At 62.6% G+C, this 56435-nt stretch carries 53 protein-coding genes (2 of these 53 cut by a window edge); 36 read left to right on the top strand and 17 right to left on the bottom strand.

Going from position 1 to position 56435, the window contains the following annotated elements:
• From H2LOC_RS01205 to H2LOC_RS01180, 6 genes are all read left to right on the top strand, one after another.
• Nucleotides 1-45 carry the end of a flavodoxin family protein gene (locus H2LOC_RS01205; protein WP_136494727.1) on the top strand. Its footprint begins 444 nt before the window's first position, so 45 of the gene's 489 nt are visible here — the last part of the coding sequence; its start codon lies beyond the left edge, outside the window; its stop codon occupies nt 43-45.
• Between the two features lie 109 nt (nt 46-154).
• Nucleotides 155-829 (top strand): arylesterase, encoded by a 675-nt coding sequence (locus tag H2LOC_RS01200; RefSeq protein ID WP_136494726.1) that lies wholly within the window; start codon nt 155-157, stop codon nt 827-829.
• A 165-nt stretch (nt 830-994) separates the two neighbouring features.
• Nucleotides 995-1816, top strand: coding sequence for a hypothetical protein (locus H2LOC_RS01195; RefSeq protein ID WP_246206932.1), 822 nt, complete (start codon nt 995-997; stop codon nt 1814-1816).
• A gap of 256 nt (nt 1817-2072) precedes the next feature.
• Nucleotides 2073-2744, top strand: coding sequence for a dienelactone hydrolase family protein (locus H2LOC_RS01190; protein ID WP_136494725.1), 672 nt, complete (start codon nt 2073-2075; stop codon nt 2742-2744).
• 10 nt (nt 2745-2754) lie between these two features.
• Nucleotides 2755-3222, top strand: a complete 468-nt coding sequence (locus H2LOC_RS01185) for an archease (protein ID WP_202620510.1) — start codon at nt 2755-2757, stop codon at nt 3220-3222.
• A gap of 35 nt (nt 3223-3257) precedes the next feature.
• On the top strand, nt 3258-4688 hold the full coding sequence (locus H2LOC_RS01180) for an RtcB family protein (RefSeq protein ID WP_136494724.1): 1431 nt from the start codon (nt 3258-3260) through the stop codon (nt 4686-4688).
• A 3-nt stretch (nt 4689-4691) separates the two neighbouring features.
• Here H2LOC_RS01180 and H2LOC_RS01175 read toward each other — a convergent pair whose 3' ends face one another.
• Nucleotides 4692-5828: a CapA family protein gene (locus H2LOC_RS01175; protein WP_136494723.1), complete on the bottom strand. Its 1137-nt coding sequence runs from the start codon at nt 5826-5828 to the stop codon at nt 4692-4694.
• A 54-nt stretch (nt 5829-5882) separates the two neighbouring features.
• A complete protein-coding gene (locus H2LOC_RS01170) occupies nt 5883-6449 on the bottom strand; it encodes an HPF/RaiA family ribosome-associated protein (protein ID WP_136494722.1) in 567 nt (188 codons plus the stop codon).
• 227 nt (nt 6450-6676) lie between these two features.
• Between H2LOC_RS01170 and H2LOC_RS01165 the strand changes: the two genes are divergently transcribed.
• The gene (locus H2LOC_RS01165; protein WP_136494721.1) at nt 6677-7288 is read left to right on the top strand and encodes a poly-gamma-glutamate hydrolase family protein; all 612 of its coding nucleotides are present in this window, start codon (nt 6677-6679) and stop codon (nt 7286-7288) included.
• Between the two features lie 16 nt (nt 7289-7304).
• Here H2LOC_RS01165 and H2LOC_RS01160 read toward each other — a convergent pair whose 3' ends face one another.
• The 3 genes from H2LOC_RS01160 to H2LOC_RS01150 form a co-directional block, all read right to left on the bottom strand.
• On the bottom strand, nt 7305-8363 hold the full coding sequence (locus tag H2LOC_RS01160) for an alkene reductase (RefSeq protein ID WP_136494720.1): 1059 nt from the start codon (nt 8361-8363) through the stop codon (nt 7305-7307).
• 120 nt (nt 8364-8483) lie between these two features.
• Entirely contained in the window at nt 8484-9014 is a 531-nt protein-coding gene (locus tag H2LOC_RS01155; RefSeq protein WP_136494719.1) for a flavin reductase family protein, read from the bottom strand.
• 8 nt (nt 9015-9022) lie between these two features.
• On the bottom strand, nt 9023-10696 hold the full coding sequence (locus H2LOC_RS01150; RefSeq protein ID WP_246206931.1) for an urease accessory protein UreH domain-containing protein: 1674 nt from the start codon (nt 10694-10696) through the stop codon (nt 9023-9025).
• Nucleotides 10697-11033: 337 nt separating this feature from the next.
• Between H2LOC_RS01150 and H2LOC_RS01145 the strand changes: the two genes are divergently transcribed.
• The 3 genes from H2LOC_RS01145 (at nt 11034) to H2LOC_RS01135 (ending at nt 13949) form a co-directional block, all read left to right on the top strand.
• Nucleotides 11034-11543 carry a hypothetical protein gene (locus tag H2LOC_RS01145; protein WP_136494718.1) on the top strand — a complete coding sequence of 170 codons (510 nt, stop codon included), beginning with the start codon at nt 11034-11036 and terminating at the stop codon, nt 11541-11543.
• Nucleotides 11544-11782: 239 nt separating this feature from the next.
• Entirely contained in the window at nt 11783-13063 is a 1281-nt protein-coding gene (locus H2LOC_RS01140) for a DUF763 domain-containing protein (RefSeq protein ID WP_136494717.1), read from the top strand.
• The gene (locus H2LOC_RS01135) at nt 13053-13949 is read left to right on the top strand and encodes a radical SAM protein (RefSeq protein WP_136494716.1); all 897 of its coding nucleotides are present in this window, start codon (nt 13053-13055) and stop codon (nt 13947-13949) included. Before H2LOC_RS01140 ends, H2LOC_RS01135 begins: the two co-directional genes overlap by 11 nt.
• Nucleotides 13950-13954: 5 nt before the next feature.
• Here the strand turns inward: H2LOC_RS01135 and H2LOC_RS01130 are convergent, their stop codons facing one another.
• Genes H2LOC_RS01130 through H2LOC_RS01120 form a run of 3 tightly spaced genes read right to left on the bottom strand, consistent with a single transcriptional unit; the run spans nt 13955 to nt 18128 of the window.
• On the bottom strand, nt 13955-14995 hold the full coding sequence (locus H2LOC_RS01130) for a UDP-glucose--hexose-1-phosphate uridylyltransferase (protein WP_136494715.1): 1041 nt from the start codon (nt 14993-14995) through the stop codon (nt 13955-13957).
• Between the two features lie 2 nt (nt 14996-14997).
• Nucleotides 14998-16161: a galactokinase gene (gene galK / locus H2LOC_RS01125; RefSeq protein ID WP_136494714.1), complete on the bottom strand. Its 1164-nt coding sequence runs from the start codon at nt 16159-16161 to the stop codon at nt 14998-15000.
• Nucleotides 16158-18128 carry a beta-galactosidase gene (locus H2LOC_RS01120; RefSeq protein ID WP_425487349.1) on the bottom strand — a complete coding sequence of 657 codons (1971 nt, stop codon included), beginning with the start codon at nt 18126-18128 and terminating at the stop codon, nt 16158-16160. The genes galK and H2LOC_RS01120 overlap by 4 nt, the downstream gene beginning before the upstream one ends.
• Before the next feature lie 185 nt (nt 18129-18313).
• Between H2LOC_RS01120 and H2LOC_RS01115 the strand changes: the two genes are divergently transcribed.
• Nucleotides 18314-19903, top strand: a complete 1590-nt coding sequence (locus H2LOC_RS01115) for an alpha-amylase family glycosyl hydrolase (protein ID WP_136494712.1) — start codon at nt 18314-18316, stop codon at nt 19901-19903.
• A 166-nt stretch (nt 19904-20069) separates the two neighbouring features.
• On the opposite strand, the gene epsC is transcribed toward H2LOC_RS01115, so the two are convergent.
• A complete protein-coding gene (gene epsC, locus H2LOC_RS01110; protein WP_136494711.1) occupies nt 20070-21017 on the bottom strand; it encodes a serine O-acetyltransferase EpsC in 948 nt (315 codons plus the stop codon).
• A gap of 132 nt (nt 21018-21149) precedes the next feature.
• Nucleotides 21150-21647, bottom strand: a complete 498-nt coding sequence (locus H2LOC_RS01105) for a GlcG/HbpS family heme-binding protein (protein ID WP_136494710.1) — start codon at nt 21645-21647, stop codon at nt 21150-21152.
• A 269-nt stretch (nt 21648-21916) separates the two neighbouring features.
• Between H2LOC_RS01105 and H2LOC_RS01100 the strand changes: the two genes are divergently transcribed.
• From H2LOC_RS01100 to H2LOC_RS01080, 5 genes are all read left to right on the top strand, one after another.
• Nucleotides 21917-22555 (top strand): helix-turn-helix domain-containing protein, encoded by a 639-nt coding sequence (locus H2LOC_RS01100; protein ID WP_136494709.1) that lies wholly within the window; start codon nt 21917-21919, stop codon nt 22553-22555.
• Between the two features lie 348 nt (nt 22556-22903).
• Nucleotides 22904-23851, top strand: a complete 948-nt coding sequence (locus H2LOC_RS01095; RefSeq protein WP_136494708.1) for a family 2A encapsulin nanocompartment shell protein — start codon at nt 22904-22906, stop codon at nt 23849-23851.
• A 261-nt stretch (nt 23852-24112) separates the two neighbouring features.
• A complete protein-coding gene (locus tag H2LOC_RS01090) occupies nt 24113-26287 on the top strand; it encodes a family 2A encapsulin nanocompartment cargo protein cysteine desulfurase (protein WP_136494707.1) in 2175 nt (724 codons plus the stop codon).
• Nucleotides 26288-26405: 118 nt separating this feature from the next.
• Nucleotides 26406-26855: an RrF2 family transcriptional regulator gene (locus H2LOC_RS01085; protein ID WP_154331533.1), complete on the top strand. Its 450-nt coding sequence runs from the start codon at nt 26406-26408 to the stop codon at nt 26853-26855.
• 26 nt (nt 26856-26881) lie between these two features.
• Nucleotides 26882-27310 (top strand): ArsR/SmtB family transcription factor, encoded by a 429-nt coding sequence (locus tag H2LOC_RS01080; protein ID WP_425487313.1) that lies wholly within the window; start codon nt 26882-26884, stop codon nt 27308-27310.
• Between the two features lie 160 nt (nt 27311-27470).
• Here the strand turns inward: H2LOC_RS01080 and H2LOC_RS01075 are convergent, their stop codons facing one another.
• Complete coding sequence (locus H2LOC_RS01075; RefSeq protein WP_202620509.1) at nt 27471-27965, bottom strand: cupin domain-containing protein; 495 nt, start codon at nt 27963-27965, stop codon at nt 27471-27473.
• A 277-nt stretch (nt 27966-28242) separates the two neighbouring features.
• Here H2LOC_RS01075 and H2LOC_RS01070 point away from each other — a divergent pair, with 277 nt between their 5' ends.
• From H2LOC_RS01070 to H2LOC_RS01005, 14 genes are all read left to right on the top strand, one after another.
• A complete protein-coding gene (locus H2LOC_RS01070; RefSeq protein ID WP_136494706.1) occupies nt 28243-30591 on the top strand; it encodes a DUF1549 and DUF1553 domain-containing protein in 2349 nt (782 codons plus the stop codon).
• Between the two features lie 36 nt (nt 30592-30627).
• Nucleotides 30628-32082, top strand: a complete 1455-nt coding sequence (locus H2LOC_RS01065; protein WP_136494705.1) for a DUF1501 domain-containing protein — start codon at nt 30628-30630, stop codon at nt 32080-32082.
• A 37-nt stretch (nt 32083-32119) separates the two neighbouring features.
• Entirely contained in the window at nt 32120-32440 is a 321-nt protein-coding gene (locus H2LOC_RS01060; protein ID WP_162009674.1) for a cupredoxin domain-containing protein, read from the top strand.
• A 43-nt stretch (nt 32441-32483) separates the two neighbouring features.
• Nucleotides 32484-32888 (top strand): hypothetical protein, encoded by a 405-nt coding sequence (locus tag H2LOC_RS01055; RefSeq protein WP_136494703.1) that lies wholly within the window; start codon nt 32484-32486, stop codon nt 32886-32888.
• Nucleotides 32889-32906: 18 nt separating this feature from the next.
• Nucleotides 32907-33797 carry a dienelactone hydrolase family protein gene (locus H2LOC_RS01050; protein WP_136494702.1) on the top strand — a complete coding sequence of 297 codons (891 nt, stop codon included), beginning with the start codon at nt 32907-32909 and terminating at the stop codon, nt 33795-33797.
• Between the two features lie 33 nt (nt 33798-33830).
• Nucleotides 33831-34343, top strand: coding sequence for a rhodanese-like domain-containing protein (locus H2LOC_RS01045; protein WP_136494701.1), 513 nt, complete (start codon nt 33831-33833; stop codon nt 34341-34343).
• 128 nt (nt 34344-34471) lie between these two features.
• On the top strand, nt 34472-35044 hold the full coding sequence (locus tag H2LOC_RS01040; protein WP_246206929.1) for a peroxiredoxin: 573 nt from the start codon (nt 34472-34474) through the stop codon (nt 35042-35044).
• Between the two features lie 42 nt (nt 35045-35086).
• On the top strand, nt 35087-35608 hold the full coding sequence (locus H2LOC_RS01035) for a c-type cytochrome (RefSeq protein ID WP_136494700.1): 522 nt from the start codon (nt 35087-35089) through the stop codon (nt 35606-35608).
• A gap of 272 nt (nt 35609-35880) precedes the next feature.
• On the top strand, nt 35881-36627 hold the full coding sequence (locus tag H2LOC_RS01030; protein WP_136494699.1) for a cytochrome b/b6 domain-containing protein: 747 nt from the start codon (nt 35881-35883) through the stop codon (nt 36625-36627).
• A 327-nt stretch (nt 36628-36954) separates the two neighbouring features.
• Nucleotides 36955-39498 carry a TonB-dependent receptor gene (locus H2LOC_RS01025; protein ID WP_136494698.1) on the top strand — a complete coding sequence of 848 codons (2544 nt, stop codon included), beginning with the start codon at nt 36955-36957 and terminating at the stop codon, nt 39496-39498.
• Between the two features lie 171 nt (nt 39499-39669).
• On the top strand, nt 39670-40437 hold the full coding sequence (locus tag H2LOC_RS01020; RefSeq protein WP_136494697.1) for a hypothetical protein: 768 nt from the start codon (nt 39670-39672) through the stop codon (nt 40435-40437).
• A 30-nt stretch (nt 40438-40467) separates the two neighbouring features.
• On the top strand, nt 40468-41208 hold the full coding sequence (locus H2LOC_RS01015; protein WP_136494696.1) for a MotA/TolQ/ExbB proton channel family protein: 741 nt from the start codon (nt 40468-40470) through the stop codon (nt 41206-41208).
• Entirely contained in the window at nt 41189-41641 is a 453-nt protein-coding gene (gene tolR, locus H2LOC_RS01010) for a protein TolR (RefSeq protein WP_136494695.1), read from the top strand. Before H2LOC_RS01015 ends, tolR begins: the two co-directional genes overlap by 20 nt.
• Before the next feature lie 394 nt (nt 41642-42035).
• Nucleotides 42036-42470, top strand: a complete 435-nt coding sequence (locus H2LOC_RS01005) for an RrF2 family transcriptional regulator (RefSeq protein ID WP_136494694.1) — start codon at nt 42036-42038, stop codon at nt 42468-42470.
• 22 nt (nt 42471-42492) lie between these two features.
• Here the strand turns inward: H2LOC_RS01005 and H2LOC_RS01000 are convergent, their stop codons facing one another.
• From H2LOC_RS01000 to H2LOC_RS00990, 3 genes are all read right to left on the bottom strand, one after another.
• A complete protein-coding gene (locus H2LOC_RS01000) occupies nt 42493-44727 on the bottom strand; it encodes a carboxypeptidase-like regulatory domain-containing protein (protein WP_136494693.1) in 2235 nt (744 codons plus the stop codon).
• Between the two features lie 215 nt (nt 44728-44942).
• Nucleotides 44943-45602: a response regulator gene (locus H2LOC_RS00995; protein WP_136494692.1), complete on the bottom strand. Its 660-nt coding sequence runs from the start codon at nt 45600-45602 to the stop codon at nt 44943-44945.
• Nucleotides 45599-46993, bottom strand: a complete 1395-nt coding sequence (locus H2LOC_RS00990) for a HAMP domain-containing sensor histidine kinase (RefSeq protein WP_136494691.1) — start codon at nt 46991-46993, stop codon at nt 45599-45601. Before H2LOC_RS00990 ends, H2LOC_RS00995 begins: the two co-directional genes overlap by 4 nt.
• A gap of 188 nt (nt 46994-47181) precedes the next feature.
• Here H2LOC_RS00990 and H2LOC_RS00985 point away from each other — a divergent pair, with 188 nt between their 5' ends.
• A complete protein-coding gene (locus H2LOC_RS00985) occupies nt 47182-47571 on the top strand; it encodes a hypothetical protein (RefSeq protein WP_136494690.1) in 390 nt (129 codons plus the stop codon).
• Between the two features lie 242 nt (nt 47572-47813).
• Here the strand turns inward: H2LOC_RS00985 and H2LOC_RS00980 are convergent, their stop codons facing one another.
• Nucleotides 47814-48431 carry a glutathione S-transferase family protein gene (locus tag H2LOC_RS00980; RefSeq protein ID WP_136494689.1) on the bottom strand — a complete coding sequence of 206 codons (618 nt, stop codon included), beginning with the start codon at nt 48429-48431 and terminating at the stop codon, nt 47814-47816.
• 38 nt (nt 48432-48469) lie between these two features.
• Between H2LOC_RS00980 and eutB the strand changes: the two genes are divergently transcribed.
• Entirely contained in the window at nt 48470-50782 is a 2313-nt protein-coding gene (gene eutB / locus H2LOC_RS00975; RefSeq protein WP_246206928.1) for an ethanolamine ammonia-lyase subunit EutB, read from the top strand.
• A gap of 127 nt (nt 50783-50909) precedes the next feature.
• Here eutB and H2LOC_RS00970 read toward each other — a convergent pair whose 3' ends face one another.
• Both H2LOC_RS00970 and H2LOC_RS00965 read right to left on the bottom strand, forming a co-directional pair.
• Nucleotides 50910-52343, bottom strand: coding sequence for an anion transporter (locus tag H2LOC_RS00970; protein ID WP_136494688.1), 1434 nt, complete (start codon nt 52341-52343; stop codon nt 50910-50912).
• A gap of 17 nt (nt 52344-52360) precedes the next feature.
• Nucleotides 52361-53026, bottom strand: coding sequence for a TetR/AcrR family transcriptional regulator (locus H2LOC_RS00965; protein WP_136494687.1), 666 nt, complete (start codon nt 53024-53026; stop codon nt 52361-52363).
• 107 nt (nt 53027-53133) lie between these two features.
• Here H2LOC_RS00965 and H2LOC_RS00960 point away from each other — a divergent pair, with 107 nt between their 5' ends.
• The 4 genes from H2LOC_RS00960 to H2LOC_RS00945 form a co-directional block, all read left to right on the top strand.
• On the top strand, nt 53134-55143 hold the full coding sequence (locus H2LOC_RS00960; RefSeq protein WP_162009673.1) for an FUSC family protein: 2010 nt from the start codon (nt 53134-53136) through the stop codon (nt 55141-55143).
• On the top strand, nt 55127-55336 hold the full coding sequence (locus tag H2LOC_RS00955) for a DUF1656 domain-containing protein (protein ID WP_136494685.1): 210 nt from the start codon (nt 55127-55129) through the stop codon (nt 55334-55336). The genes H2LOC_RS00960 and H2LOC_RS00955 overlap by 17 nt, the downstream gene beginning before the upstream one ends.
• A complete protein-coding gene (locus H2LOC_RS00950; protein WP_136494684.1) occupies nt 55333-56250 on the top strand; it encodes an efflux RND transporter periplasmic adaptor subunit in 918 nt (305 codons plus the stop codon). Before H2LOC_RS00955 ends, H2LOC_RS00950 begins: the two co-directional genes overlap by 4 nt.
• Nucleotides 56251-56412: 162 nt before the next feature.
• On the top strand, nt 56413-56435 hold the start of the coding sequence (locus H2LOC_RS00945) for a sensor domain-containing diguanylate cyclase (protein ID WP_162009672.1). The gene runs 1234 nt beyond the window's last position; 23 of the gene's 1257 nt are visible here — the first part of the coding sequence; the start codon lies at nt 56413-56415; its stop codon lies beyond the right edge, outside the window.

Genomic DNA, 56435 nt, shown 5'->3' with positions numbered 1-56435 from the left:
ATGGCGATGCGGGCGGCCGCGGGCCTGGACGCGGGGATTTTTTAGCGCGGCCGCCGACGGCTTGCAGTAATGGGAACCACCCCGCCAAGGGCTGGTCCCGGATTTCGGACACGCTAAATTGGCTGCAGTGCGGAAATTCATTTGGACCCGACCCATGAGAGACCAGTGTCGTTCCTTCGTCCGCGCACTGTCGCTTGCAGCGTTGCTGTATGCTATCCTTTCTTCTCCCGCGCTGGCGCAGCCGATGCAGGTGCTGGTGTTCGGCGACAGCCTCAGTTCGGGTTTCGAACTGCCGGAGGAGCAGGGTTTCCCTTCCGTGCTCAGACGCAAACTGATCGCAGACGGCTATGACGTCGTCGTCTGGAACGGCTCCACGCCCGGCGAGACCAGCGGCGAAGCGCTTTCCAACATTTCCACCGCGCTGGAATATCACCCCGATCTCGTCATCGTGGAATTTGGCGGCAATGACATGCTGGAGCATGTTCCGCCGCAGCAAGTCTACCGAAACCTCGACGCGATGATCGCCATCATCCGGGGGCAAGGCGCCCGCGTCATCCTAGCCGGGATGCTGTCGTTGCCAAAGAACGGACCCAGATATGTCGTCGGTTTCGACGAGATCTATCCCGCTCTTGCGCGCGCGCGGGGCGCGCCGCTCTATCCGTTCTTTCTGCAGGGCGTCTACGGCAACCCCTTGCTGATGAAAAGCGACAACGAGCACCCCAACGCGCTCGGCGTCAGAAGGATCGTCGCCGGAATAGCGCCGCTCGTCGAACGTTCGTTGAAATCGATCGGTCGGCGCGACGGGTTGCAGGTCACGCGCTACCGTTAGCGCGCGTTCGGCTTAAACACAGTCGAATGCGCTCCAAATCTGTGGCGCGTATTTTGCTTGCCTTGCTTGAGATGCGTGCGCTTTGTCGCAAAAACTGCGCCCGCGCCGACCCGGCGCAATCCACCGGCCGGGTGATCCATTGCAGCCCTGACCCAAGCTCATACCATGACTATGACGACGCAGGAAAAGACCATACTTGTCTGCGGAATCGGCGAGATAGCGTCGGCGACGGCGCGCCGGTTGGCGGGCGAAGGCTACGCAGTCGCAATTCATCAGGAGACGCCACCGGCCACGCTCAGGCGCTTGATGAGCTTTTCGGACGCGTGGTTCGATGTTCAGGCTTCTCTGGACGGTTTCAGCGCAAGGCGCGCCGACACCAGCTCCGAGTTCCTGCTCGGCCTACAGACTGGAGAATTCATCCCGATCCTCACCCAGCGCTTTGTCGACGTTACCGAGCGCTGGCCCTGGGACATCATCGTGGCCACGGCGGATGACGGCGAAGCGCCGCCCGAGCCTCTTCTCAATCTCGCCGAGTTCACCATCGGCGTCGGACCCGAATTCAGTGTGGGAAGGGACTGCCACGTCGCAATCCAGACAGAGGGACGCGATCCCGGCGCGATCGTCCGCGAAGGCGCCCCGCCGCGCTTTCCCAAAAGCCCTGTCGAGGAAACCTCCAGGATTTTGGCGGGCGCCTGTGGGGTTTTTCGCGCCCGGCAGACCATCGGCTCCTGCGTGCGGGCGGGCGACATGCTGGGCGAGATCGACGACGCTCCGGTCTATTCGCCGGTGGCGGGACGCATCAAGGGATTGGCGCGCAAGGGATTGGCGGTCCGGGACGGAACCGCCGTCGCCGAGATCTGCCGGTCCGACGCCGGGCAGGTCGCCGGCATGGGCGAGCGGAGCGTGCTGATCGCCCGCGGCGTCGCCTTCGCGATTGAAGCGGAGCTCGAAGGTTGGACCCCGCTCCAGTTCGAGAACTGGCTTTAAAGCGCGTTGGCGCAAAAGCAGACGCGATAAAAATGCGCTCCTGCTCTCCCGAAGGCTTAAAAAGCGCGCCACCGTGCGTAATGCGCATTCACGCCCGATGACGCATGGCTTTTTTTCGAGGCCCCGATCCCGAGCGCGACAAGAACAGCGACGGCGCGGGAAACAACCCTACTTATAGGAGCAATTGGCGAGATAGCGTCGGCGACCCCACGCCGGTTGGCCGCTACACAGTCGCAGTCGAAGCGCGGAGGCCATCATGGTCGATCTTCGTCGCAGCGCCGTCGCAGTCGGGATAGAAGGGTTGGATGGCAGCCTTTTTCTGCCTCCGCGGCCGATCGGGCTGATAATTTTCGCTCATGGTAGCGGATCGTCGCGCCATAGTCCGCGCAATAATTTCGTCGCCCGAAAGTTGGCCGATGAGGGTCTGGCCGCCTTGCTGTTCGACCTCCTAAATATGGAGGAATCCGAAAACAGGGAAAATGTTTTCGATATTTCCTTGCTTGCCTCTCGCCTGGCGGAGGCGGTCGACTGGGCGTCCGCAAGCGAGGAGTTGCGCCGTCTACCCATCGGCCTTTTCGGCGCCAGTACAGGAGCGGCCGCAGCTCTCGTGACTGCAGCCCAGGAGCCACGCCGGATCGCCGCGGTGGTTTCGCGCGGGGGCCGCCCCGACCTCGCCGCCGCAGAACTCGAAAAAGTCGCCGCGCCGACATTACTCATCGTGGGCGGGCTGGATTTCCCCGTCATAGAACTCAACCGCAAGGCGCTACAGCGGCTGCGCTGCGAGGCCTGTCTGGAAATCGTCCCCGGAGCCACGCATCTTTTCGAGGAGACGGGCGCCCTTGAGAATGTCGCGGACCTCGCCGCCAACTGGTTTCTCCGACATATCCGCCAATCCAAGAAGACGACCGAAGCCTTTGACGAGGGATGAAAAAAAAATCATGGGCGAAAGCGTAGACATGAGCGACGGCGAACCCGCGCCGCGCGCCGACGCCCCACGCTGGGAGCATTTCTCGCATGGCGCGGATCTGGGGATACGCGGCCTTGGCGCTACGCCCGCGATCGCGTTCGAGCAGGCGGCGGTGGCGCTGTGCGCCGCCATGGTCGATCCGCGCGACATTCGCCTCGAGGAACCGGTCGAGATTACGCTGGAAGCGCCCGCGCTCGACCTGCTGCTGGTCGATTGGCTGAACGCCGTTACATATGAGATCGCTACGCGTCGGATTATATTCGGGGCCTTCGAAGTCTCGATCTCGGGAACGAAGCTGGCGGCGCGCGCTTTCGGCGAGAAGATTTCTCGCGAGCGCCATGCTCCAGCAGTGGAGGTAAAAGGCGCGACATTCACCGAGCTTGCCGTCCGCGAGGATCGCCCCGGATTGTGGCGAGCCCAATGCGTCATCGACGTCTGATCGGGCGTCCGGCTATCGGATAAGGGGGCTGCGCCATGGATCGCCGTCGCTTCGAGAAGCTTTCAGACAATGCTTGGCGCGTCGCTCCTTTCGGCGCCATGCGCGTCCCTGCCGTCATTTACGCGAGCGAAGACCTGCTCGAGGAAATGGACGACAAGGTCTTCGATCAAACGACCAATGTCGCAATGCTTCCGGGGATCGTCGAAGCGTCCTACGCCATGCCGGACGCGCATTGGGGCTATGGATTTCCCATTGGCGGCGTGGCGGCCTTCGATCCGCAGGCCGGCGGCGTGGTCTCGGCGGGCGGGGTCGGCTTCGATATTTCGTGCGGCGTCCGCACCCATCTCACCTCGCTCACGCGCGAAGAAGTCCTTTCAGTCCAAGAAGAACTGGCCGATGCGCTCTATGCGCTCGTGCCTGTCGGAGTCGGCGCGGAAGGCGAGGTCGTCCTCGATCGCGCGGCCATGGACGCCATGCTGACCGGTGGCGCGAGATGGGCGCTGGAGCAAGGTTTCGGGAACGCAAAAGACCTCCTCGGAATAGAAGAAGGGGGATGTATCGAAGGAGCCGAGCCCGCCGCGGTCTCGGAACGGGCCAAAGAGCGCCAAAGGCGCGAAATGGGAACGCTCGGATCGGGCAATCATTATCTCGAGGTTCAGGAGGTAAAGCACATCTTCGATCCAGCGACAGCCGCGGCCTACGGTCTCGAGCGCGGCAAGTGCGTCCTGACCATACACTGCGGCTCGCGCGGTCTCGGCCATCAGATTGGAACCGAATTTCTCCGCGAGATGGCGGTCTCCGCCCAAAGCTTCGGCATTTCGCTGCCCGACCGCGAGCTCGCCTGCGCTCCCATAAATTCCGAGCTGGGGCAGCGCTACCTCGGCGCGATGCGCGCCGCGATCAATTGCGCGCTCGCCAATCGCGAGATCGTCGGGCACATCGCGCGGGAGGTCTTTGCGCGGTTTTTCGGGAAAAGCGAGCTTCCGCTGATGTTCGACGTTTCTCACAACACCTGCAAGCTGGAAACCCATCGCATTGGAGGAAAAGATCGCGCGCTCTTCGTTCATCGAAAGGGGGCGACGCGCGCTCTCGGCCCGGGCAGCGCGAGCCTGCCGGAGCCCTTCCGGCAATATGGACAACCCGTTTTGATCGGCGGCAGCATGGGCGCGGGCTCTTATGTTCTCGCAGGGGTCGAACAAAGCGAGGATCGCGCCTTTTCCTCCGCCTGCCACGGCGCCGGACGCCGCCTCAGCCGGCATGCCGCAACCCGCGCCTGGAGCGGCCGCCAGATTGTCGACGAGCTGCGCGCAAAGGGCATCGTGGTGAGAAGTCCCTCGATGCGCGGCGTGGCCGAAGAAGCGCCCGGCGCATATAAGGATGTCGGGGCGGTCGTCGATTGCGCCGAAGCCGCAGGGCTCGCCAGGAAGGTCGCCTATCTTGCCCCGCTGATCTGCATCAAAGGATAAGGATCACAGAGCCGGCTCGGCCCTCAGCGAATCCCGAGCGATTTTCCTGACCCGGACGCCGAACGGGACGCTTTCACTGTCGAGCTTCTGCGCCATCCATTCTGCGTCTTCGGGTGAGGCTGCCTCTAGCCGTAGCCGCCTGACCTTCAAGGGCGCCAACTCCAGGGCGACGAGCTCGCCGTTATCTGCGTCGATGTCGGCGAAGAACATCAGCGAGAGATCGCCGCGATAAGTCTCGTCCCCCCCGATCCCCTCGTAATCGTTCAGGAAATCGCCGCATCCGTAAAGTATGAGGCGGTCGCGGTAGATTTCGATGGCCTTGGGATGATGCGAGGAATGGCCGTGGACGATCCGGACTTCGGCCCGGTCCATCAATCCGTGAGCAAACAATCGTTGTTCCTCAGGGACTTCGTAGCTCCAATTCGGTCCCCAGTGGAGGGAGACGACGGCCAGATCATCAGGCTTGCGCGAAGCTCCTATGATATCGCAGGCATGGTCGAGGCTTTCTCCGGAAAGATCGGGAAGAAAGTTTACCCCTGGCCTGTCTCGAGTCGCCTCCCAATGTCGCGGCGTTCCGCCGCTCGGCAGAGCGAAGGAGAAGACGACCGCCCTCCCTCTTCCGGGAAGCGGGAAGACTGCCGGTTCTTGCGCTTCCTTAAGATTGCGTCCGGCGCCCGCCGTCCGAATTCCCAATCTCTCGAGCGTATCGAGGGTTTCAAGAAGCCCCCCCTGCCCCCAGTCGAGAACATGGTTGTTCGCGAGCGCGCAAATATCGACGCCGAGCGAGCGCAGGCACGCTGCGTTGGCCGGGCTTACCCTGTAATTGATGCCCTTTGCTTCGTAATCCTCGCTGGTCGTCGCGCTGGTCTCGAGGTTTGCGATGCAAATATCCGGGCGCCTCGATTCAAGCTTTTCCAGCGAGGCGCCCCAGGGATAGGAGAGATCGACCGGAGCCGTTATCCGCCCGGATGCCTGTTCGGCCAGCTTGACGTAGTCCATGGCCGAGGCGAGGTAGGGCTCATGCAGCAAGGGTGGACAGGGCCGGGGGAGGATCTGGTCTATGCCCCGGCCAATCATCACATCCCCACAAAGAAAGATGCGAACGGTCTTGCCTGCGCTGGGCGCTTCGAAAACGCTCATCTTCGCACTCCGAAGGCGCAGCCGAAGCTTCGGCCTCGAATTTTTTCCGGCGCCCTAATCCAAATGATGCTTTCCGACGGCGCGAACCGTGCTCGCCTGTGGCCCCTTCTCGCCGATTTCCTCGACGAACCTCACCTGCGAACCGACCACGAGGCGGTCGAACGCGTCGTCGAGAACGCTGTTGCGGTGAAAATAGACCTCTCGACCATCGGAAGTCTCGATGAAACCGTAATCCTCGCCGGCAAAAAACTTGGATATGCGGCCGTGGTCCTCGACCTCGTGGCTTTTCACGTCGCCGCGCATGTCGCGAACCGTATCCTCGATCTGGCGCTGCGCGGCGCTGAAGGCGTCCTTGATCGCGACGGCGTAATGTTCATGTTCGGGTACGTCCTCGTGCGATCTGGTTACGAAAACGTCCCGGTGCGAGGGCATTGCGATCCGAATGTCGACTTTGTAGATCCCGCCTTTCTGATGCCGCGATTGCGGTGCGATGACGGTCACGTTGCAGCTGGTTATGCGCCCGTGGAATTTTTCCAGGCGCTTGGCCTGCCGTTCGACTTCGGCGCGGATTTCCTCGGAAGGCTCTGAATTCTGGAAGGAAATATCGAGCGGAACCTGCATGGGAACGCCCCCTCTTTTCTCGGGCGCCTGCCGCCCAAGCTCCTTCATTGCACTTTGAGGCCGCGGCGAGAAAATCAAGCGCGCGCGCTGCGGCGTGAAGATTTGTCGCGACGGGAGCCTGGCTGCAAAAGAACCGCTCCCGCCCCGACCGTCTTGCACGCCTGGCTTGGATCGGGCGATCATGGCGCAGCCCGCAAGCCTCACCATTGTACGAGCGTCAACCACAAATGTCGGACAAATACAGCTGCTACGCCGAACTTCTCGCCCGCGAGCGGGAAGGAGCGAGCTTTCGCGTCCGCGTCAAAGATAGATGCTCATCCGTGTCCGTCGTCGCGCCTCACGGCGGCAGGATAGAGCCCGGAACCTCGGAAACCGCGGCCTTGATCGCGGCGGAGGATTTTTCCCTCTATTGCTTCGAGTCTCTGCTACCGGGCGGGCGCCTGCACATCACCTCGGCGCGCTTCGACGAACCGAGAGGGCTGGCGCTCGTCGAGGCGAGCGAAATCGCGATCGCGATCCACGGCCGCGCCGACGCCGGCGACGGACAAACCATCTGGATGGGCGGATTGCGGCTCGATATGCGCGACAGGATCGGCGCCGCTCTGGAGCGAGCGGGATTTCCGGTTTCGGTCGACCATCACATGCAGGGCAGACATCCTGAAAACATCTGCAACAGAGGCCGTCTGCGCGCAGGAATCCAGGTGGAGCTGCCCCGATCGCTCAGAAACCGCTTTCGCGGCGACGCCTTCGCGAGGGACGTTTTCGCGAAGGCGGTGCGCGGCCCGCTTCTGGATTGGGAGCAAAAGCATTCCGAGGCGCTCGCCTATCCGGCGCGCTGAGCTTTCTCCAGCTCCCTCAGGCCAGGGCCAAAGTCGGATAATCGAGATATCCTTTGGCCCCCTTGGCGTAGAAGGTGGCGAGGTCCGGCTCGTTCAACGGCGCGTTGCGGCGGAATCGCTCGACGAGATCGGAATTGGCTATGAACAGCTTGCCGAAGGCCACGGCGTCGGCCTCGCCGGCGGCGAGCGCCTGTTCGGCCGTCTCCCGCGTGAAGCCCTCATTGGCGATGAAAACCCCGCCGAATTCCTTCTTGAGATAGGGGCCGAGGGCGTCGGGCCCGGCGTGTTCGCGGGTGCAGATGAAGGCGATGCGACGCCCGCCGAGTTCGCGCGCGACATATCCGAACAGCGCCTTGGGGTCCGAATCGCCCATGGATTGAGAGTCGCCGCGCGGGGCGAGATGCACGCCCACGCGATCGGCTCCCCACACCTCGATGGCGGCGTCCGTCACTTCGAGCAGCAGGCGTGCGCGGTTCTCGATCGAGCCGCCATATCGGTCGGTCCGCTTGTTGGCGCTGTCCTGAAGGAACTGGTCGAGCAGATAGCCGTTGGCGCCATGAATCTCGACGCCGTCGAAGCCCGCTTTTTTGGCGTTCTCGGCCCCCAGGCGATAAGCGGCTACGACCTCGGGGATTTCGGCGAGATCCAGCGCCCTCGGGACGGGATAAGCTTGCTTCGGCCGCAACAGGCTGACATGGCCCTCCGCGGCGATAGCGCTCGGAGCGACCGGCTGGGCGCCGTTCAGGAAGGTCGGATGCGAGATGCGTCCGACATGCCATAATTGCAGAAAAATGCGCCCGCCCGCCGCGTGGACGGCGCGTGTGATCTCCTTCCACCCCTCGACCTGCGCATCGGACCACACGCCGGGCGTATCCGCGTAGCCCACCCCCATGGGTGTGACCGAGGTCGCTTCCGAGATGATGAGTCCGGCGGAGGCGCGCTGAACGTAATAGTCTCGCATCATCGCATTGGGCGTGCGCTCTTCCACCGCCCGGCAGCGCGTGAGCGGCGCCATGACGATCCTGTTGGGCAGTTCGAGAGCGCCGATTTTCAAGGGCTGAAACAAATTGGACATTTCCAGCAGCCTATTATTGTTGGAGCGGCATTGCGCCGGGGGACAAGTCTTTGGAACGACAACGCCTCTAACCATTCATTCGCCCGGCGGCAAGTCACGGGATAGCAGCCCGGCGCCTGATCAGGGCATATTCGACTTCAGCTCGATTGTCTCGCCGTCGATGATAAACCTGCCGAAGCCCTTGTGGTGCAGGGCTTTCGCGCCCGATTGCGCGGGGTCGAGCCAGGCTTCGACTCCCTCGAGGATGAAAAGGCAATAACGATTTACGAGGCGGGTGTCGATCACGCGGCATTCGATATTTACGAAACACTCGGCGATCAAGGGTGCGGAAACCAGCGCGCCCTTCCGCGGCGTCAGCCCGAAGGCGGAGAATTTATCGACGTCGCGCCCGGAGCAATTGCCGATGGCGACTATTTTCTCGGCCAGCTCGACGGGAGGTATCGCAATGACGCATTCCTTCGTCGCCCGCAGCGCCTTGAAGCTGTGATCGCGATTGCTGACGATGCAGGCGATCAGCGGCGGCTCGAAATCCACCATCATATGCCATGACATGGTCATGACGTTGGATGCGCCCTTATGCGCGGTGGCGAGCAGCACGACCGGTCCCGGCTCCAGAAACTGATAGACCTTCGAAAGCGCCAGTTTTTTCATCGCTGCGCCTAAGGGATTTTCCGCGGTTCGCACAAGGGCCGCGGCAGCTTGATTTTCATTCCGGGGCGAAGCCGCAATGGATCGAGGCCGGGATTGGCCGCCGCAATTTCATTCCAGAACTTCGCCTTGCCATAATAGCGCTTCGCCAAACCGCGCAAACTGTCCCCGGCCGCGACGACAAGTTCGCCGACGGACGCGCATGGAGACGGCGCCTGCCTTGAGGCGGCGACTTGCGCCGATGCCGCCGAGGCGCTCCGCCCGGCCGCGAGGGCGCCGGGCCGCTCCACGACGTCGAATTCGCCCCGCAACATGCCCATCCAGCAACTCCAGGGAACGACGCCGACGGTCTTTGGCGTGAACTCTATCGTCTGCGCGCCTTGCCTAACGTCGAACTCCAACCCCAGCCCGGGCGCGATGATGCGCCGGTTGCAGGTCGTGATCCTTTTTCCGTCGATCACCCATTTGACCGGCACGCCGCGGATGAGCACGAAGCGGTTGGGCGCATAGCCGAATTCGTCCGCCTGCATCCTTATGGTCTGGAAAGCCGGCAGCGGTTCGGCCGCGCCGCTCCCATGAGCCGTCTCGTTTTCCGCAAGCGGCTCGGACTGGCGGCCTGATCCGCTGGTCCCGCCCAACCGTTCTATCGCCGAAGAGAGATCATAGCCCGAAGCCGTGAGGATCAGCCCGCGATTGATCATCACCGCGCCGAGGACCACAACGATAATGCCCGAAGTCCTCAGCAGACGATGCGTAACGGCGCTCGAGATCAGCGTGGCCGCGAAGCCGAAGCCGAGCAACACCGGAAGAGTTCCTAGCGCGAAGGCGAGCAGCATCTTGGCGCCCTCAAACGCGCTGCCTGTGCCGGCGGCCATCACATACATGGCCTGCAAGGGGCCGCAGGCGATCATCAGCCCGTTGAGCAAGCCGATGACGAAGGGACGATGCCGTGACCGTTTCTGCTCGCTGAACACGAAGCGCTGAAGCGGCGCGGGAAGCCCCAGCCGAAAGCGGCGCAACGGCGCAAACAGGCCCAGCATGTTCAAGCCGAAGACGATCAGAAACAATCCTGCGAACAGGCCCGCCATGCCGCGCAGCAAAGGCGTGAAGGCGACGAAAGCGCCGAGAAAGCCGAAGGCCGCGCCGATCGCGACATAGGACAGCGTTTTTCCGGCGCCGTAGAGAATATGGGAAAGATAAGAGTGGCGTCCTTCCGCGGCGTCGTCGGCCGTATAGCTGAGCACGAAGCCGCCGCACATGCCGACACAATGAAAGCCGGTGAGCAGCCCGAGCAAAAAGATGAGGTCGAGGCTGAGATGCCGGGCGACGTCCGGCTCTACTGCTCCGCCGATCCACTGCGTATCGAAAAAGACGATCAGCAGAATCGCGGCGACGCCAGAGGCCGCGGCGAGGAGCCTGTATAAAGGCCCCCGGCGTCTCGCAGGGTCGCCGAGTTCAAAAGTGCGATAGCCGGCCTGCTCGATCGCCTTTCTGATTGCGGCGAGGTCGACGCTCTTGGGGTCGAACGCCACCGAGACGGTTTCGCCGGCATAGTCCGCCTTGACCTCGAGGATCCCCGGCAGCTTGCCGACCGATGTTTCGATAATATGCTCGCAGCCGTGGCAATGCATGCCATGGACATGCAGCATCGCCTCGACCGGGACCATGGCCTCAACTGCCGTCATTCGGCTGACATTGCGCGTCAAGCCCGCTCCGATGCAAGGGAATTCGACAGGGCCGAACGCCGCAGGGGTTCAACGGCGCCCGCAGGAATCTTGCGGCGACGCGTGACAAGGTCACGCCCTCTTTCTGAGGCGCTTTTTGCGGAACGCAAAAGCCTCGCTTCAAGAAGCGCTCGACGGCTCCCAGAAAGTCACGGGGCAAACGAGGCTCGCACCGCCGGTTGCCCGGCGCGATCCGCGACAACGCCGCAGTTGCGGTCCGGTGAACAAAATATCAACCGGGGACGGTCATTGTCTCGAGCGCTCACGGCTATGTAGCGGCCAGCTTGCAGAGGCTTCCATGAATTCCTTGAAATATCTCGTTTTCCTGGGGATTTGGATCGCCGGGGTGATATTTTACGCGAATATGGACAGGGAGGCTATTGGCCGATCCAATGAGAAATACGAACGAGAAATCAACGATCTCTCGGTTCCCCCGACCTTGGGCGCCCGCATCGAAGACCCAAGCTGGTCGATTGCCTATTGGATCAGCGCAGACAAAAAGGACGCAGATTGCGTTACCGCCGACGAATACATGGATCATAATGCCGAAAGTAAAACCGTAACACAGCGCGGCCACACGAAGACGTATTATTTATCTGAATACATAGACTCATGCCGCAATAGGGTGAAGCGAGCGCTTGAACAAGTGACCCCGCCCGTCAGGAAATGGTGCGCATACCGCCACACCAGCCCACGGCTTGAAACACTTTGCCACGAGTGGGAGCAGAACAAGGACATTTACATATCTCGTATGAATAAACTGGACGGACCTACACTCGCAAGATATGCCGCGTTCATCGGGAAATAGCGGGCATCCATGGAGCGGCGGCACAAGCATGCTGCTCATTCCGCGCGCGGAACCCGCTCGAGCCGCCGTTTGAGATGGGCTTGCAAAATCTTGTCTCGGATGTGCGCGAAGCGGGGCCCCGCTTCCCCTGAGCGAGTGGCAGCGCCGCGGTAAATATCGGCGCGCTCATATTGTTCTGCGCTTGCGCCCGGACCCTCCCGGGCGCATTTTCCAATGCGACTCGCTACCTTGGAGGCTACGTGGCTCGACGATCAGGCAGCGCCGATCTGCCGCTCCACAACGGCCGGGTTCCCGCCTGGCTCGGCCAGCGGATGACGCGGCTCGGCGCGGTGATCGCAGAGGCGATCACCCATCACTACGGGCGCGAGGAGTTCCTGCGCCGCCTTGCTCATCCATTCTGGTTCCAGTCCTTCGGCGCCGTCATGGGCATGGACTGGCATTCGTCGGGCGTGACCACGAGCGTGATGGGCGCGCTGAAACGCGGGCTCGCGCCGCTTTCGGGGGAACTCGGCATCCATGTCTGCGGCGGCCGGGGCAAGCATTCGCGTCAGACGCCGCTGGAGCTCGCCGCCCTCGGCGAACGCGTCGGCTTTGATGGAGAGGCGCTGGCGAGGGCCAGCCGGCTGGTCGCCAAGGTCGACAGCGCCGCCGTGCAGGACGGCTTCGATATCTACCTGCACAGCTTCGTCGTCACCGACGACGGCGACTGGGTGGTGGTGCAGCAGGGCATGAACGGCGACTCGGCCCTCGCCCGCCGCTATCACTGGCTCTCGGAAGGCCTGAAGAGTTTCGTCGAGGCGCCCCATGCCGCAATCGACGGCGAGAACCAGGGCAATATCGTCAATCTCACCGACCGCAGGGCGAAAGCCTCGCGGGCGGGCCAGCTCGATCTTCTGCACAATCTCGGCCCGGACGGGATCGTCCGCGAGATGGCCGCGATAAAGGGCGAAGCGGAACCGCCGCCGGCCCAGCCTTTGCTGCCCCATCTCGTCATGCCCGACCATCACGACGTCCGTCCAGGCGACGTGATGCTGCGCAGGCTGCACGGCGCGCTCGCCGCCGCCGCCGAATGCGGGCCGACGGACTTCGCCGATCTGTTGCTGGTTCCGGGCGTCGGCGCCCGCACGGTGCGCTCGCTCGCCAAGGTGGCGGAAGTGGTGCACGGCGCCCCGTGCCGCTTTTCCGATCCGGCGCGCTTCTCGCTGGCTCACGGCGGCAAGGACCGACATCCCTTTCCGGCGCCGCTGAAGGTCTATGACAAGACCATCGAAGTCTTGAAAAGCGCGGTCTCCAGCGCAAAGCTCGGCAATGACGACAGGCTCGAGGCGCTGCGCAGGCTCGATGCGCAGGCGCGGCGGCTGGAAGCTTTCGCGTCCGGCCCTTCCCTGCCCGACTTCATCGCCGAGGAGACCTCGCGCTCCCATGAATATGGCGGAAGAAGCGTGTTCGGCTGGGAGCAGCCGCCCGTTCGAGAACAAGACGGCCGGGAAGCCGACACACAGCGGCAAAATGACCATTGAGCCCGTCCGCTACGTCGAACCGGTCTATCGCCCCCCGAGCGAGGCGGATTCCCTCATCCTGCCCGTGACCGACGGCTGCTCGTGGAACCGCTGCGCCTTTTGCGAAATGTACACCGCCCCGCAAAAGCGCTTCCGTCCTCGCGACGAGCAGGAAGTGCTGGAAAGCATAAGGCTCTGCGGCGAATATTACGGCGAAGGCGTGAAGCGGGTTTTTCTGGCCGACGGCGACGCCATGACGCTGTCGATCCGACGCCTTGCCGCAATATTGGAGGCGATAAAGCGCGAGCTGCCCGGCGTGCGGCGGGTTTCGAGCTATTGCCTGCCCCGCAATCTGCGCAAGAAAACCGCCGCGGAGCTCAAGGAACTCAACGATCTCGGCCTGACGCTGGTCTATGTCGGCGCCGAATCCGGCGACGACGAAACCCTCGCAAGCGTCGAAAAGGGCGAAAGCTTCGCCACCACGCGGGAGGCGCTGGATAAGCTCCGGGAGGCCGGGATCAAGCGCTCGGTGATGATCCTCAACGGCCTCGGCGGAAGAGCGCTGTCACGGCAACATGCGGTCAATTCGGCGGCGCTGATGAACGCCGCGCAGCCGGAGTTTCTGGCGACGCTCGTCGTGAGCTTCCCGCTCGGAGAGCAGCGCTTTCGTGAGAAATTTCCCGGCTGGGAGCCGCTGTCGGTGACGGGCCTGATGCAGGAAATGGAGCTGTTTCTGTCGGAGCTGGAGCTGAAGCGGACCGTATTCCGCAGCGACCACGCCTCCAACTGGCTGGTGCTGAAGGGCACGCTGGGGGCGGACAAGACCCGCCTGCTCCAGCAATTGCGCGCGGCAATAGCAGAACCGGAGGCGGCTCCGCTCCGGCCGGCCTGGGCGCGCGGCCTATAAGCCCTCTACCGCTCCAGATAATGCCGTTCCGAACAGGCCCTCAGGCGTTCCGCCGCCGCCTCGGGCGTGATGTCGCGCTGGGGCGAGGCCAGGAGTTCAAACCCCACCATGAATTTTCTGATCGAGGCCGAGCGCAGCAGCGGCGGATAGAAATGGCCATGAAAATGCCAATGGGGGTAATCCCCGCCGTCGGTCGGACGCTGATGAAACCCCATCGTATAGGGGAACGGCGTTTGAAAGAGATTGTCGTAGCGCACGCAGACCGACTTCAGCATCGCGGCGAGATCGCGCTTCTCCGGCTCCGTGAACTGGTCGATCGCCCCCAGATGGCGCTTTGAAAGCAGCAGCAGCTCGAACGGCCACACCGCCCAGAACGGCGCAACCGCGACGAAGCTGTCGTTTTCGCAGACGATGCGCTCCCTCGCCTGCGTCTCTTTGGCGAGATAATCGCACAGGAGGCAGCGCGAATTGCGCTTCAGATAATCGGCCTGGAAACGATCTTCCCTGGCCGGTTCGTTCGGAACGCTGGCGCTCGCCCAGATCTGGCAATGCGGATGGGGGTTGCTGGCGCCCATCATGGGCCCGCGGTTCTCGAAAATCTGGACGTAATTCACGTCGTCCCGCGCGCCGAGATCGACGAACTCGCGCCGCCACGCCTCGACGACTTCGGCGATGTCCTTTGCGTCCATGCGCGCGAGCCAAAGATCATGGCGGGGAGAAAAGCAGATCACGCGGCAGCGGCCCTGCTCGGTTCTGGCGGTCAGCAGGCCACCGATGTCGATGGCCTCGACGGTGACATGAGGCTGAAGCGCGGCGAAATCATTATCGAAGACGAAAACGCTCTCATAGGCCGGGTTCTGCGCGCCATTGGCGCGGACCGCCCCGGGGCAGAGATAGCAGCCCGGATCATGCGAGGGCGCCGAAGCGCCGGCGGCGGGCTCGATCTGCCCGCTCCAGGGACGCTTGGTGCGGTGGGGCGAGACCAGCACCCAATCGCCGCTCAGGGGATTGAAACGCCGATGGGGGGATTCCTGCAGAAAGCTCATTTCTATGGCGCTTCGATCGAAATTTCGCCGACGCCCGCGGAAGGCGCAGAGCAGAAGATTCTCGGCTCGAGGCCGGTGGCGCTGCGGTAGCCTTCGCCGACGGAACCGATGAAGCGCTCGACCTCGCCGGCGCGGACGAGGCTCACCACGCATCCGCCGAAGCCGCCGCCAGTCATCCTGGCGCCGAAAACGCCCGAAACCGCCTGCGCCAGCCTCACCATCACATCGGCCTCCGGGCAACTGACCTCGTAATCCTCCGCCAATGAGCGATGCGACTGGTTCATGAGCCTGCCGCATTCCTCCATATCCCCCGCTTCCAATGCGGCCGCCGCCTGCAACGTCCGTTCGTTTTCGGTGACGACATGCCGGGCGCGGCGGCGAATTGGTTCTGGAAGCAAAGCCTCATGGCGCTCGAACTGCTGAACCGTGACGTCGCGCAGCGCCGTTACGCCGGGAATGACCGAAGACAGAATTGAGACCGCTTGGCGGCACTCCTCTCGTCTTTCATTATAGGCGCTGGAAGCCAATTGGTGACGGATCGTCGTGTCGCAGATCACCAGCCGGGCGTCGGCGCCGATCGGCGCAGGCCGCGCCTCGAGACGGCGGCAATCGAGCAGCAAGGCGCTGCCCTCCCTGCCGCAACAGGAAATGAATTGATCCATTATGCCGCATTGCAGCCCGACGAAATCATTCTCGGCGCGCTGGCACAACAGGGCGAGCTGCGTCCTGTCGACCGGTGCGCCGGAATTGAGAGACAACGCGAACCCGACCGCGACCTCCAGCGCCGCCGAGGCGGAAAGCCCGGCCCCGAACGGCAAATCGCCGCCGAGCATGATATTCGCGCCCCCGATCCGCTCCAGCTTCTGCAGCTCCGTCACGACGCCGCGAATATAATCGCCCCAGTTCCCGAGCGCGATCGGCGCGGGGTCGTCGAGGTCCAACTCGAGCGTTTCCGCAAAGGCGATGGAATGCACGACGAGCCGTCGATCCGGCCGCGGCGCTATGGCGGCGTAGGTGGCAAGCTCTATCGCCGCCGGCAGCACGAAGCCGTCGTTGTAATCGGTGTGTTCGCCGATCACATTGACGCGGCCGGGCGCCCGGATGATCCTCGGCGCAGCCCCGAAGCGGCGTTGAAACGCCGAAGCAAGCTCGACCGCCATTTTCATTCGGCTTCGTCTTTGCGCATGAAAGCGGCGACGCCGCAGGGATCGAGGGTTTTGCCGCCCAGAAGAAAAACCGCGTCGCCGGCGATTTCCGATATGTCGGCTGGCTCCGACCCATAGTTGAACACATATCGCAGAGGGCCGTTGTCCCGGACCCTTATATCCTGCGGCAAATCGATTATGTCCGCTCCGGCTTGCGCCAGCAACCGCCTCAGCAGCGCATCGAGCAACTCGTCGTTGGGATTCCCCGAAAGATAATAGAAATTATCGCGCCTCGAAAGCGCGACCTCGCCGTCCTCGCAGCAGAGCGCAGCCTCGGCTTCCTCGCCGAGCGCAATAAATTCGCGCCAGCCCGAAAAATGCGCTCCCGGCAGGTCCCGGATCGCAAGGGCGACCCCTGGCCGCAGGCTCTCGACCCGGCGGACCTTTACCCCGAGCAAACTTCCGAAATCTCCGGGCGGAAGCGCGAGGGGGATCTGAAAATCCTTCGTTTTAGACCCCGATCTCGGCCCGAGCAGGACGAGCGCGCCGCTTTGCGCCATCGCCGCCGCGAGTTCGGGACGGGCGGCGAACAAGCCCGGCGCAAGGATCATCTTGCGCCCTTTCATCTCTTCCGGCGCTGGGGGAACGACGTCGATCGAAAGCCCGAGCTTGCGAAGCGCGCGATAGAAGGCGCTCACGAGATCGAAATAGGAGAAGTCCTGTCCCTGCGGCTGAATGCGCCAGGCGAAGGCGCTCTCGTAATCGAATGCCAGCGCTATGGGAGCGCGCGCGCTTTCGGCCCGCGCCTCCATCCGATTCAGCTCCTGCGCGATTTCGCCGGCGACGAAATAAGCTTCGTTGGGCTCGCTGTTGGGCAGGAGCAGGCCCTCATGCATTTGCTCCTGCGCGAAAGGCGCCTGCCGCCAGCGGAAAAAACTGACGACCTCCGCTCCCGCCGCAAAGGCCTCGTAAGTCCAGAGCCGGACCGCGCCAGGGGCGGGAACCGGGTTCCACGCGCCCCAGTTCACGGCGCCGGGCTGCTGCTCCATCACCTGCCAGCGCCCCCGACCGCAGGAGCGATAAAGGTCGTGATGGAAAGCCTGAAAATCCGGATCGCCGAGGCGCATGTAGCGGGTCTTGAATTCGTCGCTGTGGCGGCTGCGTTCGAGAAAACCGAGCGGGTAGCTGTCCCAGGCGGCCATGTCGAGATCTGCCCCCACCGCATAATGGTCGAAGGCGTCGAAGGCCCCCATGAAATTATGAAGAATGGCGCGGCCCGGCGAGTGATTGCGTATGATTTCCACCTGACGGCGGTTGAACGCTACGACCTGATCGGATGAAAAGCGCTTGAAGTCCAGGAGATGCGAGGGATTCGGCTCGGTCACCGTCAGATTGGGAAGCTCGATTTCGTCGAAGCTTCCGAGTTCCATCGACCAGAAGACATTGCCCCATGCGCGGTTGAGGGCTTCCGTGGTTTCGTATTTCGACCTGCACCATTTGCGAAACGCGTCTCGGGCGGCGATCGAGTAGCTCTCGACCGTGTCGTGGCAGCCATATTCATTGTCGGTCTGCCAGCCGACGACGGCGGGATGCTCTCCAAAGGCGCAGGCGAGGGCTTCGACGATCCGATCGCATTCGCGGGCGTAGCCTTCGTGACTGAAACAATAATGCCGCCGCGAACCGAATTTGCGCGGCGCGCCGTCGGCGCCGAGCGGCGCCATATCGGGCATTTTGTCCACCAGCCATTTGGGCGGCGTGGCCGTCGGCGTGCCGAGGACGACCTCGAGCCCCGCGCGATGCAATATTTCCAGGGCGCCGGCGAGCCAATCGAACTGATAAAAGCCTTCCCTCGGCTCCAATCGCGACCAGGCGAATTCTCCGATGCGAACGACGGCGATGCCGATTTCACGCATTCTTCGCGCATCTTCGGCCCAAAACGACCGCGGCCACTGTTCAGGGTAATAGCATACGCCAAGCCTTTGTTTGATCGTCAAGTTTTCGCGCTCCGCCCGGTTGTCGCGACTGGATTCGACACTCCAGGCCGCGAGTCGGCGCGAGTTTCTGACGGCTTCATGACGAGCGTTTAACGAAGTCGCCCTGGGCGTTCCGCGCCTCTTATTTCTGTAAAGCGCCGGCCATAGTCTGCGCTCAAGGGAAATTTCGAGGATCGAACATGCGTTTCGCGTGGTGGAAATCCGGGGTCGTCTATCAGGTCTATCCGCGCTCGTTCCAGGATTCGAGCGGCGACGGCGTGGGCGATCTTCGCGGCCTGCGGCGCCGGCTGGATCACCTCGTCTGGCTCGGCGTCGAGGCGATCTGGATTTCCCCGATCTATCCCTCACCGATGGCGGACTTCGGCTATGACGTCTCGGACTACTGCGGCGTAGACCCGATGTTCGGCTCCCTGGCCGAATTCGACGAACTCGTCCGCGACGCTCACGCGAAGGGCTTGAAGATCATCCTCGATCTCGTGCCGAACCACACCTCGATAGCCCATCCCTGGTTTACGGAAAGCCGGCGCTCCAGGAACAGCCCCAAGCGCGATTGGTATATCTGGCGCGACGCCAAGCCCGACGGCGCGCCGCCCAACAATTGGCTCAGCCATTTCGGCGGCGGGGCCTGGAGCTGGGATGAAAACACCCGCCAATATTACTATCACGCCTATTTGGCCGAGCAGCCCGATCTAAACTGGCGCAATCCGCAGGTTCGCGCCGCGATCCATGACGTGATGCGCTTCTGGCTGCGACGCGGCGTGGACGGCTTTCGCGTCGATGTGATGTGGCATCTGATGAAGGACGCCGCCTTCCGCGATAACCCTCCAAATCCGGATTGGACCCAGGATCGACCCGGGATCGAACGGCTGCTCGCGCTTTATTCGGAGGACCAGCCGGAAGTGCATGAGGTCGTCGCCGAGATGCGCACAGTGGTCGACGCATTCGATGACCGCGTCCTCATCGGAGAAATCTATCTGCCTATCGAACGCCTCGTCGCCTATTACGGCGAAAATCTCCGCGGCGCGCATCTGCCGTTTAATTTCCAGCTTTTGAATACGCCATGGAACGCGCGGGAAATCGCGGATATCGTGGAGCGCTACGAAGAGGCGCTGCGCGAGACGCACGGAGGCTGGCCCAACTGGGTCCTCAGCAATCACGACCGGCCGCGCGTCGCCGCCCGCGTCGGAGACGAGCAGGCCCGCATCGCCGCCATGCTGCTGTTGACGCTGCGCGGCACGCCGACGCTCTATTATGGCGACGAACTCGGTCTCGCGCGCGTCGCGGTTCCGCCGGAGCGGATTCAAGACCCCTGGGCCAAACGCGAACCCGATGCCGGAGTCGGGCGCGATCCGTCCCGCACCCCGATGCAATGGGACGCCTCGCCTCACGCCGGCTTTTCTGCGCATGAACCGTGGCTGCCGCTCACGGAAGATTGGGAAAAGCGCAATGTCGCGCGCATGAAACTGGATGATACCTCCATCCTGCTCCTGGTGCGCAAATTGTTGCATTGCCGGCGCGCGCATTTGGCGCTCTGCGTCGGGGATTGGCGGCTGCTTTCAAAGGACGAAGACGTGCTCGCCTATGAGCGCGCGCAAGACGGCGAACGTTTTTTCATCGCGCTGAATTTTTCGAACCAGCCGCGGACATGGCGACTTCCGGACGACGTCGGAGCCGTCGTCGCGATTTCCACCCATGGCGATCGTGGGGGAGAATGCGCCGGCGGGATGGTCGAGCTGCGCCCCAATGAGGGACTGATTCTGCAAGCCTAAAACCAAGGCGCGGCGCTCTCCTGATGCGCCAAAGTCATATCGTACGAGTTACGACTGATCCATTCGCCGTCATCCGCGAGCTGAAGGCGACGCGATCCAGATCCGCGCCAGTCCCTCTGGGTTGCCGTGGAGCTTACGCTCCTCGCAATGACTGCGCGAAGCCGCTTCAAATCCCTGAGCCGTCGCCGAAGGTTTCGACGCAGGCTTTGGCCTGGGTTATGTTGCTTCCCGGCGGCACGCTATGGGTGAGCCAGACATTGCCGCCTATGGAGGAGCCTCGCCCGATGGTGATCCGCCCCAGAACCGTAGCGCCGGCGTAAATCACCACGTCGTCTTCGACGATCGGGTGTCTCGGCTGTCCCTTGACGAGCGCGCCGGCCCCGTCCTGCTCGAAGCGCTTGGCTCCCAGCGTGACCGCCTGATAAATCCTGACGCCCTTGCCGATGCGGGCGGTTTCGCCGATCACGACGCCGGTTCCGTGATCGATGAAAAAGCTTTCGCCGATCTGCGCGCCCGGATGAATGTCTATGCCGGTCTGCGAATGCGCGATCTCGCTCACGATGCGCGCGAGCATTCGCACGCCCAGCGCGTAAAGCTCATGCGCGAGACGATGCCTGATGACCGCCGCGACGCCGGGATAGCAGAAGACCACTTCGTCTATGCTTCTCGCCGCCGGATCGCCGTCGAAAGCGGCGCGAATGTCGGTGTCGAGCACGGCTCGCAATCGCGGCAAGGAGCGGGCGAAAACGCGGACGACTTCCTCGGCCTTGGCCTGTCGCGCCGCCGCGGTGGCGTGGCCTCCCTCGCCGAACAGGTCGAGCTCCAGCCTCACCTGTTCCTGCAAAGACCTCAGCGCCGCGTCCAGCTTATAGATCAGATAGCCGTCGACGCTCTCCTCGCTCACGTCCGGAGCCCCGAAATGCCGGGGAAAAAGAACGCCGACCAGACTTTCGACGATCTCGAGGATCGCCTCGCGCGAAGGCAAACGCGGCACCACGCCATTGCTGTAGCGCGATCGCTGGGAGCTCCGGCGCAAAGCCCGCAGCGCAGCCACGATCTCCGCGAGAGCGATCCCCTCTTCCTTTAAAGCATGCGGTTCTACATGCCTCGTCATTCATTGTCTCCGCAGCAGATGGGGCGCATCCGGTTCTCAATGATTGGGCTTCGGGACGCGCCGCGCCGCGAGAGAGCAACGCGATCGAAGCCCACGGTCCGCCGATCCCGGCCCGGCGCGTCCCCGACCAAATCACTTGAGTTGATCGACGGCCTTGTCGATGCCGGCTTTCGCGCAGGCTTCGTCTTTTTCGCCGCCGGGCGCGCCGGAGACGCCGACAGCTCCAATCACGGCGTCTCCCAATTTGATCGGCAAGCCGCCCTGAATGGCGATCACACCGGCGAGATGCGCCTGGCCCGAAGTGGGATTGTCCTTCACGCGCTGGGCGAATTCGCCCGACGACACCCGAAAGGTTCGAGCGGTGTAGGCCTTGCGCTGGCTGTTTTCGAGGGTGTGCGGCGAAGAGCCGTCGCCGCGAAGGCCGAGGACGACCTGCCCCTCGCCGCCGACCACGGTCACCGACACGTGATAGCCCTGCTGCACGCAGGCGTCATAGGCGGCCTGGCCGATCGTCAACGCGGCCTGCGCCGACAGGATCTTTATGGACGGCAGTTCAGCCTGGGCGGGCGCCGGGAGCGAGGAAAGCAGGGCGACCGACACGAAAGACGAAAACAACAGCTTGGGCGTCATTGGTTTCAACCTGTTTGCGGTAAGCGTGACGACCAAGGATAGCAGTCCATTTTCCTAGTGTATAGATATATTATTGTAATAGCCCAGAGTCAGAACCAACTGGCCCGACGCCCAGGCTCGCCTAGCCAAGGTTATTCATAAGTATTTATTACATAATGGTATTCTACCAGGATAAATCAGATTGAGGGGCCCACCGCAGAATGCGGCCGCGCTTGACCCAGAGCTGGTTTGCCCCTAGCATATCACTCTTGGATGACGGACTTTATCAAATGGAAACGCCAGATCAACCCACCAGGACCCGGCATCGTCGCAGCCCCGGCGCGCGAGATGCGGATGCGCTCGCGGCGCTCGTATCGGAACGATTGCAGGGGTTGATCGGGCGCGAGAACCGCTCGCTGAAGCGCCTGACCGAATTGACCGGCCTCGACGAGGACGAACTGAGGCGAATCGAATCCGGCTCGGAGGCTCCGACGATCGATCGGCTCTGGCGGATAGCGAACGCTCTCGGCGTTCCGTTCGGCAGCCTCGTCGCCTCGAAGCAGCGGCAGGGCGTGCGCATCGTCAGAAGAAGCGCGCTTCGCTCCATCTCTTCCAGCGAAGGCCGTTTCGTTTCGCGCCCCCTGTTCGCGTTCGACGGCCAACGCCCGGTCGAGTTCTACGAAATAACCATCGGCCCCGGCCATCTCGAGCACGCCGAGGCGCATGCCCCCGGAACCAAGGAAAATGTCATCGTCGCCAAAGGGGCGGTGGAGATCGTCGTGGGCAGGGAACCCGCCGTTCAGCTCGACGAAGGCGACGCCGCTGATTTTCTCGCGGACGTTCCGCACAGCTATCGCAACCTCGGCGTCGTACCCGCGATAATTTATCTCGTGATGTCCTACGAAACGGGCTTCGGCGCCTGCGCCTAGAGCATGTTCCCGAAAAGTGCGAAGCGGTTTTTGGAAAAGAACACGCTCCGTCAATGAGATCTGGAGCCCGTTCGACTGCGTTTGAACCGAACGCGCTCCAACATCGGGCCGAAAGCGCCGAGCCGATTTCAGGAACGCAACAGTCTAGAATTATTGTATAGGTCTACAAGTTTTGTAATATTTAGAGGTCATGATACTTGCAATTCTACCAATTTTATACTTGCGACCGCAACTTGGCCGTTGATATATAGCGGCCGTAAGACGCGTCGCGCCTCTCGACGCGGCGTCCGCAGGTTTCGTCCCATAATCCGGGGCGTTCGCTTGGACCCTTTTTTCCGGGGAAAAGTAATGACCACAGAACCAGAAATACGTCGCACGCTGAGCGAATCGGCGGCGCGGCAACTTGCGAACGCGACCAAGACGCGCCCGCAATGGTCCGGCATCACGCCGCGTTGGCTAGTGTCGTTCCTGCCCTGGGTGCCCGTCGAGGCGGGCATCTACCGCTTGAACCGCGTCAAGGAATCTTCGGCGTTGAGCGACGCCGTGGTGCAATGCAGCCCCGCGCGGGACCGCGACGCCGATCTGCCCGAAACCTTCGTCGACTATGAAGACGCGCCGCGCGAATATTCGATGAATGCGGTGACGACCGTTCTCGACGTTCAGACCCGCGTTTCGGATCTTTACAATCATCCTTACGACCAGATTCAGGAGCAGGTGCGCCTCCTCACCGAAAAGGTGAAGGAGAGGCAGGAAGCCGAACTGATCAACAACGCCGAATATGGCTTCCTGGCCAATGCGGCGCCGTCGATGAGGGTCAAGACCCGGACCGGAGCGCCGACGCCCGACGATCTCGACGAACTGATCTCCAGGGTCTGGAAGGAGCCGGCCTTTTTCCTCGCCCATCCGCGCGCGATCGCGGCGTTCGGACGCGAATGCACCCGTCGCGGCGTGCCGCCGCCGACGGTGACCCTGTTCGGCTCGCCCTTCCTGACCTGGCGCGGCCTGCCTCTCGTGCCGAGCGACAAGCTCTATATCGACGAGAACGGCAAGACCAACATCCTGCTGCTGCGCACCGGCGAAAAGAAACAGGGCGTGATCGGCCTGTTTCAGCCGGGCGTGCCGGGCGAGGTGGCGCCCAGTCTTTCGGTCCGCTTCATGGGCATCAACCGCAAGGCCATCGCGTCCTATCTCATTTCGCTCTACTGCTCGGCGGCGGTGCTGACCCATGACGCTCTCGGCGTCCTGGAAGACGTCGACGTCGGCAAATTCCACAAATACGACGACAAATACGCCTGAACCCAAACCGCGCCGGCGGCGGGAGAATTTGTGGTTCGCCTCGAACCGCGAATTCTCCGGGCTCGACATTGATCGGGTTTTCCTTGCGAAAAGCGGCGTCCGCTTCGCCGGAAATCCCTTCCGAGCATGTTCCCAGAAAGCGCCCTGCGGTTTTTGGAAGAGAACATGCTCCGTCAATAATAGTTGGAGCGCGTTCGACTGCGTTTAAGCTGAATGCGCTCCAGGCGCCGCCGGCCGCTCGTCTTTTGAGGATAGATCAGGATGACATCTGCGCAGTCGATCGCCCCTCCGGCCGGCCTTGCTCCGAGCGATCTTCCCTCGGAACAGCTTTCCGGCCACGATGTAATCGGCGCGCCCGATGCCGACATGATCGCCCGGCTCGCCAACGCCTTCTTCCAGCTTCCGCCCAATCAGACGCCTCCTGCCCCCCCGGCTCCGGGCGTCCCGGTTGCGATTCCCGCGCAGCCCGAAATTCCGGCGCCCTCGGTGGCGACCGCCGCCGCCCCCTACGCTCCGGCGCGCGCGCCCTACGGACCGCCGGATCTGCCGCCCACCTCGATCCCTTCCGTCGTCCCCACGCCCAATCTTTCCGCGCCCGCGGCGCCCATCAATTCCCAGCCGGGATCGCGTCCTCTCGGCATGCCGGACCCGCCGCAGCCCGGCGCCTCCGCCGGCTCCGCGCAAATCGAACCGCCGGTCGGGATCGACTACAGTGCGATCCCGAGGCTGTTCGGCGATTCGCTCGACCTGACGAGAGCGGCCCCGCAAGCTCCGACCAGCGGCGTCGGACGGCCCTCGACCGACGGCCAATCCGGCGATCTCTACTTTCTCGGCGAGCGGTCGCGCATGGGCGCTCCCGGCGACGCGCCGACCCCGCCCGAGGCTATCGGCGCAGCGCCGCACTCTTCGGGCGCGACCCCAGCCGCCGACGCCGCGAGGGCGGAGCCGGAGAGCTTCGCCCTGTCGTCTCCCTCCGAGGCCGACCCTCACCGGATTTCGGACATCGCTTCTTTCGCCGCGCCGCCGGTTTCTCCTCCTCCGTCCGTCATGGGCTACGAACAGGCGGCGTCGCCGGGCGCTGCAGGGCCTGCCGCTCATGACGCGCTGTATTTTGTCGGCCACAGCGGCGGACATTCCGGCGCCGCCGAACCGGTTCCCGCCGAAGCGAAGGGCGCCCCGGCCTATGCGCCCGAACTCGCGCCCGCCGCGGATCAGACGCGCCAGCCTTTCGATCCTTATCGGATCAAGCGCGACTTCCCCATCCTGCAGCAGCAGGTCCATGGCAAGCCATTGATCTGGCTGGACAACGCCGCCACGACGCAGAAGCCTCAGGCCGTCATCGACCGCCTGTCGCATTTCTACGAATATGAGAATTCGAACATCCATCGCGCCGCCCATGCGCTTGCCGCCCGCTCGACCGACGCCTATGAGGCCGCACGCGAAAAAGTTCGCCGTTTCCTGAAGGCTCCATCCGCCAGGGACATCGTCTTCGTGCGCGGCGCCACCGAAGGCATTAATCTGGTCGCCCAGGCCTGGGGCCGCCGCAATGTGCGGGAAGGCGACGAGATCGTCGTCTCCTGGCTCGAGCATCACGCCAATATCGTGCCCTGGCAGATGCTTTGCGCTGAAAAAGGCGCCCGCCTGCGCGTCGCTCCGGTGGACGACCGCGGCCAGCTCATTCTCGAAGAATATGAGAAGCTGCTGAACGAAAAGACCAAAATCGTCGCGATGACGCAGGTCTCCAATGCGCTCGGCACGGTGACGCCGGTCCGCGAAATAACCGCGATGGCCCATCGGCACGGCGCCTGCGTGCTGATCGACGGCGCGCAATCTGTTTCTCACATGCCGGTCGACGTGCAGTCGATCGACTGCGACTTTTTCATCTTTTCCGGCCACAAGGTGTTCGGCCCCACCGGGATCGGCGTCGTCTACGGCAAAGCCCAGGTGCTCGAACACATGCCTCCCTGGCAGGGCGGCGGCAATATGATCGCCGACGTCACTTTCGAGAAGACAGTCTATCAGGGCGCGCCGGAGCGTTTCGAAGCCGGCACCGGCAATATCGCCGACGCGGTAGGACTCGGCGCGGCTCTCGATTACGTCGAAGGCGTCGGCATGGAGGTCATCGCCCGCTACGAGCATGACCTCCTCGTCTACGCCACGGAAAAAATGCGCATGGTGCCGGGCCTGACCTTCATCGGCACGGCGGCCGAAAAAGCCTCGGTGCTGTCCTTCGTGCTCGAAGGGCGCAACACCCAGGATGTCGGCAAGGCGCTCGACCGCGAAGGCATCGCCGTGCGCGCGGGGCACCACTGCGCCCAGCCGATCCTGCGCCGCTTCGGGCTCGAGGCCACCGTGCGCCCCTCCTTGGCGTTCTACAACACTTGCGCGGACGTCGACGCCCTGGTCGCCGCGCTGCTCAAACTGCAGAGAGGCTGAGCAAGCCCCGCTCGGCGCCCTTCGTTCCAACCGGTCTCTATAGTCTATAGTTTTAATTGACTATCCCGCTCGCTCCGGTTAGCTTCGGCGGATCGGAACGAGCGAGAGAGACCGTCGGGTGCTGACCAAGAAAGGAAAATACGGCCTGAAGGCCATGACCCATCTCGCCCAATTTCCCCCCGGGCGGCCGGTCCCGGTTCTGGACATTGCGCTCGCGGAACGAATCCCGAAGAAATTCCTCGACGCCATATTGTGCGAGCTGAGGAATTCCGGCTTTGTGAACTCCCGAATGGGAAAAGGCGGCGGCTATACGCTGGCGCGCGAGGCCCATGAGATCAGCGTCGGCGACATTATCCGCGCCATCGACGGACCTCTGGCGCCGATCGCCTGCGCCAGCAGAACAAGATATCAGGCCTGCGACGATTGCGCCGATGAACAACTATGCGCCGTCAGGCGCTTGATGCAGGAAGCCCAGCGCGCGCTTTCCCTCGTTCTGGATAATTGCACCCTGGCGGAAATGAGAGGAATGTCGGCACGCGTCTCGCAGGAGCTGATATACGACATTTGACCCCGACGCCCAGGAAAACACGCCCCTTGTCCGCCGCCAAGATTCACGGGTCGCTCCAAGCGAAAACCCGCCTTTTCAAAGCTCCCAGCCTCGGAGCCAAGGCGGCCGAAGCCGAAAAATTCCTCAAAGCGATCGCGAACAGCCACCGCCTGATGATTCTGTGCGAACTCCTCGCGGGCGAACGATCGGTCGCCAGCCTGCAGTCGTCGGTCGACCTCAGCCAATCCTCTCTTTCACAGCATCTGGCGAGATTGCGGAAAGACGCTCTGGTGAAGACCAGACGCGAATCGCAGACGATCCATTACTCGCTCGCAGACGACAACGTCGTCGCGATGATGGCCTTGCTGAACGACTTGTTCTGCACGGGAAAGGGCAAGAGCGCGCGCGACGCGAGGCCCATGGCGAGCGGATCGCCCAGGTCCTCGAGCAGAAGCCGGCGAGCCTCGCGCGAATAGAGCGTTTCCAGCCGAAGTGAATGCCGGTTCAGCGTGGGAAACGCGTTAAAACAAAAGCCTATAGCGCGTTCATGTTTCCAGAAACATCAACGCGCTATAGGTCGCGCGAGCGAATCGCAAAAGGGTTTGAGCGGCTTTTCGGCAAGGCTCGGGCGGATTCTCACTCCGCTTTCGGCCAATAGCCCTTGGTGGTCGCCGGCGTTCCGATCTGGGTGGTCTCCACCGGCCCCTCGCCGATGATTTGAACTATGGTCTCTTCATTTCCGCCGGCCCCGTCCCAATGCACGCCCCCGGCCGGGTGGAACATATAGGCGCCCGCCTTGAGCGGCCTCGCCTTGTTGAAATCCAGTTCCGGCCCGGTCCCCGCCCACCATACGCCCTTGATCACCGTCACATGCCGGTCTTTCGTGTGGAAATGCGGGAATGAGTGAACGCCGGGCGGGAATCTGTTCCGGACCACATAGAGCCCCGGCTTTGACGGATCGCCGAAGATCACCACCGATTCGGGCCCGGCGCCGAACGGACTTTTGAAATGAACCTCTTCCGGGTCCAGCTGCTGAAAGTCCGCCTGCTGCGCAGCGAGCGAGACCAGCGTCCCTTTCGAAACCACGGCGAGCGCCAGCGCCGCGCCAAGAATTGCGAGCCCTTTCCTCACATCGTCCTCCCTTCTTCCCGATAGCCCGCCTCTACACGGACAAGACTCCTATCTATCTTATAGATAGCTTTTAGACAAACGACCTAACGCAAGACCATCCCCAGGAACAGGAGGAATTCGCGCCATTTGCGCCTCCTGTCCTGCAGACCCGCTATAAATTAGAATATTTTTCCTATTATGTAACTAGACATTAAACGGCGGCGAGCTTAATCTGACCTAACAAATGGGATTTTACGGGCGCGGCGCGCAGCCGCCATTGATCGATGAGGTCGAAAATATGACTCGGACGACGAAGCTTGCATCCTTAGCGCTGCTTCTGAGCGTCTCGGCGCTGGCGCTCGGCGCTGCGGCCGAGGAGAAGCCGGCCAACGCCCCAGCGGCGCAGGCTGAAGGCCAACCCAGGCCTGCGACTTCCAAGCCCCATTGGGCGTGGCAACCGGTTCAGGCGCAATTCCTGCCGATCGTCGCCAAAAAGGATTGGGTTCGGCAGCCTCTCGACGCCTTCGTGCTGGCCAAGATCGAAGCCAAGGGCCTCGCTCCCTCCGAGGACGCCGATCGCAGCGCCTTCATCCGCCGCGCCACTCTCGACGTCTGGGGCGTCATTCCCTCTCCGGAAGAAGTTTCGGCTTTCGTCAATGATTCCTCGCCCGACGCCTATGAGAAACTCATAGACCGCCTGCTGGCTTCTCCGCACTATGGCGAACGGCAAGCGCGCCTGTGGCTCGATCTCGCGCGCTACGCGGACAGCTCCGGATTCCAGAACGACAACACGCGGCCCAATCTGTTCCGCTTCCGCGATTACGTCATCAAGGCGTTCAACGAGAACAAGCCCTATTCCCGCTTCATTCAGGAACAGATCGCCGGCGACGAAATCGCGCCAGGAGATCAGAATGTGCTGGTCGCGACCGGCTTTCTCGCCGGCTATCCCGACAACGCCAATTCGCGCGATCTGGTTCAGCGAAAATACCAGATCACGACCGACATAGTGGATACGGTTGGCCAGGCCATTCTCGGAACGACCGTCGGTTGCGCGCGCTGCCACAATCACAAGACCGACAAGTTCACGCAGAAGGATTACTATTCGCTGCAGGCCTTCTTCGCCAACACCGCCTTCGAGGAGAAGGCGCCGGCGATAAAGGGCGAGCAGGAACTCGCCTTCGAGAAAGCGCAGGCGATCTACGACGAGGCGACCAAGGATATTCGCTCCAAGCAGAAAGCCATCATCGACAGCGTGCGGGAAGCCGCTCTCAAATACCACAAAGAACGCTATCTGACCGACAGCCGGGAATCGATCTTTAAGCCGAAGGAGCAATGGAACGCCCTCGATCGCTGGGTCAATCATCGTCTCGAAGCGGTGACCGACGACCCAGCCCTCGGCGCATTCCTCCGCTATGCGGCGGAAGACAAAACAGCTCCGGAGCACAACGAAGAAGCTGTCAAGAGGTGGCAGGAATACGAAAGGCTCACTCAGGAACTGCGCAAATTCGTCGCCAAAAGGCCGACCCGCGGCGCCGATACCTTTACGACGGCAACTGAGCTCGGTCACCCGGACGCGCCTTCGACCTTCATCTTCTTCGGCGGCAACCACGAGCGTCCGCTCGACGAGGTGCAGCCGGCTTTCCCTGAAGCGATGACCAGCGAGAAGCCGGACATCAAGCCGCTCGAAGGCTCTTCGGGTCGCCGCACCGCGCTGGCGAATTGGCTGGTGAGCCCCAGCAATCCGTTGACCGCCAGGGTTTTCGTCAATCGCATCTGGAACCAGTATTTCGGCAAGGGAATTGTCGCCACCGTCAGCGATTTCGGCAAGGCGGGAGACAAGCCGACCAATCAGGAGCTGCTCGATTACCTCGCCGACCGTTTCGTGAAGGACGGCTGGGACGTCAAGAAGCTGCATCACGACATCCTGTTGTCGAGCTCCTATCGCCAGTCTTCCAATTTCCGCGAGGAAGTCGCCAAAGCCGATCCCGAAGGAAAGCTTGTCGCGGTCTTTCCGCGCAAGCGGCTGGAAGCCGAAGAAATCCGCGATTCGATACTGGTGGCCTCGGCGAAGCTCAACGACGAAGTCGGCGGCCCGAGCGTCTTCCCGCCCATTCCCGCCAATCTTACCGGCGGCGGCAACTTCAATCAGGACCCCGCCTGGACCACATCGAAGGACCCCAAGGATTACGTGCGCCGCAGCATCTACACCTTCACGCGCCGCAGCCTGCCTTATCCCTTGCTCGAAACCTTCGATATGGCCAATCCGCAGCAAATCCACAGCAAGCGCGACGTGACCACAACCCCGCTGCAGGCTTTGACGCTTTACAACAGCGACATCGTTTTCGGTTGGTCGCAGGCCCTCGCAGGACGCATCGTCAACGAAGTCGGTTGGGACGCCGACGCGCAACTCGATCGGCTCTACCAGATCCTGTTCGGACGCAAGCCCAAGGACCAGGAGAAGCAGTTGCTGGAGGCTTTCGTCGTAAAGCATCAGCAGACTATCGCGCAACGCGCCGAGGACGGAAAACTATCGCTCGCAATCCCGGTGGGTCTCAAGGAAAAGCCGGCCGACCCGCTGCGCGCTTCGGCATTCGTCGATCTCGTCCATACGGTCGTGAACTCCAACGAGTTCGTCTACCGCTTTTAATAACGGCGCTTCCATCATTCGATAAGGATCGAAAACATGCTCATCAAAACGTCGCGAAGAGAATGGTTGCGCGGAGCAGCCTATGGAGTTGGCGGACTTGCGGTAGGAGGGTTCATGCCGGGCGGCGGCTGGCTTGGCGTTCCCGACGCCAACGCAGCGACCTTCGTGGATCCCTTGGCGCCCAAGCAGCCGCATTTCGCGCCCAAGGTCAAATCGGTGATCTGGATTCACCTCGATGGCGCGCCCTCCACGCTCGACCTCTACGACTATAAGCCCGAGCTCGTTCGGCTCGCGGGCCAGGAAGTGCCGGAATCCTTCCTCAAGGGCATCAAGACGAGCACCCAGGGCGGCGTCGGCAAGCTGTTTGCGAGCAATCGCACCTGGAAGCAATATGGCGAAAGCGGCGCCTGGTTTTCCGATTGGCTGCCCAATCTCGCTCAGCATGCGGACAAGCTGACCTTCATCAAGTCGAGCGTCACCGTCGGCGCCACGCATGACATCTCCATCCTCAAGCTCAACACCGGCGACGTGAGCCCGGGCCGGCCGTCGCTCGGCGCCTGGGTCACTTACGCGCTGGGTTCCGCCAATCCCGATCTGCCGCCTTATGTCGTGCTCTACGGCGGTCGGCGCGAGCCCCGGGCTGGCTCGGTCAACTGGAGTTCCGGCTTCCTTCCCGCGGTCTATCAGGGCACTGCCTTCCGTCCGACCGAGCAGCCGATCCTGTATCAGGCGCCGCCCGAGCTGATCGGTCTCAAGCAGCAGCGCGAGAGCCTGGACCTCCTGAGGCAGCTCAACGAAATCGGAGCTGCGCCGCGCCCCGACGACAGCGAGCTCGAAGCGCGCACCAGGTCGTATGATCTCGCATATCGCATGGAGGCGACGGCGCCGGAGGCGGTCGATCTCTCCAAGGAAACGGAAGCGACAAAGGCGCTCTACGGCCTCAACGACGATGCGACCAAAGACATGGGCAATGTATTGCTCCGCGCGCGCCGTCTGGTGGAGCGCAATGTTCGCTTCGTCCATGTCGTCACCGGCCCGATTGCGGGTCTCGGACAAGGCGACGACGCCAATTGGGACGCGCATCGCGCTTTGGAGCAGAACCATGGCGCGCACACCAAAGCGATCGACAAGCCGGTCGCGGGACTGCTCGCCGACCTCGCCCAACGCGGACTGCTCGACGAGACCCTGGTCGTCTGGACCTCGGAGTTCGGCCGCACCTCCTACGGCCAATCCGGCGACGGTCGCGACCATAACCCGTGGGGCTATACGCAGTGGCTTGCCGGCGGCGGCCTGAAGCACGGCTTCTCTTATGGCCAGACCGACGAGATCGGGCTGAAAACCGTCGAAAATCCGGTCGACACCTACGATCTCCACGCAACCGTGCTGCAGCTGCTCGGCCTCGATCACCTGAAGACGATCTACAAGCGCGCCGGACGCGCGGAGCGCCCGACGGTCGTATACGGCAAGGTGGTTCAGGATATCCTCGCCTGATCCATCGCTGATGTCAGGAAAACCAAGGACTATGGCGATGCAGATCGCATTTGCGATTTGCATCGCCACCTCCGGCGCCGCCGCTGTTGAGCAAGGCGGCAGCGAAGTTCTCATCGAGAACTTCGCCTTCCAGCCGGCGACGCTGGAGGCAAAGGTCGGCGAGCGGATCGTGTTCGTCAACCGCGATCAGGTTCCGCATTCCGTCGTCGGCTTTCGCAATGGCGAAGAGGCCTTTCGCTCCGCCGAATACATCGACGCTGACGACGCCTATTCGGTGACGCTCGACCGTCCTGGAGAGATCGTCATCTTCTGCGGCCTGCACGGGCGGATGAGCGCAAAGATAATCGTGAACCAGTGAAGGCTTCGCCTCGCTCGTTCGATAGGAAAGGACGAAAAGAAAGATGTCGGGTCGCGCAAAGGTTTTATTGATCGGCTTCAGCCTGCTTGCGAGCGTCGCCTCGGCGGCTCCGGGCTTCGATTATAAGGACTACGACGACGAGCTGATGCGCGACCTCGAGAAGACGATCAAATATTTCGAGCCCGACATTACGGCGCAGAACGCCGACGCCGCCCGCGAAGACGCCGCAGTGCTGGCGGACGGATTCCGCTACACCGAGGACTATTTCAACAAAAAGGGCGGGGCCCAGGACGCGGTTGAAATCTCCCGCAAGGGCTCGAAACTGATCAGCCAGATCAACGACTATATCGGTAAATCCGACTTCGATCAGGCGGCGGCGGCGGCGCGCGACGCGACGGCGGTCTGCAAATCCTGCCACGACATCTACAAGCCGCGCCTCGCGCGGTGACGTAAACGGAGAAGACGCATGACACGCAAGACCGCCGCAGACTTCCATCCAGAAGTTCTCAAACTTTTCGACCTCTTCGTCCATGGCCTCATCGATCGGCGAAGCTTTCTCGACGGCGCAAAGCGCTTTGCTGTCGGCGGCGTCGGAGCGGCCGCCGTTCTGGAAGCGCTTTCACCCCGCTTCGCAGAAGCCGAACAGGTCAAAAAAGACGATCCGCGCATCAAGGGTAAAACTCTCGAAGCCCCGTCGCCGGACGGTTATGGGACGGTGAAGGGTTATTTCGTCGAGCCGGCGAATCGCTCGGGCAATTTGCCGGTCATATTGGTCATTCACGAAAACCGCGGCCTCAATCCGCACATCGAGGACATCGCTCGCCGCTTGGCGCTGGATAATTTCATCGCTTTCGCGCCCGATGCGCTCGCTCCTCTCGGCGGCTATCCCGGCGACGAAGACAAGGCGCGCGAGCTTTTCCCAAAACTGGATCAGACCAAAACGCGCAACGATTTCGTCGCCGCGCTGAGCCTCCTGAAAAAGTGCCCTATCGGCAATGGCAAGGTCGGCGCGGTCGGCTTCTGCTATGGCGGAGGCGTGGTCAATTTCCTGGCGACCAACTCGACCGAGCTCGACGCGGGCGCGCCGTTCTACGGCGCACAACCGCCGGCGGAGGCGGTCACAAAGATCAAGTCCTCGCTGCTCATCCATTACGCCGGCAATGACGACCGCATCAACGCGGGCTGGCCCGCCTATGAAGCGGCCCTGAAGGCGGCGAAGACCGACTATCAGGCATTCATCTACCCCGGCGTGCAGCACGGCTTCAACAACGACACCACGCCGCGCTACGACGAGGCGGCGGCGAAGCTCGCCTGGAGCAGAACGATCGACTTCTTCAACGCCCATTTGCGCGGCTGAAAAAATCCCCGGCTCAAACACAACGGAACCCTCATGAAAAATCTTGCAAAGCTCGCCGGCGTCGCTGCGGTTTTATTCGCGCAAAGCGCCTATGCGCAGCAGGCCGCCCCCGCCTCGCCGAATGCGCAGCCCGCGCCTGTGGCCGCGACCCCGGCCAACGATCCCGCCTACACATACAAAACTCTTCGGCTCAATCGCGCCGCTTTCGACGCGCTTCTCGGCAAGCCCGAACAGCTTCTCGTGCTCGATGTCCGGCGTCCCGACGAACTGACCAAAGTGGGCGGCTTTCCCGCCTATCTCAGCATCCAGACCGCGGACATCCAGAGAAGCCTTTCCTTCATACCGCATGATCGTCTGATCGTGACGGTGTCGAACCGCGCGCATCGGGCCGGCGCGGTGGGCGACCTCCTCGCCGGCTACGGCTATCACGTCGTCGGCGCGATCGGCGTTCTCGATTATCAGGATGAGGGCGGCGTGCTGACGAAGATCGCTCCTCCGCCTCCGAAAGCCGCGCAGGCGCCGGGTTCCCAGACCGCGGCTCAGTGACCTGGCCCTCCCTTGGAGCGTGTCCGGCTTAAACCGAGTCGAACGCGCTCCAGACGTCATCGACGGAGCATGTTTCTAAAGCCCGACTCGAACTTTTTTGAAACATGCTCCAGCAGAAAGCCATAGCGATGAAAGCAACCTCAAGAAACGCGACCGCGGCGCTGATGCTGAGCATCGGCATGTCGTCTTTCAGCCCTTGCGCTCAGGCGGCGTTGAAGCCTGGCGACCCTGCGCCCGACTTTACTCTGGCCGCGGCGATCGGGGGAAAGGAAACCAGCTTTTCCCTCAGCGAACATCTCAGGCAAGGGCCGGTGGTGCTGTATTTCTATCCGAAATCCTTCACCCGCGGCTGCACCGTCGAGGCTCACGAATTCGCAGATCATCGCGATGATTTCGCCGCTGCGGGCGCGAGCCTCCTCGGCGTGTCGAGCGACACCATCGATATCCAGCGCGAATTTTCTTCCAAGGAATGCCGCGACAAATTTCCGGTCGGCGCCGATCCCGGCTTGACCACGATCAAGGCGTACGACGCGCAAAGGCAAAAGCCGGGAACTTCCGGCGAAGCGCTGGCGGACCGGATTTCCTATGTGATCGTCGACGGAAAGGTCGCCTTTTCGCTCACCGACTCCAATCCCGTGAAACATGTGGAGTCGACGCTCGAGTTCGTGCGCAAGTGGCGCGACGAGCATCGGGGCCACTGACGGCTCCGAGAGGCAAATCAATTGAAGAGGAGAAGTTCCAAGATGAGAATAGTCGGGCTGCGCAGGAGCGCGATCTTGTGTGGGGCCATCGCGCTTGCAGCGAGCGCGTTCATCGCTTCGGCGGATGCGCAAAACGCCGCTCCGCCGACGCCGGCCGGAGCCAGCGGGCCGTCGCCCACGAAGCAGGCGGTCGAAAATCGCAGGGCGGCCTATACGCTGATAGGCAATTCGTTCCGTTATTTCGGCGCCGTCGCAAAGGGCGCGGCTCCCTATGACGAAGCCGAAGCGACCAAGCGCGCGGCGCGAATCGCGCTGCTAGCCGCAATTCCCGCCGAAAACTTTCCCGAGGGCTCCAATGTCGGCGAACCCGACAGCAAAGCCAAAGCGGACATCTGGAGCAATCGGAGCGATTTCGAAAAGAAGCTGCGGGACTTCCAGGCTCACGCCGCAGAACTCGTAGAAGTCAACGCCAAAGAGAAAGGCGCCACCGAGGCTTTGAAAGCCGCAGTGGCGGCGCTCGGTCAGGACTGCAAGGGCTGTCACGACAGCTACAAGGCGAAATAGCAAGGAAACCGCGGCGCATCGCAACGGCCGTCGCCGCGGTCTACCCTGGTTTTCAGCCGATCGGCTCGGAACGGACGTGTCTGGAACACAAGAGCCCTCATCCTGAGCTGCCTGCGCAGCGGGCATTTCGAAGGATGGGATTAGCCTCATCGAGCATCAATGCGAGGCCTTTTGCATTCCGCAAAAAGCGCGCCTCAGGATGAAGGTGACGCGATGGCCTCGAGGCAGAATATCAAGCGATCGTAACACTCGCTTTATCGCGGAGCACGGATATGACCGTTATCGACAATGAGGCGAATGTTGCGTCCACTGGCGCTGGAGTCGCCGCGGAGGGCCGCCTGGTTTGGGATTGGCCGGTGCGGTTGTTCCACTGGGGACTCGCCGCGTCGATTCTGGGCGCGTTCGTCACCAATAGATTGGGAGTGAAGTTTTTCACCTATCATGCGCTTTTCGGCTACGCCGCGATCGTGCTCGTAATCTTCCGCGTGGCCTGGGGCCTGTTCGGCACGCGGCATGCGCGCTTCGTCAATTTCATCCGCGGACCGAAAAGCGTGCTGCGCTATCTCGCCGCTGCGGGAAGAGGCAGAAAGACTAGATATGCGGGGCACAATCCGGCCGGAGCGCTCATGGTCGTCACGCTGCTCGCCGCAGTCGGAGCTCAAGCGAGCTTCGGCCTCTTCGCCAATGACGAGATTTTCAATACCGGACCGCTTGCGGGCCTTGTTTCCAAGGACGTCAGCCTGCTGCTCACCTCGCTGCACCGCAAGCTGTTCTATTGGATCGCAGCCGCCATCGCCGTGCATATAGGCGCTGCATTCTATTATCTGGCCATCAAGAAGGAGAACCTGATCGCCGCTATGGTGACGGGTCGTAAATCAGCCCGCCTCGTTGCGCCGCAAGAAGCGATCAGAAGCTCGCGAGGCCTACGCGCCATCGGAATTTTCCTCGCCGTATCGGCGCTTTTCGCTCTGCTTCTTCAGTTCGCCCCGACGCCTGATTTGGACGTCGCCAATCTGTAAGGCGTCGTGCCTTCTTCAGTTATGATTAACGGGTGAAATTTCTTCGCTCGCAACCTTTTCGGCGCGCTCTGGCCGTCATGGCTCGAGCGCGCTTTTTGCGTCATTCTTCCGATCATATATATAGATTTATTGAAGCAGCCCGCGGCTTCGCGACATCTGTCCCACCAGGAAAAAGCCCTTCCGACCCAGCCTAAATCGGCACGGAATCCGGCGCTGTGCACAAAGAGCACACCTGCGGATTTTTGAACTGGATTCCCATAACGGCGCTTGACGCCCGCATTAATATCTACTTAGTTGGTAGAAATACTAATAAACAGGAGTTAAGGTATGCTTCGGTCTACGGCAGCGCTGCGAGCCCGGCTTTTGACGGGCGCAAGGCTGGCGCCTTTCGCTCTGGTTGGAAGCGTTGCGCTAGGCGCCCCTTTCGAGGAGGCTTTCGCCCAATCTGCGCCCGCTCAGAACAATCCGCCCGCCGCTACACAACAGAGCACAGGCGCTTCCGCTCCCGCGAGCGCCGAGGTCGAAGAAGTCAAAGTCACTTCGAGATTGCGCGAGGAGAAGGCTCAGGACGTCCCCCTCCCCGTGAGCGTCGTCGGCGCCAAGACCGCGGAACGCGAGCAAATCGAGCGCATGCAGGAGTTCGGACAGAAGGTTCCGAATTTTGTGCCCTCGATCACCAATCCGCGCACCACGGCGATGTCGATCCGGGGCATTTCCGGCATATCCGGCGGTGCGGACGGCTCGGAATCCGCCGTCGGCCTCATCGTCGATAATGTGTTCTATACCCACGTCGGCTTCCAGTGGGCGGACTTCGTCGATCTGCAATCTTTCGAGGTCGCGCGCGGCCCGCAGGGCACATTGCTCGGCAAGAACACCACCGTCGGCGCCGTGGTCATTCATACGCAGCTGCCGTCCTTCACGCCGGCCGCGACTTTCGAAACTTCTTTCGCCAGCCGCAGCCGAATCATCGAGAAGCTCAACGCCACGGGTCCGATCCTCGACGACAAGCTCGCCTATCGCGTGACATTCTATCTCGACAAGAGCGACGGCGTGCTGAATGACGCCGTGACGGGCGCGGGCCTGCTCAACAACAATCGTTGGGGCGCGCGTGGACAGCTGCTGTATACGGGCGACAACTTTACCGATCGCCTGATCTTCGATCGCCTGCGCTCGGACGAATACAACAACTACAGCGGCGTGATCGGCGACTCTTTTCCGGTCTATGCCAATGGAAGGCTAAACACCACTTACGCCCAGAATCTCTGGAACAGATTGCGCTGGCCCTATTTCGTCAACAGCCCCTATTCTCCGGCATTGACTCGGCTCGGCAATCTCGACCAGCGCACCACCGGCGTCTCCAACGAGGCCAATGTCCAGATCGGCGACAACACGCTGACCTCGGTCTCGGCGTGGCGTGAGTTCATCCTGCACCCCAACAACTCTCTGGGCAACGACCTCACCCAGATCAGCAGCAACGCCTTCGACGTCCAGGTCGATCAGTATTCGCAGGAGGTGCGGTTCGCTTCGCCCAAAGATCAGAAGATCGACTGGCAGACCGGCATATATTCTCTCTACGAGAACATCACCTCCTACGACCATACCGACTACGGCTATCAGGGCGCTCAGTGGTATCTGAACAACTTCAAGGCCAACCCGCTGCTTCTCGACGGGACGCAGCAGCACAGCGACGGCAAGGCCCGCACTTTCAGCCTAGCGGAGTTCGGCCAGGCGACCTATCACTATGACGATCAGTGGGCGCTCACGGGAGGTCTGCGCGACACTTTCGAGATCAGAGAGGGCTCCGATTTCGGCTGGGTGAGCGGCGCGTTGCTGCCGGGTTCCTACGCCGCTACGCAAGCGGCCTATGGCGCCACCTTCTTTGATACCGGCGGCCAGAAAGTCACGCATAACTCGCTTTCCGGCCTGATCAATCCGTCCTACAAATACAACGAGAATATCCTGGTTTACGGATCGGCCGCGCGCGGCGAGAAATCCGGCGCGATCAACACCAACGACCTGCCGCTGTTCGACACCAAGGGAAACTTCAAGGGCTTCCAGCCGCTCATCACCAAGCCGGAAACCTCCTGGGATTACGAGTTCGGCGTCAAGACCAACTGGCTCGACAACAAGCTCATACTCAACGGCAATTTCTACTGGAACGACATCTACGACTTCCAATCCATTCTGGTCAACACGTCCATCGTGGACGTGACGGGCGTTCCTCTCCGCAAGACCTATCTCGGCAATATCGGTCATGTGCGGCTGAAAGGATTCGAGTTCGACGGTCGCTGGAGCCCGATCGAACGGCTGTGGATCACCTTCTCCGGCGCTCTCACCGACGCCCGCTACGTCAACTTCAAGAATGCGGCCCCCCCGCCCGATTGGACCTGGCCAACTTCCGCCAATGTAAACGGCGTCTCTTCGCCGCTTTCCGTTGATCTCTCGGGCCAGAGAATCACTGCCGGCCTCTCGGGAAACAACCCCGTCGCTCCCTATTCTCTCAACGTCGGGGCCAATTACGAGCAGCCGCTCGGCAGAGCCTTCGGCAATCTAGGCGCCTGGGCTGACGTTCCGGTGACGGCCTTCACCTATGGCAATATGGCCTGGCGCTATAAGACTCAGCTTTCCGAACCTCTTTCGATCTATCCGGTATTCCAGCCATCCTATGCGATCTTCAACTTCGGGCTGGGCCTAAAAACCGACGACGAGAAATACAGCGTCACAGTCTGGGCCAAGAATCTGTTCGACACCCGATATGTCACCAATCAGACGATCGGGCAGGTCAGCGGCAACACCGCCGCGCAGACAGTCACCTTCGGCGACAGCGCGTTCCGGTGGATCGGCGCGACTCTGCGTGTGAAACTCTACTGAGCGGGCCAGGCTTCCGTTCCCACCCTGCTTGCGGGTCCGAGTCACCACTCGGGCCCGCAGCGCTGTTCCAGACACAAAAAATATTGCACCCGCTTCATAATCACATTGCGTCTATAGGATTTATGATGTTATCGTGGCTGCACTTCGTTTCATAGGAAAGGCGCATCCGCAATGTCCTTAGCCGCCGCCTCCGATTTCCAGGCGCCATACAGCGAGCACGAAGACGATGCATCCCCCTCGGGGGCGCAGTCGCTCTTAAAGAACGGCGAACACCGCCCGAATTACGTGGCGAGGATCGGCGCCGCCGCGGCCTATCTCGCCGTCCTCGGAGCGGTGGTGACGATCGGGTTCAAGACGAACGAAACACCGATCGAGGAGCAGCAGGTCGTCGAACTGGCGCCTATGCCGGTCGAGGAGCCGCCGCAGGAGGACATCGTTCCTCCGCCCGAGGAAATGACGCTTCCCGAGCCTCCGCCGCCCCCGGCGCTCGATCCGATTGCGCCGATCGAGGAGCCTAAGCCGGTTGAAAAGCCCAAGCCGCAGAAACCGCCGGAAAAGCACGTGGAGCGGCCCCAGCCCCAGGCGCAGCAACACAGCGCGACAGCCAAGCCTCACGCGGCTGCGGCCAGCGCCGTTCCGGCGGTCAGGGCTCCGGCGGCCCCGCCCGGCGCAACGCCTTCGGCGATAGCCAATCATTTCCACGCCTGCATGCAACGCGCTGCGGCCAACGCCTATCCCGAATCCCAGGCGCCGCGCACGGCCCACATCTCCTACCACGCCACTTTCAGCGCCTCGGGCTCCCTCACCTCCTACGCCATCTCGCCTTCGGGCAATGGGGCCTTCGACGCCGTGGCCAACCGGCTCGGCTCGAGATGCGGCTCCGTGCCGGCTCCCGGAAAAGCGGTGTCGCTGTCCGGATCCCTCACTTTCAGCCCTTGATGGGCGCCACAACAGAAAGGCTAAAATCTCATGAGTGACGCAGCCAACACCGCCTCGGCGGCCCTCGCCCACACGCTGACGCCCGTCGAGCTGTTTCTACAGGCCGACGCCATAGTCAGAACGGTCATCATTCTCCTGATCCTGGCCTCGGCCTGGGGCTGGGCGGTGATCGCCGAGAAGCTGGTTCGTCTCGCCGTGCTTCATCGCCGGGCCGCGAAGCTGGTCGACAGCGTGCAACACAGCCTTCCCGTCTCAACTGTTGCGGAAAGCTTCGCCGAGGCCCCCGCGAGCGATCCGCTGGCGCAGGTCTACAAGGCCATGGTCGAGGAATATGACCGCTCGCGCGAGTTCGTTCAGTCGGAGGGGCAGCGGGATTCCCTTCAGGAGCGCGTGCATCGGGTGGCGCAGCTCGCGAGCTCCAGCGCGCTCGATCATCTGCAATCGCGTCTTCCCGGCCTCGCCACCATCGGCGCCGTCGCTCCCTTCGTCGGTCTTTTCGGCACCGTCTGGGGCATCATGAATTCCTTCCAGGGCATCGCCGCCTCCAACAACACCAGCCTCGCCGTCGTGGCGCCGGGCATTGCGGAAGCCCTGTTCGCGACCGCCCTCGGCCTCGTCGCGGCCATTCCCGCGGTGATTTTCTACAATCGCATCAGCACCGACATCAGCGCCTATGGCAAGCGCCTCACCGCCTTCACCGGCGTGTTTGAAGTCGAACTGTCGCGCCAGCTTGCAAAGAGAGGAGATCGCAATGGCCTTCGCGCTGCGTAAACACGATTCCGAATTCGACGCTCAGCCCATCGCCGACATCAACGTGACCCCGCTCGTCGATGTGATGCTGGTGCTCCTGATCGTCTTCATGGTGGCGGCGCCGCTGATGACCGCCGGAGTTCCCGTCGATCTGCCCAAAACCCAGGCCAAGCAGCTCAACGACCAGCAACCGCCCATCGTCGTGAGCATCGACGCCGCCGGAGGCTATTTCGTCGACAAGCGCGAGGCCGGCAACACGGATGGCCTGCTCGCGGTGCTCAAGGAAAACAGCGACAACAACAAGGACAGGCGCGTGCATGTCCGCGCCGACAAGGCGGTTCCCTACGGAAGGGTCGCCGAGGCGATGGGCGTGATCAACGCGGCCGGATACGTCAAGGTGGCGCTGGTTTCCGAGTCCGCCGGTGGGAAATCGGCCTCCTCCCCGGGCCGGTAAGCGAAGGGGACCGGGCTTTAGAGATCGGGCGCGCAGGCGAATTCTCTCCCCACTCGCCGCTCGCTCCTTCCCGGCCCGGTCCCTGAAAGAGGCGCGTCTTGCGCCGGAACGGCGCCGTCGCGCGATTCGTTCGCGCATGGTCTTTTCCTTTCCGGCCCCTGCAGGAGGCGAGCGGAGCAGAGAAAAAGAACCTTCCGGGACGAGCCCGGCGGCAAAAAATGTCCTCAAAAACATATATTTGTAAAAGAATATGCCTCTGCATGGGAGGCGCCCGGCAGCCTATCGCCCTGATAAACCCACCTTTCCCATATGACTTGTCCCCGGTTAGCATTTAGAATGGCGGCGCGTCTTGCCGGCGTCACAAAGCGCGCTGGCGTGGGGAGCCTCCAAAATTATGCTTTCGAACAAAGCCAAATACGGGTTGAAAGCGCTGATGCATCTGGCCGGGGCCGAGGGCCAGTGTCTGGCCGGCGACATCGCCAAGGACAACAACATTCCGAGGAAATTTCTCGACGCCATTTTGGTCGAGCTGCGCAATGCGGGCATTTTGAACAGCCGCAAGGGTAAGGGCGGCGGCTATCTTCTGGCGAGGCCGCCCGAAAAAATCACCGTGGGCCAGATCATCCGCATTCTCGACGGCCCCTTGGCCCCGATCCCCTGCGCCAGCAAGACCGCCTACCAGCGATGCGCCGATTGCCCGGACGAGGACGCCTGCGCCATCCGCGACATCATGCTCGACGTGCGGGATTCCATCGCGCTGATATTGGACCGCACCAGCATCGCCTCCCTGCGCAACCGGGGCCACAGGGAGAATGTGCTGCTGCGGTGATGCGCCCCCACCAGGGCCGATCTCAGTGGGCGAGCGGGTCGGGCCGAAGCTGGAAATTGACGACCAGCGGGCCTGAGTAGCTTTCGGGCGTTTTGCCCGGTGCGCCCGGCGTCGCCGCGCCGACGGCTTCGATATGGAAGGGTGTCCGGTTTCCCGAAACCGCCCATAGCCCCCTTCCCTTCCAGCCCGCCATGGAATCGTCGATGCGTCCGTCTATGCCTTTGGCATAAAATCCCATCGGGTAAGGCACGCGCAGCTCCACGATCTGGCCTTTCACCAGAGCATGCAGGGAATCCGATTGATTGCCGGTCGCGAAAGGAACGTCCGCGCCCAGCCCCAGAATATTATGTTGATCGACCCATGCGTAATAGGGCGTCTCCGCAGAGCCCGGCGCGCCGGCGAAACCCGGTCCAGGCAGAGGATAGAAGCTCCAGCCCTCGGGGCATTTTTCGCCCTTGTCGGCGTCCCGGCCGTTCAGCGGCCCTTTGCATTTGCGCCGGTCGAAACTGGCGAGATGCCCGCTGCCGAGCGCGGCCCAGAACACGCCTTTGCTGTCCACATCGGCGCCGCGAATGCCATAGCCCGGCGCGGGGATTTTATAGACCTCGGTCAGCGCGGTCTCGGCCGGATTGGCGCCGAGCGCGATGCGAACCGCATAGCCGGGAAACGTGAGATTGGAACCCCACACCGAGCCATCGGCGGGGCTCCATGAAACGCTGTAAAGTCCAAAAGGAACATGCGTGTCCTTGGCGGGGTCCGCCGGCTTGCCGGGCTCGTTATATTCCGCGCTGCGTTTGCCGTCGCCATTGGTGTCCACGATCAGCGGCGTCCAGCCCTGCGCCCTCGCGGCGTCGCCGGTCTTCCAAAATGTCTTGGCGTAAACCCAGCCGAGAATCGGCGAAGAAGGGTCGCTCAGGAACAGCGTGTCGATGGCGTCCGCCGCGAAAGCCAGATGATGCGAGCCGAAACAAGTGTCGATGAAGGACCATTTTCCGGTCTTGGGATCATAGACCGACACCTGCCGGGCGTTGGCTGCAAAACCCTCGGGCTTGGCGGCGAGCGGAAAAAGCTGCGCCGAGCGGAGCGTCGAGTCCTTGGAGCAATAGGAGGGCGTGTTTTTCGGCGAGCGCGTCTGCGCGGCGAAATAGATCCTGCCTTCCGCGTCCATCGTCGGCGTATGGGCGTTGAACCGGCTGTTCCAGAGCACGCTGTCGCCGAAATAGGGAGACGGCGCAATCACCGGATTGGCGAGAAGCGAGCTCGGCGCATCCGCATCGCGCAATTGCGCGGGGATGAGCGCCCTGGTGTTCTTGACCGGATCGAGCGCGGGCACGTCGTCGCTGCCGAGTTCGGTCGCCCCGACAATCCGGCCGTTGGGGTTGACCGTGGGGCTGCGCCTATCGGTCAGCGCAATGTCATGGAGATAATGTCTGGCGTCGGCGATGTCGCGCACGGTGACGACGAGATTGCGCTCGACGCCCACAGGGCGCGGAGGCGATTCATGCGGAAGCTCGCCCGCGGCGATGCGATCAGTCCAATCGGCAAAAAGCGCCAGTTGCCCGCCATCGGCGCTGTCCAGACGGGAGATGGCGTTGATCATCGCCGTGCCGCCCTGCCCGGATTGCAGGCGGCGACGCCACGCCTCTACCGAAGAGCTGAAATGGCCCAGCGCCGGGGAAACAGTGCGCGTCGCCAGATTGCCGAGCTGATGGCAGACGCCGCAGCCGTTGTTCTTGACCCCGTCGAGCCATTGTTCCTGCGATTTGAAACTCTCGGGCACGCCATTGCCGGAAAGGCCTGTGCCTGGAAATTTCTCGCGCCCCGGAACCTTGAGCAGAGAGAGCCAATAGATCGGGGGGTAGTATTGCGACGCCGCGGCGAGATTTGGGGCGATGGCGGCGGCAAGCTTCACTTCCTGCCCCGGCGCCGCATCGATCTTCGGCGAGTCGACGAGCCCATAGCCGCGGACCCATAGCCGGTATTTCGCCTTGGGAAGGTCGGGGATCAGGAACCGCCCTTCCCCGTCGGTCACGACGATCTTGGCGTATCGCGTTCCAAGATCCGTGGTCTCGGCTATGACCCAGACGCCCGCCTCCGCTCCCGCGGGACTGGCGACGACGCCGGCGATATCGTCCGCGTCGATTTCGAGCGCGCCCGGCGCGGAGCCCGCTGGTTGCGAAACCGCCTCGGCGGGGGCGCCGAGAGAAGCAAGAAGCGCGACCGCGGAGGCCGCCAAAGCCGGTTTTCTTAGGCTCATCGCAATATGTTTCCCGGGGTTTTCGGATTTATCTCAACTGGCGAATTGGTCTGATCCGCAAAAGGTTCCTCGCCCCGCCCAAGGCCAGAGAGAAGAAGCCTTGCGCCCAGAGGCCAAGTTCAGATCAATTTATCGTCTAATACTATCTATTTTATAGACTGATTGCAACGGCGCTTTTGGCGGGCGCCGGCGCGGCGAGTTCATCGAACTACTGCTCACGCTCGCTCAACCGGCCCATTGGCGCTCACGAGCCCGGCCGCCATCGCCAGCCAAACCAGATGCGCGTCGGTCCTTGCGCCGATCTTCGATTTGATCTGGTAGTGATAGTTCTGCACCGTTTTCGAGCTCAAATTGAGAAGATCGGCGATCTCCTCCGTCGTGCGGCCCGAGGCCACCAGCCTCAAAATCTCGGTTTCGCGAGGGCTCAATTCGTCGGTCGGCAATCGCCCCGAGGCGAGGCGTTCCGCGGCGACCGCATGGGCGATGTCGTCGCTCAGCGCCCGCCCGCCGCGCGCGACGATCGCCACGGCGCGGATCAGCTCGCTCGCGTCGCTGCTCTTGGTGATATAGCCCATGGCCCCCGCCTCGAAGGCTTTCAAAGCGAAAGCGGTATTGGCGTGCATGGTGAAGACCAGGATCCTCGCGTGCTTGTCCCACTGCTTGATATGCCGGACCGCCTCGAGCCCCCCGGCGCCGGGAAGCGAGAGATCCATGATGACGACATCGGGCTGGGCCTTTTTATAGGCTTGATAGGCCGTCATCGCATCGTCGGCCTCCGCGACGATCTCGTAACCCGGCTGGCTTTCGAGCAAGCGGCGGTATCCCTCCCGAACGACGGGGTGATCGTCGACGAGCAGGATCGAAAGCTTGCTCATGCTGCGATGCGAGTCGTTTGGACGCCGGCTTGCGTCAGCGGAATGCGGGCCGAAACCCGCACGCCCCGCGCGGAAGGCGCGATCCACATGCTGCCGCCGAAGGCCGCCACGCGTTCCCGGACGCCGAGAATGCCGTGTCCCGGCGCATTGGCGAGCCGGGACGGATCGCCGCCGCCGTCGTCTTCCACCATCAGAGCGATGAAATCGCCGTCGGCCGCAAGGCGTTCGACTCGCAGACGAACGTCGCTCGGTCTCCCGTGCCGCATGGCGTTGGTCAGACATTCCTGGGCGATGCGGTAGACATTGGTCGAAACAGTTTGGGGCACGCCGTCGAGATCGCCCAGGAGATCGAGGTGGACCGTGGCGGAGGGAGTCGTCTCGGCGTTCCATCCCGAAACGAGTTGGATGAGGCTCGCTTCCAACCCGACCTCGTCCAGATCCTGCGACCGCAGCCGCGCCAGCGCCTCGCGCAATGTCGTCATCATGCGCTTCGCAGTGCGGATGACGGCCTCGGCGTCTTTTACGAGATCGGGCCGGTCGCTCGCCCTCGCTTTGATGGAGGAGGCGAAGGCGACCGTCGCGGTCAGGCATTGGCCGAATTCATCGTGCAGGTCGCGCGCCAGCGCGCGCCGCTCCTCCTCCTGGACCTCGAAGAGCCGCTTGGTGAGCGAGACGCGCTCGCCGCTGGCCTGCGCCAGCCTTGCCGCGAGATCATTCACGGCGCCGGCGATCAGTCCGAATTCGCCCTTCGAACGGATGTGAACCCGGTGGCGGTAGTCGCCGTCGGCCAGCCGTCGCAGCCCGGCGACGACCTGTTCCGTGGGCGCCAGCGCATGGGCGATCATCGCCGCGGCGAGGATGCAAATGCCGAACGCCATCGACACGGCGAAGGTCAGGATGATTGAGACCTGCCGCCATGCCTGCCGCACCGCAGCTGCGGGTTCCGCGGTCGCGACCACGACCGCGCCGGGCTCCTTCGCCGAGACCGGCGTCGATACCGAAGATTGCGGGCCGAAGAAGCTGTCATAGGCTTTTGCGAACCAGGCGGGAGCCGGGGTTCCGACGCCCTCGGTCTGGCTGCACAAAGTCTGAACCCCACGCTCCTCCCCGGGGCTGAAGGTCACGCAAACGCCGGGAGAGACCAGCTTGAGCGTCTCGAGCGTCTCCCAATCGGGCGACGGCAGGAGCAGACGGTCGCCGCGCAGGCTTTCGCGCCAGAGAATTTCGCGCCAGAACAGATTGGCCAGCCCATGAGCGACGCGCTCGCTCGATGCCGCAGTCTCCTCCCCGATCGAGCGATGGACATTGCTCATCACCGCGCCGGCGGTGATGAGAAGGCACAGCAGAACGACGCCAAAGAGCTGGAAGATGAGGCGAACGATCAATTGCATGCGCAGGCTCCGGGAAGGCGAAGACCGCGATTTTAGAGCGCCGCCTCAGCCGGCTCAAGGAATAACAGGGTCGATCGCCCCGCGGATGGGCAAATTGCCCAAAGGCGGGCGGGCCAATTGCCAGGGCGTCAAACCGCGCCCCATGAAATTGAATCGCCTCATCAATCCAGAGGATGGGGACAAATACAATGAAGATCCTGTTGATCGGTTCTGCCGCCTGCATTTTCGCGCTGATCACGACGGCATGGCTGATGACATTCGCAAAATGGTTCAAGATCGACGCCGTGGATCGTTTCGTCATCGATTACAAGACCATGATCCGCGCCCATGTCGACTATGCGCTGATGGCCTTGTTCGGCGTGGGGTTTTACGGCTCCGGCGTTGAGTTGCCGGTGATCGCCTGCTGGTGCGTCGCGGTCGGAGGCTTCTCCAATCCCACCGTCTTCACCATCGCCGCGTTCGACACCAATTTCTGGGACAAGCCGCTGTGGCGGGTCTACACTGCCTTGAGCTTCGTCGTTTCCTCGGTCGGCTTCGTCTGGATCGCCTATGCCCTGGCGATGCACGCGATTGGTTGACGCCAAACGCCAGGAGCGGCCGGGTTCGGATTGCCGGCGTAATCGCGAGATAGCCGTTCGTGCTTCGAGACGCCTGCTTCGCAGGCTCCTCAGCACGAAGGACCTCTTTTTGCGGCGCCTTGGGCCTCATCTTGAGAAGCGAGCGTTGCTCGCGTCTCGAAAGACGAGGCCGCATCAGGAGTTTGTAAACAAACTGAGCCGGGCGCATCGCCGCCCGGCTTCCCCACCGATGACGGCTCCATTTACAGCCCTTCGTCGGCAAGCGCCTTCTTTGCCGCCGGATCGGCCTGCAAGCGCTCCAGCAATGTCTTGCAGTTCGGATGGCGGTCGAGCTTTTCAGGCAACATCGCCTGAGCCCAGCGAAACATCGGCACGACATAGGCGTCCAGGAAACTGAGGCGCTCGCCGAACATGTTATCCTTTCCCGCAAGATGCGCCTCGATGAGATCGAGCTTTTTAGCGGCCAGCAATTGCGCCGCAGATTTCACCGCCTCCTGCGCGGCTTTGTCCTGCGATGTCGTGTAACGCTGCGGCGAGAACAGCGGAAAAAAAGCCGGGTGCAAATCGCCGGTAATGAAATGCGACCAGCGATCGAGTTCGGCCTCTTCCCGCGGCGAGCCGTCGCCGCCCAGTTTGGCCTCGGGAAAGCGGCGCGCCAGGTATTGGAGAACGGCTCCTGCCTGGGTCAGGATCCACCCCTCGCCGGTGTCGAGCGCCGGCACCGCTCCGGCCGGGTTGATGGCGTTATAGGCCGGATCACCCAGTTTCACGCGGGTCAGTTCATAGGGCGCGCCGATCCATTCGAGAAGAAGATGAGGCGCCAGGGAACAGGCGCCGGGATAATAATAGAGCTTGAGCATGGCCTCTCTCCAAATGCGTGGGATACGAGGCGCCATATATGGCGCAGGCCCGATGCGAAACCGCCGCGCGCGACCGCATCGCCGCCGCGTGGCTGACGCCCCACTCGCAGGCGGGCGTTCCAAAGCCGCGCGAGCGCTCTAATTGGCTCACCAGGCAGAAGCCTTGCTCTGAAAAAATAACGGAAACCGCCATGCCGGCTCTCAAGGCGCTTTCGGATATTTATGTGCCGCCCGCCAAGCCGGACAAAAGCTATGAGATTGCGCTCTTCGACAGGCCGTTTGCGTTCACGGGCCTCAAACGCCTCCTCGGCGCCGCCGATTTCGACAAGGCGGGCGACCGCTTGGCGGGCCTTGCCGCGAAAAGCGAAATCGAACGCGAGGCGGCGCGCGCAATTCTTTCCGCTCTGACGCTCCAGGAGATCTACGACGCGCCGCTCACAAACGACGACGGCCGCGTCGACGATATCATGCAGGTCAGCTACGACATCGATCTGGAGGTCTTCGGGCGCAACGCCAGAATGACCGTCGGCGCGGCCAAGGATTTCATTCTCGGCGGCGCCGAGGAGGAGATCGCACGGTTCGGGCGCGGCCTCACCGCCGTCATGGTCGCGGGGATCGCCAAGATCATGGATGTGCACGAGCTGGTTTACGCGAGCCGGAAGATCGCGACGTCGACGACCGCCCGAACCACGATCGGCCTGCCGGGCCGGCTGTCTTCGCGCCTGCAGCCCAACCATGCGACCGATGACCTCGCCGCGATAAGCCTGCTCGTCTATGCCGGATTGAGCCTCGGCGCCGGAGATGCTTTGATCGGGATAAACCCGGCGCTCGATACGATCGAGAACACCAGCGCCCTGCTCCGTCACATCGACCGGCTGCGACGCGAAGCCGGCGCCCCCACGCAAATCTGCGTTCTCTCCCACATCCGCACCCAACTCGCCTGTCTCGAGAATAACGCGCCTGTCGAAATCATGTTTCAGAGCCTCGCCGGCACGCAGCGCACGCTCACCGAGGAATTCGACTGCGACATAGAACTTCTGGATCGCTGCTATCGCGCCATGGCGGAAAGCGGCGCGCTGAAAGGCGTCGCCAGGCAGTTCATGTATTTCGAAACCGGCCAGGGCAGCGAATTGAGCTATGGCAAGCACGACGGGATCGACATGACGACCGCAGAGGCGCTCTGCTATACGCTGGCGCGGCGTTACGACCCCTTCATGGTCAACAATGTCACCGGCTTCATTGGCCCCGAGACCCATCGCAGCAATATGGAGATGATCCTGTCGAACCTGCAGGACCATTTTATGGGCAAGCTGCTCGGGCTGCCGATGGGCATGGCCCCGTGCTACACGCTGCACTCCGAAATCACGCCGGAAGGCCAGCAGATCGCGACGGAACTCCTGACCGCGGCAGGCGCCAATTATTTCATGGACGTCTATCTTAGCGTCGATCGGATGCTCGCCTATTTCGATACCTCGTCGCACGACGATCAGACCTTGCGCGAGATTTTCGCGCGCGAGCCGGCGCCCGAATTCACCTCATGGGCGATCGAGCGCGGCATATTCGACCGGGACGACAAGGGGCGGCTCCGAAGGGGTCCGAACTGGGGCAATCCAGGCATTTTCTGCGAATTGGAGCAACTGCGAAAAAAGCTGCCGGCCGCCTACGGGTGGGACAACGCCGGCCCCAGGCCTTCCAATGCCGTATCGAGAAAAACCCGCGCCAATATCGCCGTGGCGCGGGAAGCGATCTATGCGGAACTGTCGGCGGAAAAGCTCGGGCCAATGCCGATGCGGCCGGTTCGGACCCGGGCCGAAACGAAATCCCAGCATCTGGGCGATCCGAAACTCGGGGCCTTTCTCGACATCGACTCCTTGCACACGCTGACGCCTGACGGCTGCGACGTGCAAATCGTGGTTTCGGACGGTTTGAGCGCCGAGGCGGTTCATCACAACATCCCGGCGCTGTTGCCCGCTTTGATCGACTCGCTGTCGCGTCTCGGCGCCAGCGTGGGAACGCCGCTGCTCGCGCCCAATGGGCGCGTCAAGCTCGCCGAGGCCATCGGCGAAGCCTTAAAGCCGAGGATCGTCGTCATGCTGATCGGCGAGCGGCCGGGCGGCGACGCCGCATCGTCGAGGAGCCTGTCCGCCTATCTGGCCTGTCGGCTGTCGGGCGGGGAGCGCGGCGCCAATGCGAGCCGCTACGAATATACGGTTCTCTCCAACATCTATGAGCTGGGGACGCCGCCGGTTCGCGCAGCGGGCCTTATCGCCGAGCGCGTCGAACAAATGCTGCATCATCGCGCCGGGGGAAACCGGCTGGAGGAGTTATTGCAAAAGGCCAAAGCCCAGTAATACGGGAGCCGGAATGAAGCGGCTTCGCGCCGTCATTGCGAGGAGCGTAGCGACGCGGCAATCCAGAGGGATTGCGTCGGCTCTGGATCGCTTCGCTACGCTCGCGATGACATTCCCCGGAAAAAACTCAGCTCCCCAGCTGCCACACCCCCAAGGCTATGGTCAGAAGCGTCAAAGGCGCGCCGACCTTGAAATAGGTCCAGAAGCTCAAAACTATCCCTTCCGCCTGAGCCCGTTGTGCGACGATCAGATTGGCGACCGAGCCTACCAGCGTGAAATTGCCCGCCAGCGTGGACGCCATCGCGACGACGAGCCAGGCGCGTTGCGGATCGGCGGCATGGGCGAGAAACGGCTTCAGCACCAGAACCGCCGGCACATTGCTGACGAGGTTGGAAAGACCGGCGGTGACGGCCGAAAGCAGCGGAACGCTGTCGATGTCGAAGCGGCCGAGCGTCGCGACCGCCTGCGGCGTCAGCGCCGCCTTCTCCAATCCGGCGACGACGATGAACAGCCCCGCGAACATGAGCAGCAGAGGCCAGTCGATCTCGCGATAGACCTTTTCAGCCTTCACGCTCCGCGTAAAGAGAAGCGCCGCGCCGCCGACGATCGCGACCTTGGCGACAGGCTGACCGGCGAAGAACAGCGCCATCATGACGAATGTCACCAGAACCGATTTTATCGCCAGCGCACGATGGTTGCGTACCGGGCGGACCGGCGGCCGCAGCAGGGTTTCGCGGGTCAGGAACTCGCGCGGATAAGCGAGGGCGATCACGACCGCGGTCACGATGAGGCCGATCGCCGCCACCGGCCACAGCGCCGCGGCGAAGGCGCCATAAGAGATGTTTGAAAAACTCCCGATGATCATGTTCTGGGGATTGCCGGTTATGGTCGCGACGCTGCCGATATTGGAGGCCATCGCAATCGCGAGCAGATAAGGCGTCGCATTGCGTTTGAGCCTGCGGACGAGATCGAGCGTCAGCGGCGTCATCACGAGGCAGATCGTGTCGTTGACGAGAAAGGCCGAAAAGCAGCCGGAAATCGCGATGATGGCGAGCAGCAGCATGAGCGGGCGCCGCGCGCGCGCGACGAAGAAATTGCTGGCGAGCCGGAAGAAGCCGGAAAGGCGCAAGTTGGCGACGACGATCATCATGCCGAGCAGCAGCGTCAGCGCGTCGAGATCGATGGCGCGATAGGCCTCATCGAGCGAAAGGACATTGAACGCCACCATCAGGCTGGCGCCGAGCAGCGCCGCCCCGGCGCGATCGAGATGAAAACCGGGAAGCTTGCCGATGGCGACGACGACATAGGTCGCGACGAAAACCGCTACTGCGGCCGGCGCGGCCCCGTTGTCGCGCGAGAGGATTCTTTCGAAGATTTGAAATTGCGGACTGCGCAGGGCCTCGGCGGCCCACAGAGCCAGCTTGCCGATCAGCGTCAGCGCGCCCGTCGCTGCAATTGCGCAGAAGGCGACGATCGCGGCCGCGCCCAGCGCAGAGACGAGGCCGCCCCTGTCGTCATGGGTCTTTTCGCCGAAAGGAGATTCAACGCCCGGAGACGCCATTTTTTCAATCGTCTCCGCTATGCTCGCCGGCCGAATAAAAGATCGAGATGGGCCTCGAACAGATCGCCGATGTCGAGCGGTTGCGAGCGGTCAAGAAGACCATTGTGGATGATCCCATACCAGATCGGCGCAATCAGCAGCTCCGGATGCTCCACGACGGTATCGGATTTGAGTTCGCCTTCTTCCCGCGCTTTGCGCACCAGCTCTTTTAGCTGATTCAGCAAAGGATCGAACATTTCCCGCCGATAGATTTCCACCAGAACCGGAAATCGCACGCCTTCCGTCAGCACCAGTCGCGCGATGGCGCCCCGGCCCTGCGTCTCCACCACCCGCATCGCCGGCAGCATGGTTCGTCTCAAAAAGGCTCCTACATACTCGCCTGGGGCTCGGTTTGCGGAGTTCACGTCGACGAGCGCCCCGGCGATTTCCTGCCTCACCACGCCCTCGAACAAGGCCTCCTTGGTGGGGAAGTAACGATAGGGAGTGCCCTTGGCGACGCCGGCGCGCCTCGCCACCGCATCCATGGTGGCGTTGGCGAAACCTCTCTCCAGGAACTCGGCGAGCGCGGCGGAGATGATCGCCCGCCTGGTCTGGGCGGTCTTTTCCGGGCTCGGCGCTCTCGTTCTTTGTCGCCGAGGCGCGGTTTCGCCGGTTTCGCCGGCCGTTTCCCCTGCCGTTTTCATAATTGCGCTTTCTCCCTTGACATAAAATGACTACGTGGTCATTTTTAAAAAATCAACAGGCGGAGGACACGGTCCGCCGCAGCCTCCCCCCTTTCGAGGTTTCAGCAGTGCCGCCACGCATCGAGCATTGGCTTTTCTCCTTCAAGGCGTTTCTGGCCGGCATGCTTGCGCTGGCGATCGCTTTCTGGCTCGACCTGCCGAGGCCCTATTGGGCGCTTGCGACGGTCTATATCGCGTCGCAGCCGCTGACCGGCGCAACCCGCTCGAAGGCCTTTTTTCGAGTCATCGGCACTCTCGCCGGGGCCGCCATGGCCGTGGTCCTGATTCCCAACCTCGTCAACGCGCCGCCGGTTCTGGTCCTGGCCGTCGCGCTGTGGTGCGCTCTCTGCCTTTATTTTTCGATCCTGGATCGAAGCCCGCGCGGATACGCCTTCATGCTGGCGGGATACACCACCGCGATCATCGGCTTCCCCGCGGTGGAGTCGCCCGCCCAGATATTCGACCTCGCGCTTTCGCGCACGGAGGAAATCCTCGTCGGGATTTTCTGCGCCAGCCTGATCTCGAGTCTCGTCTTTCCCCGCAGCGTCGGCCCGGTCGTGGCGGAAAACGTCGCGCTTTGGCTCGAGGACGCAAGGACGGCCGCGCAGGACGCCGCGCGCCGCGTCGACCCCGACGCGAGGCAGGCGCACTGGCTGCGGCTCGCCGCCGACACCGCGAAAATCGAAAACGTCGCCGCGCATCTGCCCTTCGAGACTACCTCGGAGCGGGACATCCTTCCCCTGGTGCAGCGGCTCGTTCCCCGCGTGCTGATGACCTTGCCGGAGATTTCCGCGATCGGCGACCTCATGGCGGAAGTCGAGGCTCTCGGCGGTCCGTCTCCAAAGATGGCGTCCTTGATCGAAGAAGCGGAGCGTGCGCTCGCCAGCAAGGAGGCCGACGCCTACGCCTCGACGCTGCACGCAGCCGACGCCTTCGTCGCCGAATTCGGCCCCATCCTTTCCTGGCGGGTCCTGGCCGAGCTCAGTCTCGCCATGCGATTGCGCGATCTCATGGCGCTGATATCGGATCAGGACGCGCTCGCACGCGCCCTCGCCGGCGAGGCTGCGTCCGAAAGCCCGCGGCTGAACTTCCGCATGGAGGCGAGCGCCGACAGGGTTCGTTACGAAGAACATGGTCGCGCGCTGGGCGCCGCGGCCACGCTCTTCATCGCTCTCGTCCTGTGCTGTTCCTATTGGATTCTGACGAGCTGGCCGGACGGCGCGGCGGCGGCGATGATGGCCGCCGTAGCCGCCAGCCTCTTCGCCACGCAGGACGATCCCGCGCCTCCCATGGCGAAATTCGCCTTCTGGAGCGCCGTCGGGGTCGCGGTTTCCGGCGTCTATGTCTTCGCCGTTCTGCCCAATGTGCACAGTTTCGAGACGCTGGCGCTAGCTCTGGCTCCGGCCCTGCTCCTCTTCGGACTGCTGATCGCGGAGCCGAGGACCTTCGTCATCGGCGTGGCGCTCGGCATCATCATGCCCACCACCATGGCGCTGCAGCGGGCCTATGACGTCGACGCCGAGGCTTTCCTGAACACCGGCTTCGCCATAGTCGCAGGCATGACGCTGGCGACCGTCACGACCGCCATCTTGCGCCGGGCCGGAGCCAAACGGCGGGCGGAGCAGTTTCTTCACGCCAATGAGCGCAGCCTGGCCGTGGTCGCCGACGTCGGAAACCGCCGCGACGACGCCCATGTCATGGGGCTGATGTTCGACCGCCTGTCGCTGCTGGCGCCCATCGTGGAAGGGACCGACGAGGAACTGCCCGAAGCCATGCGGCAGTTGCGGGCCGGCCTGAACATGGTCGAAGCGCGCAGGGCGCGGGCGCCCCTCACCGACAGGCGCCGGCGCCGGCTCGACGCCGCCTTGCTGCGCCTGCAGCGAAATTATCGGCGCCATGTCTCGCCCGGCGTGAAGTCGCTGGAGGCCCTGAACCGCGCCATCGCGGCGTTGCGGCCCGACGACGACGACGACAGGCCTGCGCTTCTCGCGCTTTCCAGCCTGCGCCGCTGCCTTTTCCCCGAAGCCGCCCCGGCGCTGCTCAACTCCCTGGAGAGAAACATTGTATCCGGAAATTAGCTTCTTCGGACTCTATGCGCCGGCGCTGCTCATATGCGCGCCCGTCGCCTACGCCCTCGCTTCGGCGGTCAGGCTGTCGCTCGGCTTTGCGGGTCTCTATCGCTTCGTGTGGAGCCGCGGCCTGTTCAACGCGGCCGTCTTCGTCTGCCTGCTCGCCGTCACCCTTCATTATTTCTCGGGAGCCTCGCTATGAGGACGATAATCGCGCGCTTTCTTGGTCTCGCCTCCACCGCGGCCGCGACCGCCGCGGCCGCCTATTTCGGCTGGGGCCTCTGGAACTATTACGAAAACGAACCCTGGACGCGCGACGGGCGCGTGCGCGCGGAAGTGGTTTCTGTCGCGCCCGACGTCTCTGGACTCGTCACGCAGGTGCTGGTCGCAGACAATCAGAGGGTGAAAAAAGGCGATATACTCTTTCGCATCGACAGGGATCGCTTCGAGCTCGCGCTGAAACATGCGGAAGCGACGCTCGCCGGACGGGCCGCCACGCTCGATGTCGCCTCCAAGGATCTCGTGCGTTATCGCGCCCTCGACGCAAAGAACAATATCGCGGTTTCCAAGCAGCAGCTGGAAAATGTGGGCGGCCAGCAGGCTCAGGCCCGCGCGGCTTATGAGCAGGCCATCGTCGAAAGGGACACTGCGCGCCTCAATCTGGAGCGTTCCGAGGTGCGCGCCTCGGTCAACGGCCAGATGACGAACTTCGAGCTGCGGCCGGGGACCTATGTGACCGCCGGCAAGGGCGTCGCCGCTCTGGTCGACGAGGACAGCCTTCACGTCGACGGCTATTTCGAGGAAACCAAGCTACCGATGATTCAGATCGGCGACCGCGCCGCCGTGCATCTCATGGGGGAAAGCCAGGACCTTCATGGCCATGTCGAAAGCATAGCCGGGGGCATCGAGGATCGCGAGAGAACCAGCGGGGCCAATCTCATGGCCAATGTGAATCCCACGTTCAACTGGGTCCGGCTCGCGCAGCGCATCCCGGTCCGGATCGCCCTCGACCGCGACAACCCGGATATTCGTCTCGTGGCCGGCCGCACCGCGACCGTGGTCATTCGGCCGGAGAGCGGAGCCCGGCCGGTTTTCGCCCTGTTTTCCCTGCGATGACGGATCTGGAGGCGGATCAGAGGCCGCCGCCCGGGATCCAGGATCGTTCAAGGCTCGTCAACCCTTGTCCGCTAAGACTGCGCCGTTCTTTGATTTTGCTGGCGCTCGGCATATATGCCCGGCGCGAGCTTTCCTGGCGCAATTCAAACAGGCGAGGCGCGGGTGTCTACGACGGCAGGCGGCAC

Source organism: Methylocystis heyeri, assembly GCF_004802635.2.
GTDB classification, from domain to species: Bacteria; Pseudomonadota; Alphaproteobacteria; order Rhizobiales; family Beijerinckiaceae; genus Methylocystis; species Methylocystis heyeri.
Note: the sequence above shows the minus strand (reverse complement) of the source record. Positions and strands in the feature narration are given on the sequence as shown.

Excerpts from the sequence above, each read along its gene's own strand:
- H2LOC_RS01200 (WP_136494726.1), top strand. The coding sequence starts at position 155 with ATGAGAGACCAGTGTCGTTCCTTCGTCCGCGCACTGTCGCTTGCAGCG.
- H2LOC_RS01195 (WP_246206932.1), top strand. The coding sequence starts at position 995 with ATGACTATGACGACGCAGGAAAAGACCATACTTGTCTGCGGAATCGGC.
- H2LOC_RS01190 (WP_136494725.1), top strand. The coding sequence starts at position 2,073 with ATGGTCGATCTTCGTCGCAGCGCCGTCGCAGTCGGGATAGAAGGGTTG.
- H2LOC_RS01185 (WP_202620510.1), top strand. The coding sequence starts at position 2,755 with ATGGGCGAAAGCGTAGACATGAGCGACGGCGAACCCGCGCCGCGCGCC.
- H2LOC_RS01180 (WP_136494724.1), top strand. The coding sequence starts at position 3,258 with ATGGATCGCCGTCGCTTCGAGAAGCTTTCAGACAATGCTTGGCGCGTC.
- H2LOC_RS01175 (WP_136494723.1), bottom strand. The coding sequence starts at position 5,828 with ATGAGCGTTTTCGAAGCGCCCAGCGCAGGCAAGACCGTTCGCATCTTT.
- H2LOC_RS01170 (WP_136494722.1), bottom strand. The coding sequence starts at position 6,449 with ATGCAGGTTCCGCTCGATATTTCCTTCCAGAATTCAGAGCCTTCCGAG.
- H2LOC_RS01165 (WP_136494721.1), top strand. The coding sequence starts at position 6,677 with ATGTCGGACAAATACAGCTGCTACGCCGAACTTCTCGCCCGCGAGCGG.
- H2LOC_RS01160 (WP_136494720.1), bottom strand. The coding sequence starts at position 8,363 with ATGTCCAATTTGTTTCAGCCCTTGAAAATCGGCGCTCTCGAACTGCCC.
- H2LOC_RS01155 (WP_136494719.1), bottom strand. The coding sequence starts at position 9,014 with ATGAAAAAACTGGCGCTTTCGAAGGTCTATCAGTTTCTGGAGCCGGGA.
- H2LOC_RS01150 (WP_246206931.1), bottom strand. The coding sequence starts at position 10,696 with ATGACGGCAGTTGAGGCCATGGTCCCGGTCGAGGCGATGCTGCATGTC.
- H2LOC_RS01145 (WP_136494718.1), top strand. The coding sequence starts at position 11,034 with ATGAATTCCTTGAAATATCTCGTTTTCCTGGGGATTTGGATCGCCGGG.
- H2LOC_RS01135 (WP_136494716.1), top strand. The coding sequence starts at position 13,053 with ATGACCATTGAGCCCGTCCGCTACGTCGAACCGGTCTATCGCCCCCCG.
- H2LOC_RS01130 (WP_136494715.1), bottom strand. The coding sequence starts at position 14,995 with ATGAGCTTTCTGCAGGAATCCCCCCATCGGCGTTTCAATCCCCTGAGC.
- galK (WP_136494714.1), bottom strand. The coding sequence starts at position 16,161 with ATGAAAATGGCGGTCGAGCTTGCTTCGGCGTTTCAACGCCGCTTCGGG.
- H2LOC_RS01115 (WP_136494712.1), top strand. The coding sequence starts at position 18,314 with ATGCGTTTCGCGTGGTGGAAATCCGGGGTCGTCTATCAGGTCTATCCG.
- epsC (WP_136494711.1), bottom strand. The coding sequence starts at position 21,017 with ATGACGAGGCATGTAGAACCGCATGCTTTAAAGGAAGAGGGGATCGCT.
- H2LOC_RS01105 (WP_136494710.1), bottom strand. The coding sequence starts at position 21,647 with ATGACGCCCAAGCTGTTGTTTTCGTCTTTCGTGTCGGTCGCCCTGCTT.
- H2LOC_RS01100 (WP_136494709.1), top strand. The coding sequence starts at position 21,917 with ATGGAAACGCCAGATCAACCCACCAGGACCCGGCATCGTCGCAGCCCC.
- H2LOC_RS01095 (WP_136494708.1), top strand. The coding sequence starts at position 22,904 with ATGACCACAGAACCAGAAATACGTCGCACGCTGAGCGAATCGGCGGCG.
- H2LOC_RS01090 (WP_136494707.1), top strand. The coding sequence starts at position 24,113 with ATGACATCTGCGCAGTCGATCGCCCCTCCGGCCGGCCTTGCTCCGAGC.
- H2LOC_RS01070 (WP_136494706.1), top strand. The coding sequence starts at position 28,243 with ATGACTCGGACGACGAAGCTTGCATCCTTAGCGCTGCTTCTGAGCGTC.
- H2LOC_RS01065 (WP_136494705.1), top strand. The coding sequence starts at position 30,628 with ATGCTCATCAAAACGTCGCGAAGAGAATGGTTGCGCGGAGCAGCCTAT.
- H2LOC_RS01060 (WP_162009674.1), top strand. The coding sequence starts at position 32,120 with ATGCAGATCGCATTTGCGATTTGCATCGCCACCTCCGGCGCCGCCGCT.
- H2LOC_RS01055 (WP_136494703.1), top strand. The coding sequence starts at position 32,484 with ATGTCGGGTCGCGCAAAGGTTTTATTGATCGGCTTCAGCCTGCTTGCG.
- H2LOC_RS01050 (WP_136494702.1), top strand. The coding sequence starts at position 32,907 with ATGACACGCAAGACCGCCGCAGACTTCCATCCAGAAGTTCTCAAACTT.
- H2LOC_RS01045 (WP_136494701.1), top strand. The coding sequence starts at position 33,831 with ATGAAAAATCTTGCAAAGCTCGCCGGCGTCGCTGCGGTTTTATTCGCG.
- H2LOC_RS01040 (WP_246206929.1), top strand. The coding sequence starts at position 34,472 with ATGAAAGCAACCTCAAGAAACGCGACCGCGGCGCTGATGCTGAGCATC.
- H2LOC_RS01035 (WP_136494700.1), top strand. The coding sequence starts at position 35,087 with ATGAGAATAGTCGGGCTGCGCAGGAGCGCGATCTTGTGTGGGGCCATC.
- H2LOC_RS01030 (WP_136494699.1), top strand. The coding sequence starts at position 35,881 with ATGACCGTTATCGACAATGAGGCGAATGTTGCGTCCACTGGCGCTGGA.
- H2LOC_RS01025 (WP_136494698.1), top strand. The coding sequence starts at position 36,955 with ATGCTTCGGTCTACGGCAGCGCTGCGAGCCCGGCTTTTGACGGGCGCA.
- H2LOC_RS01020 (WP_136494697.1), top strand. The coding sequence starts at position 39,670 with ATGTCCTTAGCCGCCGCCTCCGATTTCCAGGCGCCATACAGCGAGCAC.
- H2LOC_RS01015 (WP_136494696.1), top strand. The coding sequence starts at position 40,468 with ATGAGTGACGCAGCCAACACCGCCTCGGCGGCCCTCGCCCACACGCTG.
- tolR (WP_136494695.1), top strand. The coding sequence starts at position 41,189 with ATGGCCTTCGCGCTGCGTAAACACGATTCCGAATTCGACGCTCAGCCC.
- H2LOC_RS01005 (WP_136494694.1), top strand. The coding sequence starts at position 42,036 with ATGCTTTCGAACAAAGCCAAATACGGGTTGAAAGCGCTGATGCATCTG.
- H2LOC_RS01000 (WP_136494693.1), bottom strand. The coding sequence starts at position 44,727 with ATGAGCCTAAGAAAACCGGCTTTGGCGGCCTCCGCGGTCGCGCTTCTT.
- H2LOC_RS00995 (WP_136494692.1), bottom strand. The coding sequence starts at position 45,602 with ATGAGCAAGCTTTCGATCCTGCTCGTCGACGATCACCCCGTCGTTCGG.
- H2LOC_RS00990 (WP_136494691.1), bottom strand. The coding sequence starts at position 46,993 with ATGCAATTGATCGTTCGCCTCATCTTCCAGCTCTTTGGCGTCGTTCTG.
- H2LOC_RS00985 (WP_136494690.1), top strand. The coding sequence starts at position 47,182 with ATGAAGATCCTGTTGATCGGTTCTGCCGCCTGCATTTTCGCGCTGATC.
- H2LOC_RS00980 (WP_136494689.1), bottom strand. The coding sequence starts at position 48,431 with ATGCTCAAGCTCTATTATTATCCCGGCGCCTGTTCCCTGGCGCCTCAT.
- eutB (WP_246206928.1), top strand. The coding sequence starts at position 48,470 with ATGGCGCAGGCCCGATGCGAAACCGCCGCGCGCGACCGCATCGCCGCC.
- H2LOC_RS00970 (WP_136494688.1), bottom strand. The coding sequence starts at position 52,343 with ATGGCGTCTCCGGGCGTTGAATCTCCTTTCGGCGAAAAGACCCATGAC.
- H2LOC_RS00965 (WP_136494687.1), bottom strand. The coding sequence starts at position 53,026 with ATGAAAACGGCAGGGGAAACGGCCGGCGAAACCGGCGAAACCGCGCCT.
- H2LOC_RS00950 (WP_136494684.1), top strand. The coding sequence starts at position 55,333 with ATGAGGACGATAATCGCGCGCTTTCTTGGTCTCGCCTCCACCGCGGCC.